Source organism: Halorubrum xinjiangense, from assembly GCF_900102375.1.
Classification (GTDB): Archaea; Halobacteriota; Halobacteria; order Halobacteriales; family Haloferacaceae; genus Halorubrum; species Halorubrum xinjiangense.
On the sequence record NZ_FNBO01000004.1, the window covers coordinates 56,459 to 108,957 of the forward strand.

Consider the following 52,499-nt stretch of genomic DNA (forward strand, 5'->3'; position numbering starts at 1 on the left):
CGGGAAGCGGTGACCGGCCGCCGAACCCGAATCACATGAAGTCGGTCAGGCCAGCCTGATCGTCGTCCTCCTCCTCGTCGCTCGCTGAGTCGTCCGCCGCGGCCGAATCCCCCCCGGAGTCGCTCCGGTCGCTCCCGCCGGCGATCGCGCCGGAGTCGTCGCCGTCGCGATCCGCACTCTCGGAAGCGGCCGCGTCGGCAGCGTCGTCTCGACGGCCGGCCGCGCCGAGCGCGAAGGCGCCGTCGGCGTGCTCCTCGATCAGCTCCTCGCGGCGGGCTTGCGCGTCCTCGACGATCGAGGCGACCTTGTTCGTCGACTCGCCGGAGCCGGTGACGAAGGCGACGCCAGCCTCCTCGAGGTCGTAGGCCGCCGCCATCGCGACGGTCAGCTCGCGGGGCTTACAGTGGTGGGTGACGGTCTCGAGGAACGGCAACACCTCGCGCCGGGCGGTCGCGACGCTACAGCCGCTCGCGGCCGCGATCTTGCCGACGACCTCGTCCGCGGTGGCGTCCGACGAGGACCAGAACTGCGGGCGGCCGTACCGGGTCCACCCGCCCTTCTCGCCGTCGCGGGCGGCCGCAACGCCCGCGGCCGCGTTATCGGTCGCGTAGCGCCAGTAGGAGTAGTTCTGCGTGGCGCGCACACGGCCGAGCCACACGTCCGCGTTGGCGAGGAAGTCGTACGCGCGGACCGCCTCCGTCGGCTCGTACACGTCGAGGACGTTGTTCTCGATCCACCGCATCAGGTCGTCTGGCGTCTCGTCGACGGCGTACGCCGACTGGAGCGCCTCCTCGGCGGACTCCTCTTTGAGGACCGCGTCGAGGAACGGGAACAGCCCCAACGCCTTGTCGCGGTCGCCGGTGACCACGTCCGCGACCGTGATCGAGTCGCGGCCCTGTGTGGCGGCCTGGAGGTCGTTGATCGCGCCCCGGAGGTCGCCGCGGTTCCCCTCCGCGATCTGCTGGAGGGCGTCCGACTCGAACTCGATTCCCTCCTTGCGGCAGACGTCGCGGAGGACGGGGACGATCGAGCGCGCGGAGACGTCGCGGAACTCGATCTCCTGCGTGGCGTTCCGGAGCCCGCGCGACATGTCGTAGTAGTCGTTGGCGATGAGGACGATCGGCTGGCCCGACTCCTTCACCAGCTTCGTGATCGCGCTCGCGCCGCCGCGGTCGTAGTTGCCGTGGATGTTGTCGGCCTCGTCCAAGATGACGAGCTGACGCGAGGCGGTGTCGCCGCCGCCCGCGCCGCCCCCGGCCGCACTCCCGCCGAGAGTGGCGTTGCGCGCGGCCCGGCCCGCGAACCGCTCGATGACGTCGGCGGTTCGCTGGTCGGAGGCGTTGAGCTCGACGGTCTCCCAGCCCATGTCGTTCGCGAGCGCGTGCGCCGCGCTCGTTTTCCCGACGCCCGGGCTGCCGTGGAGGACGACCGCCTCGCGGTGGTCATCCCACGAGCGGGCCCACTCCGCGAACGCGTCGCGGGCCTTGTCGTTGCCGCGCACCTCCGAGAGCGTGCTCGGGCGGTACTTCTCCGTCCAGTCGGCCATTACCGGAGCAAGGAGCGAGCCGCGTTTAGTGGTTGCGGACGGTGTCCGGAGCGGCCCCCTCACGACCCGGACGCCCTGCGCTACCGCCTCGAATCGGTGTTCGAGTGGCGTTTTCGAGGCGAGGTCCCGAGTAAGCGAGGCTTACGCATTCAATTTTCGTCGGTGATACTCATGCCATTAAGTACATAAGCGCGGTCCGCATCTCTCCACGTAACCAGCAACCGATCGGAACGGAGCTGAGAGCCGATTCGGCCATGGCACACGAGGCTCTCACTCCCGTTCCCCGGTGAATCGCTGGGTTCAACTATGAAACCACGCAACCAACCCAATTCGGACGACCGCGCGGTGAGCCCCGTTATCGGGGTCATCCTGATGGTCGCGATTACAGTCATCCTGGCGGCCGTCATCGGGACGTTCGTCCTCGGCCTCGGCGATCAGTTAGGCGACACCGCGCCGCAGGCGAGCTTTACAATCGAGAGTAACTCGACATCCGAGATCACCGTAACCAAGACCGGCGGTCAGCCGATCGAAGGGTCTAATCTCGTGGTCTCTGTAGACGGACAGCGGGATGGAGATTTCGGAAGCGGTTCCTGGGAGAGTGGTGAACGGAGAAATGCCACTATTTCGAACATCAGTCCCGCTCCGAGCGGAGACGCTACAGTTCGGATCATCCACGACCCGAGCGGGAACGCGATCTACGAGGATACGTGGGACTTCAGCTAATCGCGTAGCTACCCAGCCGTCTCTGTCGGTTTCTATTTTTGTGCCGTCCTGCGAGAACGAACAACATCCGATACGAGGTATTCCAAGTCGATCGATTCCGATTACTCGTCGTATCTCAAGAGACCTACAGGAGATCTTGACGGCTGGTTCGATAGCAAAAAACGTCCACTCAATGTCCCGGGATAGTTGTTCGAGGACTGCGTTCCGGGTGTAGTCCTGCCAGCAGTTTCACGTGTGCGTGTGGGACGTTGAGGACCTCGCGGCGGTGCTCGCGAACGGCGGCCCTCGCGACAGTCGTCTTCCCGGCGCCGGAGGGACCGAAGAGAAAGCAGTTCTCGGCGCGCTGGCCGTCTTCGATCGGCGCGAGGGCGTCGGTCACCTCATTCATGTGGCGGTTCCGGCCGACAATCGGATCGGGGAGGTGGTCGTCTTCGAAAACCGTTCCGTCGCTTATCACGTCTCACTCGGAGACAGTACCGGGATATAACCGAAACCCTCGGTTTTCTGGATGGTCGAAAATTTAATCTCACAGAGGTCCGTCTGAAACCAAAATTGTAATTAGCATTAGAATCACCATTGAAGCAGGCGGGACACGCCGGCACAACGCCGTCGCGGCCAGTTTCAGACGGACCTCTCTAGGGTTCGGGTTGACCGTTCGATCCGAACCAGTTGGGTATCCTCAAGTCTGTGAACCACTGAAGAGTCTGACGCTTGGGGATGGCGAGAAGGAGATGCTTTTCGCCCAACTGGCGAATAGACCCACTATATTACCAATCTTAAGTTTCACTTGTGGTCACCTAGCCAATTTGGATTACGCGTTCGACAAGAATCGAATGTCTACGTTTTCGTCGATGCGATACTCTTTCAGATCAATCAGGAGTTAACATTCGGATTTTGCCAGATTCGGTCCCAACAATCACGGACTCATCATAACTATTGAGCGTCACGACTTCATCATCGATCTCCACTCTGTGTGTCACTGCTCCATCTGATTTTTGACAGCCAGTCAGTCCACCATTGGAGTCGTAAAATAGTGTATCTCGCAGCCATACTGGTTTTGTAAACCTCGCTTCATAATCTCCGTGCGTCCATATTTGCTCTCCAGAGAAATCACCATACCAGATGCCGCCTGTAGTATAAATAAAGACGCCCGAATTAATCGTCGGACCACTAACTGAAGGACTGACCGCCACATCTTCTGAGTTGATCCCACTTGCGACGGTCTCTCTCCAGACTACTTCTTCACGTTCAATTTCGACCGCGTGGAGCTCAATAGATTCGCTCCCAGAATAAGCTCCCCCGCGTTCACCCCCACCAGTAATGTAGTACGCTAATGATTCTCCCATTGCGAGACCGCCTGAATACGAACCAGTCTCAGGGATAGTTACCGGTGATTTCTCGCCAGATTGCTCTGGTTCTTCTATGTATGCTAGATCGTATCTACTATAGAATAGCGAGCCATTAAGAAAGACTGGATCAGAAGATGGTTCATCTGTTACTTCCCAAATTGTGTCCCCAGTACTTGTTGAGAATGCTTGAAGAAAGTCCTCTTGACCATTGGAGGCCAGCACGATGACATCGTCGTTGTTAGCAGCACTAGGATTCGATTCATTGCTAGTCGCATTGTGGCTGACACTCCACCGCGTTTCACCTGAATCCTTTCTGAGAGCGGTTATGAGACTAGTAGTGACCAGAATTAGAGTATCACTAGTTGTACCGAGGTGAACCATTTGCCCATCAAAGTCCTGTGTCCAATTTTCATCTCCTTCTGGAGAAAGGCTCCGTACAAGTGACGAATCGGTGCCCGCATAGATGGCAGAGTCGTCCTTTTCGAGAGTGGTAATCGTTTCATAAGTGTCGATAGCATCTGTCCATTCTTCTGTGAATCCTTTTACCGGGGTGTCATTCGAAGTTGGAGAATCACTCTGTGTTGTGTCAGGTCCGTCTCCACCCGGCACATCGTTTCCCGATACAGAACTATGCTGGTTGCTGTCACCGCTGAAAAAGTATCCCGCAATTCCGCCTACCCCAACGAGTCCGAGGGTTTTCAGGATAGGGCGGCGGGATTCGTCTTCACCTCCTTCTGGTGTCGCACTATCAGTACTCGGGGTCGCACCTGTCGCTCCAGCCTGATCACTGGTTTCTAGTGTAATTTCCTGGTAGTCGTCGTCCTCACCGACGTCGAAAGAGCTGGTGGTTTGATTAAATCCATCTTTCGTAATACCCAGTTCTACCGATGTCCCAGACGGGATCGAGAATTCTACTTCTCCGTGTTTGTCGGTTCGAGAGCTCATTTTGGTACCACTCGTCGGGAACGCAACCTCGACTAAACTGTCGCGTAGCGGCGAGTGCTCGCTATTGACAGTGCGAATGGTCAGAGCGGTGGAGTTTGCGAGCCCCATATCTTCGAGAAGCTGGTCGAATTCATCTCGCATCCGTAAAGCATCACCTGGGCTGACCGGAATCGTTACAGCAGAGTTCGCAAATTCGTTTTCGCCGACCGGGCTCTTATCCGCGATTAGTGAGATTTCAGGCTGGAACTCCTGTTTTTCTCCGTCGGTCACAGGTCTCCGAACTGTCGCCATTCGAGGATCCGCATCGGGGTGCGGGAAGATCGGCGCATCTCTCCACTCACCATCGAGGTTCTCTACATCTGGGTGGATGAGCTTATGACAGTCAGCGCAGAGATTAACCAGATTGCTGAGGCTGTGTTGTCCATTTTTGCTAACTGGCCGGTAGTGATGACAATTAAAATAATCTTCATCAGATAGTGAAATATGGCAACGGGCACATCGACCATTCTGGTGTTCAAGGACAGCTTCGCGGCGATCAGTCCAGTCCGGGGGGTAATCACCGTTTCCGAAGTACGAGTTCTCTTCTGATACGTTAGAAGGATGGTCGTACTTTCGGTCAATTCCGTATTTCTCGTATAGCTCTCGGATGGTAGAGTTGGTTTTGTCTGAGGACATTACAGAATGAACACTAATCCTATCTTATTGTATGTGTTTCTAGTCTGATATAGATGTATGTATCTCAATCATATTTGGGTATGTCAATAGAACTACTCCATCTTGAGTCGTTTGAGAACGAGCCAAGTGTGAGCAGTTCTACTGAGACCAATAGCGTCTACGTGTCCGACAACTGGTGAAGGGCTGGACAAGACTCGCGCATCAAGCCGTTGGTCATCTCGGTCACCAAAATCTCAGGAATAAATATCTATATACATGTTGGTTACAGAACAAATACATGGATTCAATCTCTCGCCGGCGTCTCCTAGAACTTGCGTCGGTTGGGATCGTTACAGGGACAGCTGGATGTTCTAATATCCTAGGTAGTTCGGGGTCAACAACGGCACCGTCATCCAATACTTCAGGAGAATCCAGAGCAGAACTTCAGAATCGTATTGCGGAGTTACAGAGCAGGGTTGAGTCGCTTCAGGGAGAGGTCTCATCAAAGGACGAGGAGATCGTGTCGCTAAATCAGGATATGGAGGAACTTCAAGAGAGGTCCAACGAGAAGAATCAAACTATCGAGTCTCTAAGATCCGATCTTAACGATGCTGAGGTCCGAATTGACGAACTGGAAGCACAGTCTGTAGAGTATCAGTACAGTGCTGAAGTGAGACAATCTGCGACTGACGCTGGCCGGAAGCTTCGAGAAGCTGTCGTCGCATTCGACTTTGAGTACGACGGCAATTTTAGTTCAGGTGGAACAGGGTGGTTCATCGACCAGAACCACATCATTACGAATAGGCACGTTGTTCAGGACTTGGTAGACGGCAATGTTACTTCGAAGACTGGATATCTCCTTGACGGCACAGAATTTGATTTTTCGGTTAGTCACACAGCGGAAGATGATGATATAGCACTGGTTGAGACCGACGTGACAGCCCCCTATATCCCACCACTCGGGACTGCGTCTTCACTGACTGCTGGTCAACCACTTGTCCAAGTCGGGCATCCAGCAATGATTGGGAAATGGGTCATCAGTCTCGGTGAATTCATACAAGATCAGGAATTCGGAAATGGACTACATACAGAGATACCGTCTACATCTGGAAATAGTGGGTCACCACTCATTACACTTGACGGGACCGTTGTGGGGCTCACATACGCGAGTACCAAGCGTGACTTCGACCGTGGACCACCGACACCGAGTGAAGAGGGAGCAGTTGAAGAGTACCCGTATCAGGAGGTACAGTACGCCATACACGAACGCATAGACACCGTACTGGATTACTACGAGCAATGGACTGGGAAATAGCGACATGAGAACCAGGATCGGTCGATAGTGCTACTAGGAGTGTGTTTCTAATGCTGGTGTACTTCGGGTAGAGAGTCGGGCAATCCACTCAAATTGTTGTCCGAGAATCGGTGGAGAGTCGGACACGATCGGCCTCGAACCCCACCCGATCACGCCGGGAACCCCACCCAACCCGTACCTTTTTGTCCGGTTGACGCGCCAGCCGGACGCATGAATCTACAGCCCCACGACGAAGAGGACGGGAAGAAGCTCTGACTCCCCGAGACCGAGGTCGAGAAGCTCGAAGTGATCGACGACGACACCGAGCAGACGATCGCCTTCTCGCTCGGCGCGCGCTCTGGGCTTCGTTCGGGTGGATCTTCGACGTTGACGCCGACAGCGCTGCCACAGCTGATTCGACGGAAGCAGTCGCACCCTAAGCAGCGGTGTGCGACGTCGTTCTCATCACCGAAGACAGCCCGGAACCTATCAGAAACGTGACCGTCACAGTACCGGCACTGCGCGGTTTCGTCAGAGCCGCCCATTTTGGCGGTTCATAGCGCACCCCCTGAATGCGGTTTTCGGGTGTTAGAAGGTGCTAAGGATACTGATAATGAGAACCTATAAAGAATATGATGGGACCGCTGAGAGTCGAACTCAGGTCATACGGACCCCATCCGCATAGGATACCACTACCCCACGGTCCCTGACTACACGCAGAAAAACGACGGTCCGGTAATTAAGGACTTCGCTTCACTCCTCGTCGGCGTCCCGCGGGACCACGAGGTCGCCGTCGTCCCGGACCGCGAGGCTCCCGATCGGGTCGCCCTCGTAGACGGCCAGCCCCTCGCAGCGACCGAGGACGTAGCCGTCGTTGTCGGCGGTGACCGTCACGCGCTCCTCGCCCGCGGCGTCGACCACGCGAGCGAGGACGTCGCCCTCGGCGAACGCGTCGCCGGCCGCGACGCGGTGCCGGATGATGCCTGACTCGTCCGTCGTCGGCCCGCGGAAGCGGCGCACGGGGAACTCGCTCGGCGCGGGATCGACGCCGACGCCGGGCGCACCGGCCGACTCGGGCGCGTCGTCGGGGTCCAGCAGACCCAGTTCGACCGCGACGCCGACCGCGCCAGCGACGCCCGCGTCGAGGAGGGCGTCGTCGACGACGCTGTGCGCGCCCAGCTCCGCCGTGAACGCCGGGATCCCGGCCTCGTTGAGCACGGCGCCCGCGGTCGACCGCTGGAGGGCCTCCTCAACGTACTCCGCTGCGGGGTACTCCCGGACGACCGGCAGGCCGAACGCCTCGACCAGACGGCCGAGCTCCTCGGAGAGCGCGGCCGCCTCGGACTCGCTCCGTCGGTCGCCGTAGAGGACGCGGTCGCGGATGGCGAAGGGCTCGCTGCCGACGCCGGCGGTGTGACAGTCGATCAGCGCGTCCGCGGCCGCGTTTGTCCCGACCGTCTCGACGGCGAACTCCGAGTCGTCCGCCGAGTTGTCCGCGTCGGTCGGTACCTCGCCCGTGATCGCGGCGTACAGTCGCGCGTCGATCCGCTCTTGGAGCTTCGGCGGGCGAGCCGACTCCGCGTCGGCGTCCGGGAAGTGCCGGTTCGGGTCCTCGTCGGCGTAGTACGTCTCCCTCGCGTTCCGGCGCAGCCCGGCCGGGGAGACCACGGGCACCGCGACGACGGCGCCGGCGAGGTCGGCGAGGCACTCGCCGAAGGCCGCGACGACGTCCTGGACGACCGCGACGCCCGTCGCCTCGTCGCCGTGGACGCCGCCGGTGAGCCACAGCGTGGGCCCGTCGGCGGCGCCGTTCGCGACGGCGACCGGAAGCCGCTCCGCGCCGCCCGTCGGGAGCTCTGCGACCGGGAGCCGACCGCGGTCGAGCGACCCCGGCGCGGCGCTCGCACTTCCGAGTTCGATTCGCCCGCCCGCTTCCCCGTCTGCGTCCGAGTCGTCCATACCCGAACCCGGGGACGGCGGAATCATAAAAGAACGCGCTCCAAGGCGACGACTGTCCCGCTGGCGGCGTCCGGATCGCCGACGACGCGCCCGAGACAGACCGCGACGCCGTCGGGCGTGAAACACGCGACGAGCGGCGGGTCGTCGTCGCCGTCGCGGTCCGGCTGAGTGGCCTCGTCGTCCACGTCGACCACGCCGGGCGCGTACACCGGCGCGCCGGTCGCGACGTTGCGCGCGGCGGACCGCGCGACCGTCACCGCGGGGAGGTGCGTCAGGGCGTCCTCGGCCGGGCGGATCACCTCGCGGAGGAGCGCGTCGTCGCCGTCCTCGGCCCACGCGAGCGCGTCCACCAGGTCCTGAAGCGTGTGGAGATCGCGGTCGTCGAACGGGTCGGTGGCGGTGCGCCGGAGGTGGCCCATGTGCGCGCCGACGCCCGTCGCGAGCCCGACGTCGTGACACAGCTTCCGCACATACGTCCCCGACTCGCAGCGGATCCGGAGGAGGGCCTGCCGGTCGTCGACCTCCAGCACGTCGAGGTCGTGGATCGTCCGCGTGCGGAGCCGGCGGCTCACAGCGCTCTTCCGCGGCGGCTTCTGGTAGATCTCGCTCTCGAACTCGGCGACCACCTCCTCGAAGTCCGCCGGGGCCGGGCCGTGGAGCTCCAACACCGCGACGTACTCCTTCGTGCCCTCGAGGAACACCTGCGCCATGCGCGTCGCGTCGCCGGTCAGCGTGGGGAGACAGCCGGTGACCTTCGGATCGAGCGTGCCCGAGTGGGCGACCCCGCCCGTGGGAGGCCCCTCGGGGTCGAGCGCCGCGAGCGTCTCGTCTATCGCGTCGCGTACCCACGCGGACACCTGATGCGAGGAGGGGCCGGCCGGCTTGTCGAGGTTGACGACGCCGAACCGGAGCAGCTCCGGCACCGACCGCTCGCCGGGAGGCGCTCTCAGGGGCCCCTCGGCGTCGGCGGGAGCGTCGGCGTCGGCGGGAGCGTCGACATCGGAAGCGTCAGTCATGCGGGGTGGTTAGTGGTGGACTCAGAAGTCGTACACGACGCCCTCGACGGGCGCTTTCCCCTCGTCGTCGTCGGCGTCGTACGCCTCGACGGTCGCGACGAGGACGTCGAGGAAGCGCTCGGGGCCCCAGCGGGCGGTGTTGTACGCGGCGTCGTAGATCGAGAGGTCCTCGATGTCGATGTTGTAGTACTCCAGATACCGCTTGCGCTCGGAGACCTCGCGGCGCTTCGTCTCCGTTCGCGCGCGGTCGACCGGCTTCGACTCGCGCTCCGCGATCCGCTCCGCGCGGACCCCGAGCGGCGCGTCGAACCAGAACCGGAAGTCGGCGTGGTCGGCCGCGAGCCACCCGGCGAGCCGCGATTCGAGGACGACGTCGTCGCGCTCGACCGCGATCTCGCGGAGCCGGCGGTCGAGGTCGCGGTCGATCTGCGGGTCCTCCTCGGCGAACTCGTTGAACTCGACGGGCGTCATGTCGCGTTCGGCCGCCATCTCGCGGAAAATGTCGCCGCCGGAGACGTGCCCGAGGCCGAGCGCGTCTGCCAGCTGGACAGCGTTGGTGCTCTTCCCGCTCCCTGGCGGGCCGGAGACGGTGATCAACATATCACCACTGCGCGGGTGTCGTTCAAAACGGTTGTCGTTCGGCGGCGGGGCGGGCCGATCGTCCGGACCGCGTCGCCACCTCACTCAGGGCTCGTCGTCGGCCGTCGCGGCCGTCATCGACCAGACCGCGACGAGGCCGAGGAGGAGCGCGGGAACGAGCGGCAGCGCGAGGTACGTCGCGAAGAAGGGGAGCCCGAACCAGCCCGCCGCGTACGGATAGACGTAGATGATCCCCGGGATGACGAGCGCACAGACGAAGATCGCCGCCGTCAGCGCCCACCCTTTGCGACCGAAGCCGTCGGCGGCGGGCTCGTCGGCGTCGACCGCCGGGTCCCGCGAGCCGTCGCCCCCGCTGTCGGTCGCGTCGGCACCGTCGTCGGTGCCGGGGACGTGGACGTAGCCGCCGTCGGTGGTGCCGTCGGCGGTCGCGTCCGCGTCGCGGGCGGACGTGTCGTCGGCCGCGTCGGTCTCAGAGCTCACTGTCAGGTTTTACCACCACTTTGCCAAAGCCCTCACGGTTCTCGATCATCTCGTGTGCGCGCGCGGCCTCGCTCATCGGGAGGACCTCGCGGACGCGGGGCTCGAAGGTGCCGTCCCACACCAACTCCAACGCGTCGTCGACCTCGCCGGGGGTCGCCATCGTCGAGCCGATGACCGAGAGCTGGTTCCAGAAGATGCGGTTGAGCCCGGCGCCCGGGTTCGGGCCGGTGGTCGCCCCGCAGGTGACGAGCCGGCCGCCCTTCGCCATCGACTTCAGCGAGTTCGGGTAGGTGGCCTCGCCGACGTGGTCGACGACGACGTCGACGCCGCGTTTGCCGGTGAGCGCGTCGATCTCCTCGGCGAAGTCGTTCGCCTCGTAGTCGATGACGTGGTCGGCGCCGCACGCCTCGGCGTGGGAGAGCTTCTCCTCGGTGGAGGCGGTCGCGAACACCTCACAGCCCGCGTGGTCGGCGATCTGGACCGCCGCGTGGCCGACGCCGCCGGAGGCGCCCAAGACGAGCACCTTCTCGCCGGCCTCGATGTCGGCGCGCGTCTGGAGCATGCGCCACGCAGTCTGGAAGACGAGCGACGCGGAGCCCGCGACCTCCCAGTCGACATCGGACGGGACCGGGACGAGGTTCTCGGCGGGCACCGCGGCCTTCTCGGCGTGGACGCCGCGGACGTGTTCGCCGATGATGTGGAAGGAGACGCAGAGCGACTCCTCGCCGTTGCGGCAGAACTCGCACTCCCCGCAGGAGACGCCGGCGCTCACGGCGACGTGATCGCCGGGCTCGAAGCGCGTCACGCCCTCGCCGACGGCCTCGACGACGCCCGCCGCGTCGCTGCCGGGGATGTGCGGCATCTCCAGGTCGATGCCGGGCATCCCGCGTCGGGTCCAGATGTCGAGGTGGTTGAGCGCGCCGGCCTTGACGTCGACGAGCACCTCGCCGCGGTCGGGCTCCGGGTCGGGGAACTCGCCGTACTCGATCACGTCGCGGTCGCCGTGGTCGGCGAACTGAACGGCTTGCATACGCGAATCCTCCCGCGGGACCCACTAAACAGTACGCCTCACGGAAACGGACGGCCACCTCGAAGGCAGCGGTTGTTTATAAATGATATGCGGTGGCGCGTGCCGACGAGCGGCCATCGGCCGCGAGTCGCACGCGCGAGGGAGTCAGTCGCCGGAGCGAAGCGGAGGCGACTGACGAGGCTGGGGAGGCGTGAGGCGCGGTTGCTGTGCGGGGCGGGACTCAAAGGGGCAGTCGGGAGGCGGGCGCAGGCGATGCAAGCACCACAACGAGGGAGCGAACGAAGTGAGTGACCGAGTGAGGAGCGCAGCGAGCGTGCGCCCGCCTCCCGACTGGGGCTTTGGCGGTGGTCACCGCCGATTTACTGGCGGTTATTTATAAGTGAGAATCTGAAAAACAGGGCTCCAACAGCGCCGTCTCGACGGAACCTACGCGTCCGCCGTGATATCGTCCTTCCCCAATACCACTTCCAGACATCCGTGCGAGACCCCCACAGCGACCCGGCCGTTTCGTGATGTTTAAGTACCGAAAGCGGGAGCATACGAACGCACGTACTGTAGGGGCGTCGGGTCCCGAGTCCGCGAGGGCGATGATACAACGCGGGTTGCGGTAGCCAAGCCTGGCCCAAGGCGCAGGGTTGCTAACTCTGTGGCGTCACTGCCTCCGGGGTTCGAATCCCCGCCGCAACGCTCGAACGGACGAGTACCGCCGGATCGCGCCGGTAGGGCTCACCACAACCAACACATGAGCACGGAAGAATCACAGGACGACTCGCCGGAGGAGGAGGAAGACCTCCAGTACTTCGTTCGGATCGGGGGCGCGGACCTCGACGGGACGAAGACGGTCGAGCGAAGCCTGTCCGAACTCGACGGCATCGGCACGCGCACGGCGCGGCTGGTCGCCGAGAAGGCCGACGTGGACCGAAACGCCACGTTCGGGCTCCTCGACGAGGATGACATCGACGCGGTGGTCGACATCGCCGAGAACCTCGAAGACCACGTCCCGTCGTGGATGACGAACCGACAGAACGACTTCTTCACCGGAGAGACGACGCACCTCGTCGGCACCGACGTCAACGAGAAGCGCCGTCACGACATCAACCGCATGAAGATCATCGAATCGTACAAGGGCGTGCGCCACAAGCGCGGGCAGAAGGTCCGCGGCCAGCGCACCAAGTCCACGGGTCGCTCGGAGGGGACCATCGGGGTCAACGTCGAGGAGATCCGCGAGGAGATGGCGGACGAAGAAGCGGGTGACGAGGAATGAGCACCGGAAAGAACACCAAGGGCTACGAGACGCCGAATCACCCGTACCAGGGCGAGCGCATCGCCGAGGAGGCCGACCTCCTCTCGCGGTACGGCCTGAAGAACAAAGAGGAGTTCTGGCGCGCCCAGTCCGAGCTGCGTAACATGCGTCGGGAGGCCCGACGCCTGCTCGGCGAGGCGCAGGGCGACGTCGACGCCGCACAGGACGCCGGCGCGGAGTTCGTCGCACGGCTCCGCCGCATCGGCATCCTCGGCGACAACGACGACATCTCGACGGTCCTGTCGCTCGACGTGACCGACCTCCTGGAGCGTCGCCTCCAGACGGTCGTCTACCGACAGGGCTTCGCCTCCTCGACCCAGCAGGCCCGCCAGTTCATCGTCCACGGCCACATCACCGTCAACGGCGCCCGCGTCACGCGCCCGTCGGTGAAGGTGGACGTCGACGACGAAGGCGCCATCGCCTTCGACGAGACGAGCCCGCTCGCGGACGATCTCCACCCCGAGCGCGCGGAGTCACAGGAGTAACTATCCATGAGTGAATCCGAAGACGGAGGAAAGTGGGGCATCGCCCACGTGTACGCGTCGTTCAACAACACGCTCATCACGGTCACCGACGAGACGGGCGCCGAGACGATCGCCAAGTCGTCCGGCGGCACCGTGGTGAAGCAGAACCGCGACGAGGCGTCGCCGTACGCCGCCATGCAGATGGCGGAGGTCGTCGCCGAGCGCGTCAAGGACGCCGGCCTAGAGGGCGTGCACGTTCGCGTGCGCGGCCCCGGCGGCAACCTCAACAAGTCCACCGGCCCCGGTGCGCAGGCGACGATCCGCGCGCTTTCGCGTGCGGGTGTCGAGATCGGGCGCATCGAGGACGTCACGCCGATCCCGCACGACGGGACGAAGGCGCCGAAGAACAAGCGAGTCTGACATGACCGAAGACGAATTCGACGTCCAGTACGTCGAACGGGACGAACGAAGCGCGCGGGTGCTGATCCGCGGGCTCACGCCGGCGTTCGCAAACGGCATCCGCCGCGCGATGATCGCCGACGTCCCGACGTTCTCGATCGACACGGTCCAGTTCGTCGAGAACTCCTCGGTCATGTTCGACGAGATGATCGGCCTGCGTCTGGGGCTTATCCCCCTGACAACGCCGCTCGACGACTTCGAACTCGGCGACGAGGTCACCCTCGCGCTCGACGTCGAAGGCCCGGCGACGGCGTACTCCGGCGACATCGAGAGCGCTGACCCGCTCGTCGAGGTCGCCGACGAGAACGTTCCGATCATCGAGCTGAAGGAGGGACAGCGCCTCGAGTTCGAGGCGACGGCGGTGTTAGACACCGGGAAGGAGCACGCCAAACACCAGGGCGGCGTCTCCGTCGGCTACCGCCACCTCCAGCGCGTCTCGGTCGAAGGCGACCGCGGCGAGTTCGACGACGACGAGCCGAACATCCTCCGCGGCGTCATCGAGACGCCCGACGGGGAAATAGAGCTCACGGACGAGTTCGACAACGACCTCTCGGACCGGTTCCCCGGGAAGGAGGTCGCGGTCGAGGACGTGCCGGGCGCGTTCGTCTTCCACATCGAGACGGACGGCTCGTTCGACGTCGAGGAACTGTTGCTCCGCGCCATCGACTCCATTGAGGACCGCGCGGACGAACTACAGACGAAAGTCGCAGTATAAGGAAATGACGGCCCTTCGAACCAACACCCTGACCGTCGCCCCCGCCGACAGCCGCGGCGCCGCTCCGACCGCCGGAGCGCCCGCGGCCGACGCGGCGGACGGCGGGACCGAAAGTGGTTTGAAGGGAGCCGGAATACGGTGGAGTGCACGCAGGGATAGCCAAGTCAGGCCAACGGCGCAGCGTTCAGGGCGCTGTCCTGTAGAGGTCCGCAGGTTCAAATCCTGCTCCCTGCACTCCGTTTTCCACGAACTCTCCGTTCAGGAGGGACAGCTATGAGTAGCAAGACGAACCCGAAACTACAGAACCTCATCGCCGATCTGAAGTCGGTCTCGCGCGACTCCGGTGCCAACGTGTGGCAGGACGTCGCCGACCGACTGGAGAAGCCACGGCGCACGCACGCTGAGGTCAACCTGGGCCGTATCGAACGATACGCGCAGGAAGACGAGACGGTCGTCGTCCCCGGCAAGGTGCTGGGCAGCGGTGTGCTCGAAACGAACGTCACCGTCGCCGCCGTCGACTTCTCCGGGACCGCCCGGACGAAGATCGACCAGGCCGGCGAGGCGGTGGCGCTGGAACAGTTCATCGAACAGAACCCCGAAGGAAGCAACGTGCGGGTGATCCGATGAGTCTCGCGAAGATCGACGCGGACGTCGTCGTCGACGCCCGCGACTGTATCCTCGGTCGCGTCTCCTCGGAGGTCGCGCAACGCGCCCTCGCCGGGGAGACCGTTGCCGTCGTCAACGCCGAGCGCGCCGTCATCACCGGCAACGAGGAGGCGACGATGGAGACGTACCACAAGCGCGCGGAGCTCGGCTCGGACAGCGGGCCCTACTACCCGAAGCGTCCGGACCGGATCTTCAAGCGCGCCATCCGCGGCATGCTGCCGTACAAGTCGGAGGACGGCCGCGAGGCGTTCTCGAACGTGCGCGTGTACGTCGGGAACCCCTACGAGCGCGACGAGGACGTCGAGAGCGTCGTCCTCGACGGCACCTCGCTCGACCGCCTCTCGAACATCAAATTCACGACGCTCGGGGAGATCTCCGAGTCTCTGGGAGCCAACGTCACATGGTAACGAACACCTCAGGCAAGAAGAAGACGGCCGTCGCCCGCGCCACCGTGCGCGAGGGCGAGGGTCGCGTGCGCATCAACTCCCAGCCAGTCGAGCTGGTCGAACCGGAGCAGGCGCGGCTCAAGATGCTGGAGCCGTTCCGTATCGCGGGCGAGGAGCTCCGCGACGGCGTCGACATCGATATCGACGTCGAGGGCGGCGGCTTCAGCGGGCAGGCGGACGCGGCGCGGACCGCCATCGCCCGCGGCCTCGTCCAGCACCTCGGCGACGCCGAGCTGCGCGACGCGTACATGAACTTCGACCGCACCCTGCTGGTCAACGACGTGCGCCAGTCCGAACCCAAGAAGTGGGGCGGACCCGGCGCGCGCGCTCGCTACCAGAAGTCCTACCGCTGAGGTGATCCAGTCATGATGATCCCCGTCCGGTGTTTCACGTGCGGCAACGTCGTGGGTGAACACTGGGAAGAGTTCAAAGAGCGGGCTCGCGAGGGCGACGAGGACCCCGGCGAGGTGCTCGACGACCTCGGGGTCGACCGGCACTGCTGCCGGCGGATGATGGTCAGCCACCGCGACCTCGTCGACGTCGTCTCGCCGTACCAGTAACCATGTCAGAACAGCGCTACAATCGATACGAGAAGGCACGCATCCTCGGCGCGCGAGCGCTACAGGTGTCCTACGGGGCGCCCGTGCTGATCGACACGGACCAGACGGAGCCGATCCTCGTCGCCGCCGAAGAGTACGACGCGGGCGCGCTCCCGTTCACGGTGCGGAGGGAATCCAACTGATGACCCGAATCACTAGCATTTCGCTGCGACGCGTGCTCGACTCGCGCGGGAACCCGACGGTCGAGGCCGACGTGCTCACCGAGTCCGGCGGCTTCGGCCGCGGGGCGGCCCCCAGCGGGGCGTCGACGGGCGAGTACGAGGCGATCGAACTACCCGCGAGCGAGTCCATCGCGAAGTCCCGCGAACACGCGGTGCCGCGGCTGGAAGGCCTGTACGCGGGCGACCAGCGCGCGGTCGACAACGCCCTGCGCGCCGCCGACGGCACGGACGACTTCTCGAACATCGGCGCCAACAGCGCCGTCGCCATCTCGATGGCGGCCGCGAAGGCCGCCGCCGACGTGCTCGGTGCGCCGCTGTACCAGCACCTCGGCGGCGCGTTCCGCGGCGAGAACTTCCCCGTTCCGCTCGGCAACGTCGTCGGCGGCGGGGAACACGCCAAGGAGGCGACCCACATCCAGGAGTTCCTCGCGGCGCCCGTGGGCGCGCCCAGCGTCTCGGAGGCCGTCTTCGCGAACGCCGCGGTCCACGCGGCGGTCGCGGACGTGCTCGACGAGCGCGGCGTGCCCGCGGCGAAGGGCGACGAGGGCGCGTGGGCGCCCCCCATCTCGGACGCGGAGGCGTTCGAGGTCGTCGACGAGGCGGTCGACCGCGTCGAGAGCGAGGTCGGATTCGAGATCCGCTTCGGGCTCGACATGGCGGCTGCCGAGCTGTACGACGACGACGCCGAGGCGTACGTGTACGGCGACGAGACGAAGTCGGCCGACGAGCAGATCGAGTACGTCGCCGGCCTCGTCGACGAGTACGACCTCGCGTACGTCGAGGACCCGCTCGACGAGAACGACTACGAGGCGTTCGCGGAGCTGACCGACCGGGTCGGCGACCGGACGCTGATCTGCGGCGACGACCTGTTCGTCACCAACGTCGAGCGGCTCCAAGACGGGATCGACGCGGGCGCGGCCAACAGCATCCTCATCAAGCCGAACCAGATCGGGACGCTGTCGGACGCGTTCGACGCCGTCGAACTCGCCGCCCGCAACGGGTACGAGACGGTCATCTCCCACCGCTCGGGCGAGACCGAGGACACCACCATCGCACACCTCGCCGTGGCGACCGACGCCGGCTACATCAAGACCGGCACGGTCGGCGGCGAGCGAACGGCCAAGCTGAACGAACTGGTCCGCATCGCGGACGACGCGGTATGACGGGCCCACACCACGCATGAGCGAAGACAACGACGCGGTCGAACTCGACGACGACGCGGAGACCGAGGCGGTCGACGCGGGGGTCGAGGAGGAGGCCGACACGACCGAGGAACCGACCGCCGACGCGGCCGCCGAGGGGGCGTCCGCTGAGGCCGAGAGCGAGGCGGCTGCCGAGGCCGACGCGACGGAGGAGGCGGACGACGACGCCGCAGACGAGGAGGACGCCTCCCCGTTCGACGACGACGTCATGCCCGACGACGACGTCGACCTGCTGATCCCCGTCGAGGACTACCTCTCCGCGGGTGTCCACATCGGGACCCAGCAGAAGACGAAGGACATGGAGCGGTTCATCCACCGCGTTCGCGACGACGGGCTGTACGTCCTCGACGTGAGCCTCACCGACGAGCGGATCCGCACGGCCGCGGACTTCCTCGCGAACTACAACCCCGAGCAGATCCTCGTCACGTCCTCGCGGCAATACGGCCGGTTCCCGGCCGAGAAGTTCGCGGACGCCATCGGCGCCCGCGCCCGCACTGGACGCTTCATCCCGGGCACGCTGACGAACCCCGACTACGCCGGCTACATCGAGCCGGACGTCGTCGTGGTCACTGACCCCATCGGCGACGCGCAGGCCGTCAAGGAGGCCATCACCGTCGGCATCCCGGTCATCGCGATGTGCGACTCCAACAACCAGCTGTCGAACGTCGACCTCGTCATCCCGACGAACAACAAGGGTCGCCGCGCGCTGTCGGTCGTCTACTGGCTCCTCGCCAACGAGACGCTCGACCGCCGCGGCGCCGACACGGTGTTCGCCCTCGAGGACTTCGAGGACGAACTCTAAGGCGGTCGTTTTTCGAGTCTACTTTCGTTTCGTCCGTTCACCGTCCGCCAGCCGTCGGCATCGCGCCGCGAGAGACGGCGCGCTCAGACGATGTCGGGCGTAAACGGGTAGGAGTAGACCTGCCCGTCGTTGGCCTTCACCGTGGCGATGAGGACCAAGACCAGGTCGACGACGCCGATGATCGGGAACAGCAGGAGCCCGATGAACACGAAGCTCAGGACGGCGGCGATCATGAGGGCGACGAAGACGACGATCTGGAAGTTCAGCGAGTTCTTGGCGTTCTGTTTGACGAGCTCGTCGTCGTCGTCCGCGAGGACTAAAAACAGGATCGGGCCGAGGAACGACGCGAAGAGCGCCGACGCGTGCGACAGCGCCGCAAGCGTCGTGTCGCCCTCGACGCGCTCGGAGGCTGCTGATGACATGACGGCAGTTGAGTTTCGGAGCTGAGTGATAAGCTTTGGGAGGAGAGTTCGTCTCCGACGGGCGCTCGTTCGGCGTCGACGCGGATCAGTCGGCCGTCGACGGCCCCCCGTCAGCGGCGTCGACGGTCGACGGCCCCTCGTCGCCGGGCTCCGCCTCCGGCACGTCGTGGGTCCAGCGCGGCTCGATCTCGCGGTTCGCCACGACGATCCGGTCGCCGTTGTCGGCGTCGATCCGCGTCTTCCGGAGCTCGATGGCGGCGACGGTGCCGGTGACGCCCTTGGCCTCGACGCGGTAGCCGACGTTAAAGTCCGGATCGCGCAGGAGGTAGACGCCCGCCACCGTGTCCTCGATCATCTCGGAGAGGGCGTAGGAGACGCCCAAAGCGATGAAGCCGACGGCGGTGCCCAGACTCGCCGCGATGTCGCCCATCCCGAGCACCTTCAGGAACGTGAGCGCGACGCCGAACCAGAGGAAGACCGCGACGAGCGTGACGATCAGGTCGCCCACGAGTTCGCGGTCGCCGACGTACATCCGCTCGATCGACGACCGAACCAGCGCGAGGACGATCCGGACCGCCGCGTACGCCAGCGCGAGGAAGACGAACCCCGAGAGCAGTCGGGGAATCGCGACGGCCAGCCCCGCGACGAAGTTCGCGAACGACTGCGTCAGAAACGACGGGATCGCGGTCATGGCGCGCACGACGGCGGCCGCCGGTGAAAAGCTGACGGGGCGGAGGGGTCGCCATCCCGCCCTCCTCGCCGCTCGCCCCAACTTCCTCACCGCTCGCCCCGCCCACAAGCGCAACGCCTGTAAGCGCGCGGGGTGAGTGAGTTCGTATGACCGTTTGCGAAGCGCCGGGGAAGGTGTACCTCTTCGGCGAACACGCCGTCGTCTACGGCGAGCCGGCCGTGCCGGCGGCCGTCGAGCGACGCGCGACGGTGACCGCCGAGCCGCGCGAGGACGACCACGTGCGCGTCGAGGCCGAGGACCTCTCCTTGGACGGGTTCACGGTGGAGTACGCCGGCGGGACGAGCGACCGCCCCGACGTCGACGTGCCGACGCCGCTCGTCGAGGCCGCGATGGGGTACGTCGACGCGGCCGTCGAGCAGGCGCGGGACGCGGCCGACGCGCCCGACGCCGGCTTCGACATCACCGTCGAGAGCGACATCCCGCTGGGCGCGGGGCTGGGGTCGTCCGCGGCCGTGGTCGTGGCCGGCATCGACGCGGCGACCCGCGCGCTCGGCGAGCCGCTCGACCGCCGCGAGCTCGCCGACCGGGCGTACCGCGCGGAGTACGAGGTCCAAGACGGGCAGGCCTCCAGGGCGGACACCTTCTGCTCGACGATGGGCGGCGCGGTGCGGGTCGAGGGCGACGACTGCGAGCCGATCGACGCCCCGAACCTGCCGTTCGTCGTCGGCTTCGACGGCGGCGCGGGCGACACCGGCGAACTGGTCGCGGGCGTCCGCGAACTGCGGGCGGAACACGAGTTCGCCGCGGACACGGTGGAATCGATCGGCGACCTCGTCCGGGCCGGCGAGGGCCTGCTGGCTGACGCCAACCCCGAGCGCGACCCGGAGCCGGCGCTGCTCGCGGAGCTCGGCGAGCTGATGGACTTCAACCACGGGCTGCTCGCCGCGCTCGGCGTCTCCGCCCGGTCGCTCGACGCGATGGTGTGGGCCGCGCGGGACGCGGGCGCGCACGGCGCGAAGCTCACCGGGGCGGGCGGCGGCGGCTGTATCGTTGCGCTCGACGAGAGCGACGCGACGGAGACCGCGCTATCGTTCACGCAGGGCTGCGAGGAGGCGTTCCGCGCCGAGCTGGCGACCGAGGGCGTCCGCGTGGTGGAGCCGTGACGGGGAGCGGTCCGACGGGTGCGTCCGGGGAGGACGCCGCCGTCCTCGACGCGGACGATCCCGCGCCCCCCGTCGTCCTCAAGCTCGGCGGGAGCCTGATCACCGAGAAGGAGAGCCCCGAGACGCTCGACGACGCGGCGCTCGAGGCGGCCTGCGACGCCGTCGCCGACGCGCTCTCGGCGGGCGCGGTCGACCGGCTCGTCGTTGTCCACGGCGGCGGGAGCTTCGGCCATCACCACGCGAGCGAACACGGGGTGTCGACGACCGACGGGACGCGCGACGCGGACGCGGTGGCGGCGGTCCACGGCGCGATGAAGCGGCTGAACGCGCACGTGTCAGAGCGGTTCCGCGAGCGCGGCGTGCCCGCGGCCCCCGTTCACCCGCTGTCGCTCGCGGCGCGGCCCGAGGGCGCCGACGGCGACCTCGACCTCCCGCTCGGGTCGACGGCGACGCTGCTCGGCGAGGGGTTCGTCCCCGTCCTCCACGGCGACGGCGTGGCGACCGCGGGCGAGGGGGTGACCGTCGTCTCGGGCGACGAGCTGGTCGTCGAACTCGCCGCGGGGCTGGGTGCGCGCCGCGTGGGCGTCTGTTCGACGGTTCCCGGCGTCTTCGACGCCGACGGCGACGTGATCGCCGAGATAGAAGACTTCGACGCGGTCGCGGACGCACTCGGTGGGAGCGACGCCACCGACGTCTCCGGTGGCATGGCCGCGAAAGTGCGGGAGCTGCTCGCGCTCGACGCGCCGGCGTACGTGTTCGGCGCCGACGGGCTTGCGCTGTTCCTGCGCGGGGAGAACGCCGGAACCCGGATCGACTGATCGGGGTACAGAACCCTTATTCGAGCCACGGCCCTCCTCCCGAGCATGAACGAAGCGGACGTGCGGGAGCGGCTCGCGGACGTGCGGGACCCCGACCTCGGCGACGACATCGTCTCGCTCGGCTTAGTGAACGATGTCGAGGTCGAGGCCGGCGAGGACAGGGGTAGCGGGACGGTCCGCGTGTCGCTCGCGCTCGGCGCGCCCTTCTCGCCGAACGAGTCGGCCATCGCCGACGACGTCCGGGCGGCGCTCGCGGACACCGAGTTCGACGTTGAGCTGTCGGCGTCGATCCCGGACGATCTCGCCGCCGACGAGCAGGTCCTCCCGGGCGTCCAGAACGTGATCGCCGTCGCCTCCGGGAAGGGAGGCGTCGGGAAGTCGACCGTCGCGGTGAACCTCGCCGCCGGGCTCTCCGCGCTCGGCGCTCGCGTGGGCCTGTTCGACGCCGACGTGTACGGGCCGAACGTGCCGCGCATGGTGTCGGCCGAGCAGCGCCCCGAGACGGACGGCGAGACGATCGTTCCCCCCGAGCGGTTCGAGGTGAAGCTGATGAGCATGGACTTCCTCACCGGCGAGGACGACCCCGTCATCTGGCGCGGCCCGATGGTCCACAAGATCATCACCCAGCTCGTCGAGGACGTCGAGTGGGGCGAGCTCGACTACCTCGTGATGGACCTCCCGCCGGGGACGGGCGACACGCAGCTCACGATCCTCCAGACCCTCCCGCTGACGGGCGCCGTGATCGTCACGACCCCGCAGGACGTGGCGCTCGACGACGCGGTGAAGGGACTCCGCATGTTCGGCAAACACGACACGAACGTCCTCGGTATCGCGGAGAACATGGCCGGCTTCCGCTGTCCGGACTGCGGCGGGTTCCACGAGATATTCGGCTCGGGCGGCGGGAAGGCGCTCGCCGCGGACCACGACCTCCCGTTCCTCGGCGGGATCCCGCTCGACCCCGACGTGCGAACCGGCGGCGACGACGGCGAACCCGTCGTCCTAGAGGACGGCGAGACCGCGGACGCGTTCAAGGTGCTCGTCGAAAACGTCGCGAACAACGCCGGCGTCGTGCGCCGCCGCGGGGTGAGCGACGGGCGATGACCGACGCGGACGGTGACCCCCACGGGTCCGAAGGCGGGGGCGCGGCGAGCGACGGCGACAGCCACGAGGACCCCCTCGCGGCCGCCGGCGTCGATCCGGTGGTGCCCGAGTCGGCGACCGACGCGGCCGAGGAGGCGTTCGCCGCGGACGACGAGGTGCGGGAGTTCCTCCGGGACGTGGCCGAGGACGTCCGCGGAGAGAGCTCGGAGAGCAAGCAGCTCTCGGCGGTCCTCTACCGCGTGTCGGACCTGTACGACGACGACGAGGAGACGTCGCCCGAGGAGATTTACCTCAACGTCCGACACATCATGCGGATCAAGTCGGAAGGCGGTCTGCGTCGCTGAGCGTCCGGAAGCCGCCAAAACCCCTTTTTCCGTCAGTCGTCCGAATCGCTCGTTGCGCCGAGGTCGATCGGGCGCTCGTCCAGCGGCGTCGCGTCGTCGACGACGCCCGCGAGCCCGAGCCGATCGACCGTTTCGCCCGTCGGGAGCCCGCTTTCGCCCCAACCCCGCGCCGCGTAGTAGCGGTCCAGCAGGCGGTCGAACGCGTCGACGTCGACGCCCGGCGTTCCGTCGGCCGCCGACGTGCGGAGCGGCTCGGGGAGCGCGTCGTCCGCGCGGTCGAACCCCTCGCGGGCGTTGAACAGCCGCGTCAGCGTCCAGATCCGCTCGCCAGTCGTCGCGAGCCCGGCGGTCGAGTCGCCCGGCGCGATGGAGTCGACGTCGCTTTCCTCCCCCGCGTCGCCGTCGCGGTCGACGCCGGTGACCGCCGGGTGGTCGATCGCCGCGAGCCACTCCGCGCCGAGGTCGGTCCAGACCGCCTCGCCGACGAAGTCGTCGACGACGAGGCTCCATAGCACGGACCGCCCGTTCTGCTCGCCGACCACGTCGCGGACCCGGTCGGCCGGGGACCGGTCCGGGCGGGCGAGGGGCTCCGTGTCCTGCGGGCGCGCGCGGCGGTGACATGCGCCGCGGTCGCTCGTCGCGTACGCGAGCGCGACGCCGACCGCCGCGCGCGGGTCGAAGCCGGGCAGCGCCATCGACTTCACCGTCGGCACGAGTTCCGCGCCGCCGAACCGGGCGACCGCGGCGTCGATCCCGTCCGCGAGAGCGTTCGGCAGGTCGGGGTCGACGTCGAGGCCTGGCGGCGCCTCGCGGGCCGCGATCGCTTTTAAAAGGCTCTCGGCGCCGTCCGCGTCGCCGAACGAGACCGGGCAGTCAACGACCCCCGCCTCCCCGGCGCGGACCGCCCACGCGACGGCGTTGCCCGCGCCGATCACGTCGAGGCCGAGTCGGTCGCAGACTCCACAGAGATCGACGACGCGGTCGAAGTCGTCGATCCCGAGGCCCGCGCCGAGCGTGATCGGCGCCGCGCCGCGCGGGACGACCTCGCCGTCGGGCGTGTCGATCCGGAAGCCGCCGGGGGCCGCGAGGTCGGCGCCCTCCGCGTCGTCGCCTGCGGGCCCGTCGTCGCCTACGGGCCCGTCCTCGCCTGCGGGCCCGTCGTCGCCTCCCTCGCGCCCCGCCGCGCGTTCCAGCGCGGCCTCGACCCCGATGTCGTCGGCGCCGTCGAAGCCGGTCTCCGTCCACCCCTCCGCGGCGAGTATCCCGACCTCGTTCGCGTAGTCGATCGTCTCGACGGTCTCGCCGGCCGCCTGCCACTCGCCGGTCGGCTCGTCGCCGTAGGCCGCGGCGTCGCGCTCGCGGAGCGCGGCGAGGTCGTCCGGGACCGTCGGCGGGGGATCCCGGGCGACGACCGCCTTGAGGCGCTTCGCGCCCATCACGGCGCCGGCGCCGCCCCGGCCCGCGTGGTGGGCGCCGCCGTCGCTCGCGATCGTCGCGTACGCCGCCTCGCGCTCGCCCGCCGGGCCGACGCAGGCGACCCCGGCGTCCGGGAACCGCTCGGCGGTCTCGGCGGCGTCGGCGCCCCACGCGCCGCTCGGTTCGATCCGGGCGCGACCGTCCTCCACCTCGATCCGGACCGGCCGGTCGGCGGCGCCGGTCACGAGCAGGCCGAGGCAGTCGCCGAGCGACCCCGCGAGCCGGTCGGCGAACGCGCCGCCGGCGTACGAGTCGAGGAAGCCGCCGGTGAGCGGTGACTTCGTCACCGCGACGTAGCGCGTTTCGCCCGGGAGGTAGCCCGCGAGGGGTCCGACGAGGAACGCGAGGAGGTTCGCGGGGGCCGTCGGGTCCGTCCCCGGCGACAGCTCCTCGTAGAGGTAGCGCGCACCCAGTCCCTTCCCGCCGACGTAGTCGCGGCGCCAGTCCCGCGGGACGCGCTCGCGGGCGGTCTCGCCCGTCGAGAGGTCGACGCGGAGGATTCGAGTGCGACTCGGACGCATTCAGACGCGATGCGCGGCGGAGACGTATCAATCTGTCCGGCACCGTGATCGGGTCGCGCGGTCGTCCGTCTGGGCGCGACCGCCAGAGTGAGGGCCGACGCGGTCGTACGGGGGCGTATGGACCTGACGACCGCGCTCGACGCCCGCGACGCGACCGTCTGCGTCGTCGGCGCGGGCGGCAAGAAGTCGACGCTGTTCGCGCTCGCCGACCGGCTCGACCGGGCAGTCGTGACCGCGAGCGTGCGAATACCGATCTTCGACGATCGGGTCGCCGCGGTGCGCGTGACCGAGGACCCGGTGGCCGCGATCGAGGAGGCCGGAGACGGCGACTGGCCGCTCGGGCTGGTCCCGGAGCGCGAGCGGTCAGACCGGTACCTCGGGTACGATACGGAGACGGTCGCCGAGATCGCCGACGCCGCGCCCGGCGCGACGCTCGTGAAGGCGGACGGGGCGCGCCTCCGCGAGTTCAAGGCGCCCGGCGACCACGAGCCGCAGATCCCGGCGAACGCGGACGTCGTCGTCCCGATCGCGAGCGCGCACGTCGTTGGCGAGCCCCTCACCGAGGAGCTCGTCCACCGGCCGGCTGAGGTCGCCGCGATCACCGGCCGCGAGATCGGCGACGAGATCCGCCCCGCCGACGTCGCGACAGTCCTCGCGAGCCCCGCGGGCGGGCTGAAGGGCGTCCCGAGCGGCGCGACCGCGATTCCGGTCGTGAACAAGGTCGACGACGAGGCGGACGCCGCCGCGGCCCGAGCGGTCGCCGGGGAGATCCTCTTCCGCGCGAACGTGCCGCGCGTCCTCCTCACGCGCCTGATCGCGGACGACCCGGTCGTCGAAGTCGTGGAGTAGATCCGCTACGAGCTTCCCTCCGGGAGCTCCTCGAACGACCGCCAGAGCGCCCGGTACAGCGTCCACGCGTCGACGCCGGTCCGGTCCATCACGGCCCGGCAGGCGTCGTCGAACCGCCGGTAGTCGGCACTCGAAGGCGGGTCCGGATACGGGTCGTCGAGCTCGCCAACCGCGGCCAGAACCGCCCAGGTCCGGCGGTCGACCGCGACGAACCGCGACGGGGCGAGGAACTGGAGAAACCCGGACGCGACCGCGACGTCGACCCCGTCGAGCGCGGTGAGCGCGTCGAAGGCGGCGTCAGCGTCCGGTGAATCGTCGTTTTTTACGCCCACCGCGTCGACGGCGGCGTCGATGGCGTCGATCACGTCGTCGAACTCGTTGTCGCGGAAGGCGTCCTCCCGCTCGCGCCGTTCGCGGTCCGGGTACTCGCCGAGGTACCGCCGGAAGTACCACCGGACGATCCACTGGGCGTCCCGGCGTCCGTACTCCTCGCCGGCGAAGGTCTTCGGGACCGTCTCGACGTGCTGGCGCTCCACGTCGTACAGCGGTTCCGCCTCCGCGTACGCCCGGGCGCGGTCCCGGACGGTCGACTCGCTCAGGTCCATCACCTCGCGGTACGGCGGTGGGACGGATGAACGTTCGTGCCGATCGTCCCGATCGATCGTTTCATACTGGCGTGGACACTGATAACACGTATGACAGACGACCGGATCCCGGTCACCGTCCTCAGCGGCTACCTCGGCGCCGGGAAGACGACGATGGTGAACCACCTGCTCGCGAACCCGGGCGACAGGCGGATCGCGGTCATCTTGAACGACATGGGCGAGGTGAACGTCGACGCCGAACTCGTCGCCCGCGAGAACGACGAGGAGGGCGTCATCGACCTCTCGAACGGCTGTATCTGCTGCCGACTCCAGGACGACCTCCTCTCGGAGGCGGCGACGCTCGCGGCGTCACGGGAGTTCGACTACCTCCTCGTCGAGTCGTCGGGCATCTCCGAGCCGATCCCGATCGCGCGGGCGTTCACCGAGGGGACCGAGGACAGCGAGGTCGACCCGACCGAGCGCTTCCGGCTCGACACGATGGTGACCGTCCTCGACACCTACGGGTTCTGGAAGGAGTTCGACGCGGGCGAGGACCTCCCCGGCGACGGCGAGCCGGCGGCCGACCGGCCCCTCGCGGACGTGCTCGTCGAGGGGATCGAGTTCTGCGACGTGCTCGTGTTGAACAAGACGGACATGGTCCCCGACGACGTGCTCGACGAGATCGAGTCGGTCGCCGACCGGCTGGGGCCGCGCGCGAAGCGCATTCGAACGAGCTACTCCGAGGTCGACCCGGGCGACGTGCTCGACACCGGGCGGTTCGACTTCGAGACGGCAAAGCGGTCGCCGGGGTGGAAACGCGCGATAGCTGAGAGCGAGGGCGACGAGGGAGGCGAGGGCGCAGAGGAACGAGACGGCCACGCGCACGACCACGCCGAGGGGGCGGCCGCGGCCCACGGGGTCGACTCGTTCGTCTACCGCTCGGCCGACGCCCTCGACCCGGAGCGGTTCGCGGCGTGGCTCGACGACTGGGACGGCGCCGTCGTGCGGGCGAAGGGCGTCGCGAACGTCGCCGGCACCGACGAGGTGATCGGCGTGAGCCAGGCCGGCCCCTCGGTACAGGCGGGCCCCATCGGCGAGTGGGGACCGGACGACGACCGCCGGACGCGGCTCGTGTTCATCGGCAGCGAGATGGACGAGGCGCGGATTCGCGGCGAGCTTGACGACCTGGCGACCGCCGGCGCCGACGGGGAGGCGGCGGCCGACGAGGCGGCCGCCGAGGCGTTCCCGCTGTGAGACCGCCGAGTTAGATCTCGAGTTCGGCCTGCAGGTCGTCCCAGTCCTCGTGGAACCCGTGGGTGGACTCGGTCTCGGCGCCGACCGCCGACTGGTAGACATCGTCGTACTTCAGCAGCTGGCCCCACTCGTCGTGGAACGCCCAGTTACAGTACTTACACATACGAGCCACCACGAGAGGGATCGACATACCGGTTTCGGCGGGAGCGGCGAGCGGTCGGCTCGGAGCCGCGGCCGCCGCCGAACGTCCCGCGGCCGCCGACAGAGTGAACCCCGTCCGCGTCGTACGCTACCTATCAACGCGGGTCGGCCGCGGCGGGAATCCACATGGTCATATACAGACGCGGCGGACACGTTCATGGCGGCGACGAGGCGGTCGAGCGGGGCTGCGACCTCTGCGAGTGGCACGGCGTTGCTGACGGGTATCCGGAGCTGATTTCGCAGTATCAGTCGCACCTCCGCGCGGAACACCCGAAGGCGTGGCTCCGGGTCTGACGCGCGTCGCGGAGTGAAAAAGTTCGGACCGCCGGCGAGGGGTGGTTCGGGAGTTAGGGCTCCAGCAGGACCTTCGTGACGCCCTCCTCGCGGGCGTCGAACGCCTCGTACATCTCGGGCGCCTCGTCGAGGTTGACGCGGTGGGAGACGACCCAACTCGGATCGGCTCGGCCCTCGATGATCATGTCGCGGAGGTACCGGTTGTACTCCTTTACGTTACACTGGCCCGTACCGCATTTGAGCCCCTTCTCGAAGAACTTCCCGAAGTCGATTCCGAGCCGCCCCTGCGCGGCCATGTCGTCGGGCGCGCCCGGGTCCTCGGGCACGTACAGACCGGGGATGCCCAGCTCGCCCGTCGGCCGGACGACGCGGATGAGGTTGTTGATCACGACCGCCGGGTTCTCCTTGGCCGGCTGGTAGGAGTAGTCCTCGGTGTCGGTGTCGACGTCGTCCGGGTCGGTCGCCTGGTACCCGACCGCGTCGACGCCCTTGTCGACCATCCCGCCGTGTTCCTCGATGATCTGGTCGACCGGGTCGCCCTCGGAGAAGTCGATCGGATGGGCGTCACAGTGTTCCTCGGCGAGCTCCAGTCGGCTCGGTACCTGGTCGACGATGTAAATCTCCGCCGCACCCTTGATCTTCGCGCTGTAGGCGGCCATCAGCCCGACCGGCCCCGCGCCGAAGATGGCGACGGACTCGCCGGACTCGAGGTTCGCCAGCTCGGTGCCGTGCCACCCGGTCGGGAAGATGTCCGCGAGCAGCGAGAACGCGTCCTCGTGCTCGCGGCCCTCGGGCAGTTTTAGCGCGTTGTGGTCGGCGTACGGGACGCGCAGCTTCTCGGCCTGTCCGCCCGGATACGGCCCCATCGCGACGTAGCCGTACGCGCCGCCCGCGAAGCCGGGGTTGACGTTGGTACAGAAGCCGGTGTACCCCTCCTCGCAGTTCTGACAGAAGCCGCAGGAGACGTTGAAGGGCATCACGACGCGGTCGCCCTCCTCTAACGTCGAGACGGCCTCGCCGACCTCGCTGACGACCCCCATGTTCTCGTGGCCGAAAACGATTCCCTCCTCGGCCGCGGTACGCCCCTCGTACATGTGGAGGTCGGAGCCGCAGATACAAGACGTCGTGATGTCGACGACGACGTCGTTCGGGTGTTCGATCTCCGGTTCGTCTACGTCCTCGACGGCCACTTCGTACGGGCCTTGGTAGACAACAGCTCTCATAGGATCCGCGAGGAACATGTTAGCACATCATAGTAAATGTTTTTCCGTTATAGTTACGTTTAACAAAACTGATACGCCGAATATTAACGATCTCCCGACTGGGACGACGAGGCCTGTCCGCCCGCTCGGCGGAACCACCGACACACTCATGGACTGCGACGATAGATCGTGTCATATGTACGCACACGGGGGCGGTGAGACGGATGTCCAGTGAACCGGACGACGCGACGAAGACTATCTGTCCGTACTGCGGGGTCGGCTGCGGGATCCGCGTGCTGGAGGGCGACGAGCCCGGCGAGATGCGCTTCATGCCGTGGGCCGACGCGCCGGTGAACGAGGGGAGCGTCTGCATCAAGGGCGGCGCGGCGACGCAGGTCGTCGACCACGAGGACCGACTGACGGAGCCGCTGATCAAGGAGGGCGGCGAGTTCCGCGAGGCGACGTGGGAAGAGGCGTTCGACCGCGTCGTCGACGAGATGGGGTCGATTCGAGAGGCACACGGTCCGGACGGGATGGGCTTCTTCGGCTCCTCGAAGACGTTCAACGAGGAGAACTACCTCATCCAGAAGCTCGCGCGGCGGTACGGCACGAATCAGGTCGACAACTGCACGCGGATGTGTCACGCCTCGACCGTCTGGGCGCTCCGGACCAGCCTCGGCATGGGCGCGATGACGAACAGCATGGCCGACTTAGAGGACTCCGCGGACGTGCTGTGGATCCAGGGCGCGAACCCGGGCGAGCAGCACCCGATCGCCAACAGCCAGTACTTCCGGCAGGCCGTGTTGGAGGGCGCGACCGTCATCCAGGTCGATCCCCACGCGAACAAGACCACCCGGTCGTTTGATATCGGCGACACCGACCGGCACATGCACCTCCAGCTGAAGCCCGGCACCGACATTCCTCTGTTAAATATCGTCCTCAAGACGATCCTGGAGCGCCACGAGGAAGAGCCGGAGGCGGGCTGGATCGACGAGGAGTTCGTGGAGGAGCGCACCAAGGGAATCGACCACCTGAAGGAGACGCTCGCGGACTTCGACAAGGAGGCGGCCGCCGAGGAGTGCGGCGTCCCGCTGGAGGACATCGAGCTCGCCGCCGAGAAGTACGCGATGGCCAACGACGCGGCCATCTTCACCGGGATGGGGATGAGCCAGCATACCTGCGGCGTCGACAACGTTCAAAACGAGATCAACCTCGCGCTGATCACGGGGAACCTCGGCCGCCCCGGAACGGGCGTCAACCCCCTGCGCGGGCAGAACAACGTCCAGGGCACCTGCGACGTGGGCGCGATGCCGAACGTCCTCCCGGGGTACCAGCTCGTCGACGACGACGAGGCCCGCGAGTCCGTCGAGGACGTGTGGGGCTTCGAGATACCCTCCGAGCCCGGGCTGACGAACGTCGAGATATCCCACGCGATCGGCGACACCGTCCACGGCCTCTACGTCATGGGCGAGAACCCGATTATGAGCGAGCCGGACGGCAACGAGACCGAGCGCCGCTTCCGCGAGGAGCTCGACTTCATGGTGGTCCAGGACATCTTCATGACCGAGACCGCCGAGCTCGCGGACGTGGTCCTCCCCGCGACGACGTGGGCCGAGCGCGACGGCACCGTCACCAACACCGACCGCCGCGTCCAGCGCATGCGCGGCGTCCACAAGGTCCACGAGAACACCCGCCACGACCTCGACATCCTCTGTGAGGTGGGGACGCGGCTGTTCGACGGGGACGAGTTCGAGTTCGACGGCCCGGAGGACGTGTTCGAGGAGCTGCGCGAGGTGTGCCCGATCATGCACGGGATGACCTACGACGCGCTCGGCGAGACGGGGCTCCACTGGCCCTGCTACGAGGAGGGCGACGAGGGCGACCCGTTCCTCTACGAGGACGAGTTCGAGACCGAGGACGGCCTCGGCCGCATCGAGGGCGTCGTCCACCAGGAGCCGAAGGAGGTCCCGGACGAGGAGTACCCGCTCGTGTTGACCACCGCGCGGCTCGAAGAGCACTACAACACCGGGACGATGAGCCGACGCTCGCCGACGCTCTCGAAGCAGCACCCGGAGAACTTCGTCGACGTCCACCCGAACGACGCCGAGCGGTACGGCATCGAGGACGGCGACTACGTGAATCTCAAATCGCGCCGCGGCGAGATCACCGTCCGCGCGGACGTCACCGAGGACATCAAGGAGGGGGTCGTCTGGACCACGCCGCACTTCGCGGCCGCCTCCGCGAACCGCCTCACCAACGACGTGCTCGACGAGCGCGCCAAGATCCCCGAGTACAAGGCCGCCTCGGCGGAGATCGAGGTCGACATCGAGGCCGCGGGCGACGACGCAGCGTCCGCCGACGACTGAGCGGCGTCGGCTTTTTTATACGCTCTTTTCGAGCACCGTCTCGGTTTCGTGGCGGACGACGACGCGCTCCGGGACGGGGGCGTCGGCGAACGCGACGGCGACCGAGTACGGGTGGGGCTCGGCGACGTCCGAACAGACGTCGACGTCCGATTCGGGGTCGTCCTCGGAGACGATCCGGAGGCGGAGCGTCCCGTCGTCGAGCGTGGCCTCAAGCAGCGAGACGCGTTCACAGCGGCGGGGTCCGTCGAGGAGCGATCCCGCCACGACCAGCCGCGGCGGGTCCTCGTCGAGCCGTCGACGAACCTCGGCGACGTCGTTCCCGCCGGACCCGGTGACGTCGAGGTCGCCGTCGTACTCGCGGCGGAAGGTCAGTTCGGCGCCGTCGATTTCTGTCGGGGCATCGGTCCACGGCGGGGTGGGACAGCCGGCGAGCGAGGCGGTGCTGACGGCGGCCGCGGACGCGAGGAGGGCTCTGCGGCGCATGTCGCGAGCCACGCGGAGCGCCGTGAAGTGTCTTGTGCGGTCCGGGTGGCGTCCGGAACGGGGTCGGTCGTCGGTCGGTCGACCCCTCGCGGACTCCGTTGGCGTCATCGCTCGTCGCGCTCGGTTGGAGCCGTTCTCCTCACGCGTCCGCCTCCAGCACCGTCTCCTCTCCGTGCCGGACGACGACCCGCTCCGGAACGGGCGCCTCGCTGAACGCGACGCCGACCTCGTAGGGGTGTCCCTCGCCGGCGTCGTTACAGGCGCTTATAAACGGCCGTTGCTCGACCGCAACCTCGATCGACAGGCGCTCGGCGGAGCGCCCTACATCGACCAGATTCACCCGGTAGCACTCCTGTACGCCGCCCATCGCCATCCCTCTGATCAGGAGCCGAGGCGGCGCTCGATCGAACTCGGTGCGAAGTTCGACCCCGCCGAGCCTGTCGCTGTCGGCCGGATCGAACTCGCCGGTGTGTTCGCGGCGGAACGTCAGTTCAGCGCCGTCAAACTGTACGGCGGCGTCGCTCCACGGCGGCGTGGGACAGCCCGCGAGCGAGGCGGTCGAGACGGCGGCTGCGGACGCGAGGAGGGCTCTGCGGCGCATGCCCGGAGCGACGCGAACGGGGGTGAAGTGTCTTGTGCGCCGGTCGGCGTGTGATTGAGCAGGTCGCGAGGAGCGGCCGGCCGCCACCGCCGCATCCGAAACCACTATCCCCGATCCGGCGAATTCCCAGACATGGACTGGCCACACGACCCCGACGGCGAGCAGGGGAGCGAGGGCATGCGGCAGTACGGCCACGCCGTGCTCGCGAAGAAGATCGACGAGGAGGAAGACTTCCCGCTCACGGCCGCGGAGTACGTCGAGCAGTACGGCGACCACCCGATCCGGATCGACTTCGAGACGGTCGTCTCCGTCGCGGAGATCTTCGAGCACGTCGAAAAGGAGGAGTTCGCCGACTTCGTCGAGTTCCACCAGGAGCTCGGCCGGGTGATGCGCGAGAACGGCTACTGGTTCTACGAGGGCGCAGAGCAGTTCGTCGACGGCAGCGCGTAATACGCGCTTTTTGAGTTCTGTGTGGTTCTTTTCGAGGTAGCTCTAGCCGCTCGCTTATAAATAGCTGACAGTGGATCGATGGCGAACACCTCCAAAGCCCCAGCCACGAGGGCCGCGCACACTCGTTGCGCTCCTCGCTCGCGCTGCTCGCTGCGGTGCTTACGTCGTCTGCGCGGCCCTCGCGGCTGCCCCTTTGAGTCCCGCCCCGCACGGCACCGCAGCCTCGCGCCTCCCCAGCCTCGTCAGTCGCCTCCGCTTCGCTCCGGCGACTGACTCCCTCGCACGCGCTCCACGCGGCCGCCGAGGGCGGCCGCTCGGAGGCGCGCGCCACCGCAGTTCTATTTATAAATGTCACAGTGATCGTTCGAGGTTCGTCCGATGGAATCGCCGCGGTCGAGTCGATCGCTCGACTGCCGCTCGACTCTTTTAAGAACGCCCGGGGCGAGCGACCCACCATGGACCACGAGCGGATCGCCGTCCTCGCCCACGAGAAGTTCCCCGACCGCGCGAAGACCGCCCTCGGCGTGCTGCGCTACGGCGACCAGGACGTCAGGGCCGTCCTCGACCGCGACTGCGCCGGCGACCGAGTGAGCGACCACGTCCCGGACGTCGCGGACGCGCCGATCGTCGAGTCGTTCGACGACGCGCACGCGGCCGCCGACGGCGACCTCGACGCCTTATATATCGGGATCGCGCCCATCGGCGGCGGCTTCGACGAGTCGTGGCGCTCGGACGTCGAGGCCGCGATCGAGGCCGGCTGCGACGTGGTGAGCGGCCTCCACTACTTCCTGAACGAGGACGAGGAACTAGCCGCGCTCGCGGACGAGCACGGCGTCGACCTCGTCGACGTGCGGAAGCCCGACGCCGACCTCACGGTCGCGACGGGCGCCTCGGGCGACGTCGACGCCGACGTGGTGTGCACGGTCGGCACCGACTGCTCGGTCGGGAAGATGACGGCCTCGCTGGAGATCGTTGCCGCCGCCCGCGAGCGCGGGATCGACGCCGCGTTCGTCCCCACCGGCCAGACCGGGATCATGATCGCCGGCTGGGGGAACCCGATCGACCGCGTCGTCTCAGACTTCACCGCCGGCGCGGTCGAGGAGATGCTCCTCGAGGTCGGCGACGACCACGACCTGCTCGTCGTCGAGGGGCAGGGGAGCATCGTCCACCCCGCCTACTCCGCGGTCACCTGCGGCATCCTCCACGGGTCGATGGCGGACGGCCTCGTCCTCTGTCACGCCGCGGGCCGCGAGGTCGTCCACGGCTACGAGTCGTTCGATCTCCCGCCGCTCGCCGACTACGTCGACCTCTACGAGGGCCTGGCGGCGCCCGTCAACGAGGCGAGCGTCGTCGCCGGCGCGCTCAACACGAAAGACGTGGCCGACGACGCGGCGGCCGCGGAGGCCGTGACCGACTTCGGCGACGAGGTCGGGGTCCCGGCCGCCGACCCGGTCCGGGACGGCGCAGACCGCATCGTGGACGGGATCGTCGACGCGGGGCTCGGCGGCGAATGAGCCTCCAGACCGAGTTCGAGCGCGTCTCGCTGCCGCTGGAGAACCCGTTCACCATCTCGCGGGGCACCCAGACCGAGGCCGAGAACGTGGTCGTTCGCGTCACCGACGACGCGGGGATGACCGGGATCGGCGGCGCGGCGCCGTCGGCCCACTACGGCGAGACGGCCGACACCGTGGCGGCTGTCATGCCGGACTTACTCGACGCCGTCGAGCGCGTCGGCGATCCCCACGCTGTCCGCGAGATCGAGGCCGAGCTGCGCGCGGTCGTGAACGGCAACCCTGCCGCCCGCTGTGCCGTCTCGATCGCCGTTCACGACCTCGCGGCGAAGCGGCTCGGCGTCCCCCTCTACCGCCTGTGGGGACTCGACCCGAGCGACGCGCCGAAGACCTCGTTCACGGTCGGCCTCGACGAGACCGACCGCGTGCGCGAGAAGACCGCGGACGCCGTCGAGGCGGGCTACGACGTGCTGAAGATCAAGCTCGGCACGGACCGCGACCGGGAGCTGATCGACGCGGTCCGCGAGGCCGCGCCCGACGCCCGGCTGCGCGTCGACGCCAACGAGGCGTGGACGCCGAAGGAGGCCGTCCAGAAGAGCGCGTGGCTCGCCGACCGCGACGTGGAGTTCGTCGAACAGCCCGTCCCGGCGGAGAATCCCGAGGGGCTCCGCTACGTCTACGAGCGCTCCGAGCTCCCGATCGCCGCCGACGAGTCCTGCGTGACCGCGGCGGACGTGCCCGCGATCGCCGACCGCTGCGACATCGCGAACCTGAAGCTGATGAAGACCGGGAGCCTCTCCGAGGCGCGGCGACTGATCGCCGCCGCGCGGGCGCACGGGCTCGAAGTGATGTGCGGCTGTATGATCGAGTCGAACGCGTCGATCGCCGCGGCCGCGCAGCTCGCGCCCCTGCTGGACTACGCCGACGTCGACGGCTCGCTGCTGCTCGCCGACGACTCGTACGAGGGTATCGACCTCGCGGACGGCGAGATCCGCCTCGCCGAGCAGGACCGCGCGGGGACCGGCGCGCGCCCGGCGTCTGAGTGAGGTAAATCGGCGGGGACCGAGGGAGGCTGTGACCGGAGAGCGGGGGACCGGAAACGGGCCTCAGTTCCGCGGCTCGTCGGCCTCGGACTCGGACTCCTCTAACTCGACGTCGAGCTCCTCGTCGAGGTCGGCGTCTCCGGAGCTGCCGTCGCCGTCTAAGTCGCTCTCTAAGTCGTCCGAGTCGATCTCTGCCTCGATGTCGGCCAGCTCGTCGTCGACCGCCTCGTCGCTAACGTCGGCGTCGCCGTTCGAGGACTCGCCTTTCCCAAGTTCCCCTTTCAGCGTCTCCAGCTCGGCGTCGACCTCGCTGTTGGTCGAGAGCCCTTCCAGCTCCCGGTCGATGCTGTCCTTGTCGGAGAGCGCGTCCTCGAAGGCGCCGGAGTCCTCCAGCTCGTCCATCGCCTCCGAGCGCGCCTCCATCTCCTCGGTGCGCTCCTCGGCGCGCTCGATGGAGCGGCTCACGTCCTCCATCTCGTCGCCGACGCCGGTCATCGCCTCCGAGACGCGGGTGGACGCCTCGGCCGCCTCGTAGCGGGCCTTCATCGTCTCCTTCTTGGTGCGGAACTCCTCGATGCGGTTCTGGAGCTTGTTCTTCTTCTCGACGAGCTGGTCTTGGGTGTCGTTCAGCTTCGCGATCTGCCCCTCCAGCTCTTCGATCTGGGCCATCTTCGACTTCTTCTTTTCGAGCGCCTTGCGCGCGAGGTCGTCGCGGTCCTGCTGGACCGCCTCGCGGGCCTGGCGGTTGTGCTTCTCGACGTTCTCTTCGAGCTTGCGCTTCTGGATTTCAAGGCGCTTCTTCTGGGTCGTCAGGTCGGCGATCCCCTGTTTGACGTCCTGAAGTTCGTCGCGCATCTGTTCGTACGAGTAGTCGAGCGACTCCGTCGGGTCCTCCGCCCGGTTGAGGAGGGCGTTCACCTTCGAGCGGATGACGTAGGAGGCGCGCGAGAGGATTCCCATATCCCGTCATACGCGTTCCACCCGTTAAAACCTCATGCGGTTCGCGGCGGAGCGACGCGGTTCGCGGCGGAACGCGTAGCGGCGGCCGGCGGACGCGGTCAGCGACGGACGGGGGCAGCCCCGTCTGCGCTTCCTGAAGGCTTATGCGGAGCGTCGATGTATCCCCCCGCATGGACATCGGCGTGCTAACGGTTCCCTTGGGCGGCGAACCGATCGACGACGCGGCCGCGTACCTCGACGGTATCGGCGTCGACGCCGTCGAACTCGGCGTCGGCGGCTGGCCCGGCGAGGACCACGTGGACCGCGAGGCGCTCATCGGCGACGAGACGGCGCGCGACGAACTGCTCGGGTTGCTCGACGACCACGGGCTCCGGATCTCCGCGCTGGCGACGCACAACAACCCGCTCCATCCGGACGAGGGGCGGGCCGCGGCGGCCGACCGCGAACTGCGCGAGGCGATCGAGTTGGCCGACCAGTTGGGGGTCGAGACTGTCACCTGCTTCTCCGGGCTCCCCGCGGGCGCACCCGGCGACTCGACGCCGAACTGGGTGACCGCGCCGTGGCCGACCGAGCACGCCGACGCGCTCGACTACCAGTGGGACGAGGTCGCGATTCCCTACTGGCGCGACCTGGCGGAACACGCCGAGCGTCACGGTGTCGACGTGGCGATCGAGATGCACCCGAACATGCTGGTGTACGAGCCGACCGGGATGCTCGCGCTCCGGGAGGCAACCAACGACCGGATCGGGGCCAACTTCGACCCCTCGCACCTCTACTGGCAGGGGATCGACGTGACGGAGGCGATCCGCTTTCTGGGCGAGCGCGACGCGATCCACCATTTCCACGCGAAGGACACCAAGGTGTACGACGCGAAGGCCCGCGTGAAAGGCGTCCTCGACACGACGGGGTACGCCGAGGAGGCCGACCGTTCGTGGCTGTTCCGCTCGATCGGCTACGGCCACGGCGAGGGCCACTGGAAGGACGTGGTCTCGACGCTTCGGATGGTCGGCTACGAGGGCGCGCTGTCGATCGAACACGAGGACTCGCTCACGTCGTCGCGCGAGGGGTTAGAGAAGGCCGTCGACGTGCTCGACCGCGCCGTCTTCGAGACGGAGCCGGGCGACGCCTACTGGGCAGAGTGAGGATCCGGCCCGAGGTCGTCGAGCAGCGTCTCCCCGTAGAGGTGGTCGGGTCCGGAACGGAACGCTCGGGGGCGCTTCCACGTCGCGCGTAGTTCGGCGCCGGAGTCGGGCTCGACGAACGAGAACGCCTCCCGATCGTATGGCCAGTCCTCGACGATGGTCGCTTCGTAGACGCGCCAGACCTCGTGGTGACGCCTCTCCTCGTGGTCGAAGACGCGCTCGTAGGTCCCGAGCGGCGAGACGTCGTCGAGAGCGACGCCCAGCTCCTCGTCGAACTCGCGGCGGAGGGCGTCCTCGCTGTGCTCGCCGAACTCGACGCCGCCGCCGAGCAGCCGGAAGTTCCGGCCGCCCGCGTCGTTGCGTCCGACGGCCTGGACCAGCAGCTCCTCGCCCCGTCGGACCGCACCGAGCGTCACGACGCGTATCTCGCGCACGGACTCCGATCGCGGCGTCGGGGCAAAACCGCACCGGTTCGACCCCGGGAACACCCCACACTCAAGGCCCGGTACGGAGAACACCGAGCCATGACACTCCGCATCGGCGTCCTGGGGTATCGGTTCATGGGCAAGGCGCACGCGAACGCGATGGCGCGGCTCCCGATGTTCTTCCCGGACGCGCCCGATATCGAGCGCCACACGCTCGTCGGGCGCGACGAGGCGGCGCTCGCGGACGCGGCCGAGCGGTTCGGCTTTACCCACACCGCGACCGACTGGGAGGCCGCGCTCGACGAGGTCGACGTCTTCTACAATCTCGGGCCGAACCACGTCCACGCGGAGCCGTCGATCGCAGCCCTTGAAGCCGGGATCCCAGTCCTCTGTGAGAAGCCGCTCGCGCCGACGCTAGCGGAGGCGGCGGCGATGCGCGACGCGGCGGCCGCGGCGGACGTGCCCGCGGGCACCGCGTTCAACTACCGGTTCGTCCCCGCGATCCGGTACGCGAAAGGGCTGATCGAGGACGGCGAGCTCGGCGAGATCCGCCAGGTCCGCGGGCGGTACCTCCAAGACTGGCTCGTCGACCCCGAGGCGCCGTGGGCGTGGCGGATGGACGCCGAGATGGCGGGGTCAGGCGCGCTCGGCGACCTCGGCGCGCACACGATCGACCTCGCGAGCTTCCTCGTCGGCGACGCGGTCGGCGGGATCGACCGCGTCTCCGGACAGCTGACGACGTTCGTCGACGAGCGGCCCGTCTACGACGACGAGGGGGAGATCGAGGAGTACCGCGACGTGACGGTCGACGACGCCTACGGCGCGCAGGTCGCCTACGAGTCGGGGGCGACCGGGAGCTTCGAGGCCAGCCGGGTCGCCGAGGGGCACAAGAACGACCACACGATCGCGGTCCACGGGACGAAGGGGAGCCTGAAGTTCTCCTTAGAACGGCTCAACGAACTCGAAGTGCTGCGCGAGGGGAACCGCGGCTACGAGACGGTGCTGGTCACCCAGGAGTCGGACCCCTACGTCGACCGCTGGTGGCCCCCCGGCCACGTTATCGGGTGGGAACACACGTTCGTCCACGAGGACTACGAGTTCCTCTCGGCGGTCGCCGAGGGAGGGGCGTTCGAGCCGTCGTTCGAGGACGGGTACGAGGTCCAGCGCGTCCTCGAGGCGATCGAGCGCGCCGACGAGCGCGGCGAGTGGGTCGCGGTCGAGTGAGTGATTGCGGTCGAGTAAGCGTCGCGGGCGGACGTCACCCCTAGTCCTCGTCCGTCTCGCCGTCAGACGCCGACCCCGCCGCCGGGCGTGCTGCCGCCGTTCTCCTCGCTCCACTCGTCGATCGCGGAGTCCTCGCCGTCGTAGCTGCCGAGCGTCTCGCGGTTGTCGAACGCCACCGGCTCCCAGACGACCTCGAAGTCCTCGTTGCCGGTCGCGTTCGGGACGGGGACCCGATCGCCGGGCCTGACGACGCCGTCGCCGGGCCACGCGCCGAACTGGACGTTCCCGTCCGGGTCCTCGCCGCGGACGTACAGCTCCTCGGCCGGGACCGGCTCGGGGCCGAGCGCGACGACCACGATGTCGCCGTCCTCCTGTTGGCCCTCGAACTCGGCGTCCGGCGGGGCGACGTTGTCGATGAGGCCGAACACCGCCGCGCCGACGATGGCGAGCAGTAACACGACGACCCCGACGAGCAGTCCCGTCCCCGCCAGCGGGGTGAACCCTCGCTCGTCGTCTCGGAACGCGGCCATTCGACCGACACTCAGACGGGGCCGATATAAGGGTTTCCGCGCCGCGTATCAGCCTTGATAAGTTTCCGTGCGAGCGGTGCGGGCCCCCGGACCGGGCGGGATTCGCGCGAAGCGGACCGAACCGGAAACGGGTTATTCCGCGCGGCCGAACTCCGCCCGTGACGTCTCGGATGAGCGATTCGGCCGGCGGTCGCCCCCGCGGCCTCCGGGGGATCGCGCGCACCTGGATCGAGGTACTCGTTCGGCCGCGGCGGGCGCTCGCGAACGGGATCACGCCCGGCGATCAGGCGCCAGCGCTGACGTTCGCGGTCGCGGTCGCCGCGGCGTTCACGCTCGGCCTGATCGCCTCGGACCCCGGAGCGGTGCCGGTCGTCGTCCCGTCCTCCGCGCTGCTGTCCGGGCTCGTGGTGTTCCTCGTCGTGGTCGCGCTGGCGGCGCCGGTCGGCCTCCACCTGACCGCCGCGGTCGCGACCGTCTCGGTCGTCTTAGCGAGCGTCGAGTTCGACGACGGCGTGGGGCTGCGCGACCGCGGCGGCGTGAGCGAGACGGTCCAGGCCGTCGCGTACGCGAGTTCGCCGATGGCGCTGGCCGGGCCGGCGGTTCCCGAGTTCCGCGTCCTCTGTGGCGCGTACGCCGCGGTGCTGCTGGTCGTCGGGCTCCGGACGGTCCACGGGCTGGGGGCGGTGCGGACGGTCGCGGCCGCGCTCCCGCCGGCCGCGCTCGGCTACGGCGTGGGCTACCGCGTCGTGGCCGCGGCGCGGACGCTGCTCGCGGCGTGACGGGCGGGCGCTCGCGGCGTGACGCTCGGGCGCTCGCGGCGTGACGGGCCGGGCGCTCGCGGCGTGACGCTCGGGCGCTCGGCGCGTTCCCGTCGCGTCGGCCAGCGGGCTTTCGACAACCGTTTTAGGCCCGAGGCTCTCGGTGTACTCAAATGGGATCCTGTATCATCTGTGGCACCGACGTCGGGGGCGGTCGCGTCTGCGACTCGCACCAGGAAGACGTCGTGTTCGACTTCCGCGGCGACGCTCCCGACGACCTGGTTCCGAGCCGGTTCTACCGAGGCGTCGTCGACGGGTACGCCGAGTTCGGCGTGTTCGTCGACCTCGCGCCGGGCGTCACCGGACTGCTCCACCGCTCCGAGCTCGACCGTCGACTCGACAGCCTCGACTGGGAGCCCGGCGACGAGGTGTTCGTCCAAGTGAAGGGCGTCCGCGACAACGGTAACATCGACCTCGGCTGGTCGATCCGACAGGCCGACCGCGAGTTCCGCGGCGTCCTCGTTCAGGAGCCCGCCGGGGAGCATCTCCCCGACGAGGAGTCGGACGACGAGGAAGCCGCCGCCGAAGACCAGACCGACGAGGGCGGCGCCGAACCCGAAGAATCGACCGACGAGGCGGCCGCGGAAGACGAGGACGAAAAGCGGGTCGACGACGCCGTCGAAGGCGAAGCGCCCGCCGGCGACAACGTCGTCGAGTCCGACGCCGACCCCGACCCGAGCGGTGAGACGATGTCCGGCGAGGTCAAGGCGAGCGACGAAGCCGACGCGGAGTCCGCCGAGGCCGAGGAGACCGACGAGACCGAGTTCGTTGCGTCCGACGGGGACGACGAGCCCGACGCCGAGGACGACGAGCCCGACGCCGACGCAGACGCAGAGGACGACGCAGACGGCGAGGACGACGCAGAACCTGACGCCGACGGGAAGCCAGAGCGCGCGTCGATCACGACGCTCGGAGACGCGGTCGGCGAGACGGTCCGGATCGAGGGCGAGGTCGTCGGCGTCCGCCAGACCGGTGGCCCGACGGTGTTCGAGGTCAGCGACGAGACGGGCGCCGTCGACGTGGCCGCGTTCGTCGAGCCGGGCGTCCGGGCGCACCCTGACGTCGAGGTCGGCGACGCGGTGCGGGTCGACGGCGAGGTCGAGAGCCACCGCGGCGACGTCCAGGTCGAGTCCGAGGCGCTTGTCCTCCTCGACGGCGAGGACGCAGAAGCGGTTCGCCGCCGCATCGCCGAGGCGCTCACCGACGAGGCGCGCCCCGAGGGGCTCCAGCCGCTCGCGGGCGACGAGACGGTCGCCGAGCTCGCGGACGGCCTGCTCGACGCGGCCGAGGCGGTCCGACGCGCGGTCCTCGAATCGCGGCCGATCGTCGTCCGCCACCCGGCGACCGCCGACGGCTACGTCGCGGGCGCCGCGGTCGAGCGCGCCGTCCTCCCGCTGATCCGCGACGAACACGCGAAGAGCGACGCTGAGTACCACTACTTCACCCGCCGCCCGCTCGACGAGCCGGTGTACGGGATGGACGCGGCCACCAACGACGCGACGCGGATGCTCCAGGACCGCGACCGCCACGACGAGAAGCTCCCCCTGTTCCTGCTCGTCGGGGCGGGCTCGACGACCGAGTCCGCGGACGGCATCGACCTGCTGTCGGTGTACGGGGTCGACGCGGTCGTCGTCGACGCCGCGGTCGCGGACCCCGAGACGCGGGACGCGGTCGACACGCTCGTCTCGCCGGAGCTGTCCGACGTCGGCGGCGACGAGACGCTCTCGACGGGCGCGCTCGTCGCCTCGCTGGCGTCGGCGATCAACGACGGGGTCCGCGCCGACCTCCGGCACCTGCCGGCGGTGAGCTACTGGGCGGACGCCCCCGAGCGGTACGTGGACCTCGCCCGCGACGCGGGCTACGACGCCGAGCGTGTCGCGGAGCTCCGCGAGGCGGTCGCGCTGGAGGCGTACTACCAGTCGTACCAGGACAAACGCGAACTGATCGCGGACCTGCTGTTCTCGGACGGCGGTAACCTCGCGGCGCACGTCTCCGAGCAGTTCCGCGAGAAGCTGGAGACCGAGATCGAGACCGCGGACGCGAACGTCGTGACCGAGGCGGTCGACGGCGTCGAGTTCGCGCTGCTCGACACCGACGGCTACACGCACCGGTACGACTTCCCGCCGACGCCGCTCCTCTTGGACGACCTCCACCGACGGCGCGCCGACGGCGAGCCGTTCGCGACGGTCGGGGTCGGCACCGACGAGCTGTACGTGCGCGCGACGGCGGACGTCTCCGTCCGCGACGTGGCCGAGCGCGCGGCCGAGCTCGCGCCGAAGGCAGATATCGCCACCGCGGGCGTCCGCGAGGGGAAAATTGAGTTCCTCTCGGGCGAGCGCGACGCCGTCGAGGACGCCGTCGTCGCCGCCGTCGCCGAGTCGTTCTGAGCCGGGCGCTTCGATCCGGGCGCTCCGGGCCGAAGTATGCGCGATAGTGTTCTTTTATTCCTGTTCGAAAACTGTTGAGCATCGGATCCGCCGGTAGATTATTACAGGTGTGTGATTCTTTCACATCTAGGTGTCACAGACATGGCCACACAACCCTCTGAACGGACGCTTCGCGCGGAGCTACTCGGTCGCAACGTGGAGTTCAACTACTCCGAGACCTGGCTCGCGTACTCGATGCTCGGGCTCCGGGTCGTGATGGCGTGGGTGTTCCTCCAAGCCGGCTTAGAGAAGCTGTTCGAAGGCGGGCTCGCGGATCCACTCGCGTGGAGTTCAGTGGGGTTCCTCCAGAACGCCATCGCGGACGGTAACCCGCTACAGGGGCTGTTCCTCTTTTTCGCGGACTACGCCGCGATCATCGACCCGATGGTGGTGTTCGGGCAGATCCTGATCGGGTTGGCGCTGCTGTTCGGCGTCCTCTTCCGGTTCGCGGCGCTGATGGGCGCGATCATGATGTCGATGTTCTGGACCGCGGCGTGGCAGGGCGGGCTCATGGACGGGTTCCCGGTGGCGCACGGCTACTTCGTCGACAGCTCGCTCGTGTACATGCTGATCCTGTTCGGCCTCGGCGCGTGGGGCGCGGGACGGATCGTCGGGGTCGACCGGGCATTAGAGCAGACGGAGCTCGTCAGGAACGCTCCGGCCCTGCGGTACCTGCTCGGGTGACGCGGCCGACCGGGGCACGACACGGCGGTCACCGCCGGGTGAACGGGCCGGGCGGGAGGATGAGGTCGTCGAGCTCCGGCCGCTGTTTTACGTTGAACACGACCGACAGCTCGTCTGTCAGCGGGTAGCCGTTACAGGAGAGTCGGAACCCCCGCTCGGCGAGGTCGTCGGGCATGATGTGGTCGGTCGGCTGGGAGAGCTCCCCCTCGGCGAGGTACACCGCGCAGTTCGCGCAGGCGCCGCCGCGACAGGAGAAGGGCCACGCGAAGCCGCTGCGCTCGGCCGCCTCCAGCAGGCTCTCGTCGGGGTGGACGAGCAGGCGACCGTGGGCGTCGGGGCCGAGGTCGGCGTGTCCGGCCTTCCGGAACAGCTCGTCGTCGTCGAGTGACCAGCCGTAGTCGACGACGGCCTCGTAGTCGAGGAACTCGACGCGGGTCGACTTCGGCTCGCGCGCGTCGTCCCCCTCGGTGAGGTCGACGTCCGCGGGGTCGGTCCCGTCGCCCCCGTCGCCGTCGTCGTCGCGCTCGGACAGCTCTCGGTAGGCGCGGCGGACGAGCTGGAACTCCTCGATCGAACCGCCCTGGTCGGGGTGCGCGCGCTTCACGCGCTCGCGGTAGGCCCGTTCGACCGCCTCGTCGTCGGCGTCCTCGTCGACCTCCAACACCTCGAACGGGGAGACCATTCAGACGCATCTCCGTACGCGCGTGACGCACATAAACTGCCCAGAAGTCGGCAGGCGGATCGCGGGGGGACTGCGAGCGGCGATCGCGGCGCGGTACGGACCCGTCAGCGTTTACAAGCGGCGCGCCCTGAGTCCGACAATGGGAAACGCCGACCTGCGCGACCTCGCGTCGATCCGCGACGTCCCCTTCGCGGAGCTGGAGGGGAGCGTCGTCGCCGTCGACGCGCACAACTGGCTGTACCGCTACCTCACGACGACGGTCAAGTGGACGGCCGACGAGGCGTACACCACGGCCGACGGCGTCGAGGTCGCGAACCTGATCGGGGTCGTCCAGGGGCTCCCGAAGTTCTTCGAACACGACCTGATCCCCGTGATGGTGTTCGACGGCGCCGTCACCGACCTGAAGGCCGACGAGGTGGCGGAGCGCCGCGAGAAGCGCGAGGCGGCCGAGGAGCGACGGGCGGCGGCCGAGGAGCGCGGCGACGCCGTCGAGGCCGCGCGCCTCGAAGCGCGCACGCAGCGGCTCACCGACACGATACAGGAGACGACCCGCGAGCTACTGGAACGCCTCGACGTGCCGATCGTCGAGGCGCCCGCCGAGGGGGAAGCGCAGTGCGCGTACATGGCGGCGACCGGGACCGTTGACCACGCCGGCAGCGAGGACTACGACACCCTGCTCTTCGGCGCGCCGACGACGCTCCGCCAGCTGACGAGCAAGGGCGACCCGGAGCTGATGGACCTCGCGGCGACGCTTTCGGAGCTGGGGCTCGATCGACAGGGGCTCGTCGACGTGGCGATGCTCTGTGGCACCGACTTCAACGAGGGCGTCCGCGGGATCGGCCCGAAGACCGCGGTGAAAGCGGTGACGGAACACGGCGACCTGTGGGGCGTGCTGGAGGCGCGCGACGCCGAGATCCCGAACGCCGAGGCGATCCGGGAGCTGTTCATGGACCCCCCGGCCGAGGACGTCGCGGTCGACGCCGACGTGAACCCCGACGTCGAGGCCGCCCGCGCGTACGTCGTCGACGAGTGGGGCGTCGCCGCCGACGAGGTCGAACGCGGGTTCGAGCGCATCGCGGAGTCGCAGGTCCAGACCGGGCTCGACCGGTGGACCTGACGGGGCGCGTCGAACGACGATCCGACGGTCGTCCGCGGGCGCAACCGCCGCGAACACACCTTTTATTTCCTCGTCGTCAGAAGAGTGAATCACACGTGTCGCGGGCCGAAACCCGAGCGGACCGCGGCGACCCTGACCAATGAGCTTCGACGTTCCCGACGACAGACGGTATCTGGAATCGCACGAGTGGGCGACGACCGGCGGCGAGGCCGTCCGTGTCGGCGTCTCCGACTTCGCGCAAGACGAGCTCGGCGAAGTGGTGTTCGTCGAGCTCCCCGAGGTCGGCGACGAGATCGCCGCCGGCGAGTCGTTCGGCGTCGTCGAATCTATCAAGGCCGTCTCTGACCTCTACGCGCCCGTCTCGGGCGAGGTCGTCGCGGTCAACGAGGACCTGTTCGACCAGCCGGAGCTCGTCAACGAGGACCCGTACGGCGACGGCTGGATGCTGGAGGTCGCCCCCGCCGACGGCGGCGACGCCGAGGGACTGCTCGACGCCGACGCGTACGACGACCAGATCGCTTGATTCCCGGACCGACGCCGAGAGCGGACCGCGGACCGGCACCGGGGACGGACAGCGGACCGAAGACGACACACCCACCCGACACACGACCATGACCACGCCACCTTCCGACGCCGCTTCACCCGCGAACCGACGAGCCGCGAACCGACGAGTCGCAACCGGACGGGCCACAGACGAGCGGTCGACCGACCGCGGACGAGGCGGAGCGAACCGATGAGCTGGGCGAACGGCACGCCGTACGCGCCCCACACCGACGACGAGACCGCGGCGATGCTGGCGGCGATCGGCGTCGACGACGAGGAGGCGCTGTTCGACATCCCGGAGTCGGTCGCCTTCGACGGCGACTTCGGCATCGACGCGCGGACCGAACGCGAGATACGCGACGAGTGCGCGCGGGTCTTCGCGCGAAACGACGACCTCACGGAGTTCCTCGGCCGGGGCCACTACGGCCACTACGTGCCGAGCGTCGTCGACCACCTCGCGGACCGCGCCGAGTTCCTCACGAGCTACACCCAGTACCAGCCGGAGGTCTCGCAGGGGTTCCTCCAGGCGCTCTTCGAGTACCAGTCGATGCTGGTCGAGCTCACCGGGCTCGACGTCGCGAACTGCTCGATGTACGACGCCGCGACCGCGCTGGGCGAGGCCGCGACGCTCGCGGACCGCGTCCGGTCGACCTCGGGCGACACCGTCCTCGTCCCGGAACAGCTTCGCGAGGGGAAGCGAGCGGTGCTGGAGAACTACTGCGACGGCGCCGACCTGACCGTCGAGACGTACCCGATGGCCGACGGGACGGCCGACGTCGACGCGCTCGCCGACCGCGCAGGCGACGACGTCGTGATGGTGTACGCCGAGAGCCCGACCGTCCGCGGCTGTCTCGAAGAGCGGCTCGCGGCCATCGGTGAGGTCGCCGACGAGACCGACGCGCTGTTCGCGCTCGGCTCCGACGTCGTGGCGCTGTCGGTCCTAGAGTCGCCGGAGGCGGTCGGCGCCGACGTCGTCGTCGGCGAGGCCGGGGCGCTCGGCCTGCCGACCAGCTACGGCATGGGGCTGGGGATCTTCGCCTGCCGGGACGACTTCCTGCGGCAGGTGCCCGGCCGGCTCGTCGGCGCGAGCGAGGAGCGCGCGCCGCCGGAGGGGGCGCGAGACGGAGGCGCCGGAGGCGCCGACGCCGGCGGCACCCGCGCGTACACGCTGACGCTCCAGACGCGCGAACAGCACATCCGCAAGGAGCGGGCCACCTCGAACATCTGCACGAACCAGGCGTGGGTCGCGCTCCGTGCGGCGATCCACGCGGCGACACTGGGTCCGGACGGGCTCGTCGACCTCGCGAACGACTGCGTCCGGGAGGCGGCCGCGCTCGCCGACCGGATCGACGAGCTCTCCGGCGCGGCCGCGCCCGTCCACGACCGTCACCACTTCCGGGAGTTCGCGGTGCGGGTCGACCAGCCGGCGGCGCCGGTCGCCGAGGACTTGGAGAAGGAGGGGTTCGCGGTCCACGCGATCGGCGAGCACCTGCTTCAGGTGTGCGTCACCGACCTGAACGCCGGGAAGACAGACGAGCTCGTCGCGGCCTTCGAGGAGGTGCTTTGATGATCCACGACCAGGCGAACTACGAGCGAGAGGGCGAGGACGTCCGCGAGCCGCTGCTCTCGGAGAAAGGCCAAGAGACCGTCGACGTGCGGGAGGACTCCCCGCTGCCCGACGACCTGACCCGCGAGGAGCTGACGCTGCCGAACCCGTCGGAGCCGGAGACGGCGCGTCACTACACCCGGCTCTCGCAGATGAACTGGGCGATCGACTCGGGGCCGTACCCGCTCGGGAGCTGTACGATGAAGTACAACCCCAAGTTCACCGAGGACGTGGCGGCCGACCCGAACGCGGCGATCCACCCCGATCGCTCCGCGCGCTCCGCGCAGGGGAACCTCGAGCTCCAGTGCCGGCTCCAGGAGGTCCTCGCGGACATCGGCGGAATGGACGCCGTCACGCTCCAGCCGCCGGCGGGCGCCGCCGGGGAGCTGACGGGCATCCTCGTCGCGAAGGCGTACCACGAACACCACGGCAACGACCGCTCTGAGGTCGTGATCCCGGCGTCGGCGCACGGGACGAACTTCGCGACGGCGGCGACCGCGGGCTACGACGTGGTCGAACTGCCCTCGGGCGAGGACGGCCGCGTCGATCTCGAAGCCCTGGAGGCGGCCGTCGGCGACGAGACGGCCGCCTTGATGCTCACGAACCCGAACACCGTCGGGCTCTTCGAGCGCGACATCTCCGAGATCGCGGACATCGTTCACGACGCCGGCGGCCTGCTCTACTACGACGGCGCGAACCTCAACGCGCTGCTCGGCCGCGGGCGCCCCGGCGACATGGGGTTCGATGTGATGCACTACAACGTCCACAAGACGTTCGCGACGCCCCACGGCGGCGGCGGCCCCGGCGCCGGGCCGGTCGGCGTCGTCGACGAGCTGGCGCCGTTCCTCCCGACGCCGCGGGTGCGCGAGGCGGCGGAGGGGTCGGGGTACGAGCGCTTCGAGCCGGACCACACGATCGGAAAGGTCCACGGCTTCGCGGGCAACTGGCTCGTGCTGGTCAAGGCGTACGCGTACATCGCCCGCCTCGGCGACGGGGGGCTGTCGGACGCGGCGGCGAAGGCCGTCCTCAACGCGAACTACCTCGCCGAGCGGATCGATCTCGACGTGCCGCACGGCCCCTTCCACCACGAGTTCGCGGCGACCGCGGGCGACCGCGACGCGGCCGACGTCGCCAAGCGCATGCTTGATTTCGGCGTCCACCCGCCGACGACGAAGTGGCCGGAGATGGTGCCGGAGGCGATGCTGACCGAGCCGACGGAGATCGAGGGACAGTCCTCGCTCGACGACCTCGCCGAGGCGTTCAACCTCGCGTACGCCGACACCGACGAGGCGCTCGACGCGGCCCCGAACCGGACCGCCGCGGGCCGGATCGACCAGGTCGGCGCCGCGCGGAACCCGCGGCTCTCGTGGCAGGCGCTCGACGGGGAGTAGGGCGACTCCGAGGGAAGGGGTCGGCCGCGTCAGGGCTCGGTCGGCGCGGACCGCACCGGTTTCTCGCGGTCCGGGTCGCCGGTGTCGAACTCGTCGGCCTCGTGCTCGCCTGTCTCCCCCTCGTCGGCCTCGGAGTCGTCGCCGTCGAGCTCCTCGCCGATCGAGACCGGCTCGGGAGACCCGGTCTCGGCTCCCGTCGCGCCCGCCGCGTCCGACGCCGAGGCGAACGGCCCCTCGCCGTCGACGAACCGGCGCATCACCCGCCCTTCGGCGCGGTGGAGCGTCTCGCTACAGGTCGACTTCGCGATCCCGTTCGCCTCGGCCAGCTCCGTGAGCGTACAGCGGCGCGGGGTGTCGTAGTACCCGGCGCGCACCGCCTCGAAGACGAGCTCGCGCTGCGCCTCGGTGAGCGTCCGGTCCCGGCTGTCGCCCCCGGTGGCGGCGACGCCGACCGTTATCCCGTCGCCCGCGAGCCGGCGGCCGAACGCCTCGATCCGGTCGCGGTCGCCGACGACGGTCACCCTCGCGCGGCCTTCGGCGACATCGACCGTCGACTCGATCGGGAGGCCGACCGCCCGCGCCGCGGGGAGGTACGCGGGGGCGCGCCCAACGACCCGGAGCGTGCGGACGTCGCCGCGTCGGTCGACGGTCGTCACGCGCGCGACGCGTTCGTGCTCGCGGAGCGCGTTCTCCATGCGGTCCCGCTCGGTACCGCCGACGAGGACCGTCGCGGCCGCCTCGGGATCCTCGTCGGTCGGCGGCCGCCCGGCGGCGGCGTCCGACCCGTCGGCGGCCGCGCCAGTGTTCGCGTCAAGCGCGTCGCCGGCCGCGCCAGCGGCCGCGTCGACCGCGCCGTCGACCGCGATCGTCTCCGCGACTCGGAGCGTCGCCGCGGGGACGCGCCGGGAGGCGTCCCCGAGCCACGATCCGGTCGGAAGGTCTAATCGGAGGACCGTTCGGCTCATCGGTACCACCTCGATTCTCTCGGCGGGGCGGATGCGGTCGCAGGAGCAGGCATCTCGTCTCGCGGTACGACGGCGGGCCCCCTCCGCGTACCCCTTCATTCGTTTCGAACCTAAGTACCCGCTGCGAGCGCGGCACCGGACGCGTCGGTGCGCGATGCGCCCGCACCACAGACCGCCTCGGCGCGTGCCGCGACCCCAGCACCGAAGGGCCCGGCACGCGAGTGGGGGCGCATGGAGACGACAGACGCGTTTATCGGCCTGACCTGCGTCGACTGCGGGGAGACGTTCGACGCGGCGGCGGCGACCCACCGCTGTCCCGACTGCGACGGCATCCTCGACCCCGACTACGACTACGACCGAGTCGATTTGACCCCGGAGACGCTCGACTCGCGGCCCCACGGGTCGATGTGGCGGTACGCCGAACTCCTCCCCTTCCCGGCCGAGACCGCGGTGTCGCTCGGCGAGGGCGCCACGCCGCTCGTGGAGTGTCCGGCGTTGGCGGACGCGATGGGCGTCGGCCGCGTCCTCCTGAAAGACGAGGGGGCGAACCCCACGGGGACGTTCAAGGACCGCGGGCAGTCGGCCGCGATGACGGCGGCGCGCGAGCACGGCGCGAGCGAGGTCGTCTTAAACAGCGCCGGCAACGCTGGGCAAGCGGCCGCGGCGTACGCGGCCCGCGCGGATCTGGACGCACACGTGTTCCTCCCCTCGCGGGCGGGGTTCACCCAGAAGGCGATGACGGAGGTCCACGGCGCGGACCTGACGGTCACCGACCCGGTCGACGGCAACTCGCAGATCGGCGACGCCGGGGCGGCGTACGCCGAGGCGATGGACGACCACCCCGAGTGGTATTCGACGAAAACGTTCGTCACGCCGTACCGCCACGAGGGGAAGAAGACGATGGCGCTGGAGCTGCTGGCGCAACTCGACTGGGAGGCGCCCGACGGCGTCGTCTACCCGACCGGCGGCGGCGTCGGCCTCGTCGGCATGCACAAGGCCGCCCGGGAGGCGAGGGAGCTGGGCTGGACCGACGAACTGGTCCCGATGTACGCCGCGCAGGCCGCGGGCTGCGCGCCGGTCGTCCGGGCCTACGAGGCGGGCGCGGACGAGCACGAGCCGCTCGCGGACGCCGAGGTCGAGACGGCCTGTAACGGGATCGCGATCCCGGACCCCGGCGCGAGTCACCTCATCTTAGAGGCGATCCGCGAGTCCGACGGCGGGGCGGTGGCGACGACGGACCGGGAGATCCTCGACGCCGCCATCGAGGTCGCGCGGAGCGAGGGGCTGGAGGTGGGCGCCACCTGCGCGGCCGCGGTCTCCGGGGCGTTCGCGCTCGCTGAGTCGGACGAGTTCGGCCCCGACGACACCGTCGTCCTGTTGAACACCGGCGCGGGCAACAAGGACGTGGACGCGCTCCGCGCGCACCTCGGCGAGCGCGAAGTCGAAGCGGAGGCGGCCGAGTAGGCGACGAAGCGGTCGGTGCCTACATCTCCCAGTAGTCGACGTCGCCGTCGGTCTCGTAGTACCCCTCCAGCGAGCGCTCCTCGCGGCCGCCCGGCGGCGACCCGACGTAAACGCCGAATGTCTCCGAGTCGGGGTAGACGGTCACGTCCGGCTCGATCATCGTCGACATCGCGAGGTACCTGACGGGGTCTTCGCTCTCGTTGACGACTCGGTGGGCGCCGGACTCGTCCGCCGGGAACGCGACGTAGTCGCCCGCCTCGATCGGGTGCGTCTCGCCGTCGTGACGGAGGGTCGCCTCGCCCGCGAGGACGTAGAGCGCCTCCTCGTTGGCGGCGTGGTAGTGGTACGGCCACGACTTCGCCCCGGCCGGGAGTTCGTAGAGGCTACAGCCGATCTCTTCGCCGTCGGCCGCCTCCGCGAGTTGCTTCCGGCGGAATCGCGTCTCGCCGCGGTCCGTGTCGGTCCAGTCGAGTTCTCCCTCGTGAACGCGTCCCATGGGTTCGACACTCGAGGGGCGAGCAAAACCGTTGGGGGGTGGTCCGGGGCGGTCACCGAACCGGAACCACTACGGCGGGGGGTCGCCACCCCTCGCGCATGGAACTCGGCGTCATCGGACTCGGGCGGATGGGGCAGATCGTCGCGAACCGGTCGCTGGAGGCGGGCCACGACGTGATCGCGTTCGACCTCTCGGCGGAGGCGACCGCCGAGGCGGCG

General features: G+C 68.4%; 58 protein-coding genes, 3 tRNA genes and 1 pseudogene (2 of these 62 running past the window's edge). 38 read left to right on the forward strand and 24 right to left on the reverse strand.

Annotated elements, in window-relative coordinates:
• Positions 1-13: the 3' end of a sensor histidine kinase gene (locus F3H13_RS06155; RefSeq protein WP_149798362.1), read on the forward strand. 1,082 nt of this gene lie to the left of the window's left edge; the window shows 13 of its 1,095 coding nt (coding positions 1,083-1,095); the start codon falls outside the window, past its left edge; the stop codon is at positions 11-13.
• An 18-nt stretch (positions 14-31) separates the two neighbouring features.
• On the opposite strand, the gene F3H13_RS06160 is transcribed toward F3H13_RS06155, so the two are convergent.
• Entirely contained in the window at positions 32-1,546 is a 1,515-nt protein-coding gene (locus F3H13_RS06160; protein WP_149798174.1) for a replication factor C large subunit, read from the reverse strand.
• 306 nt (positions 1,547-1,852) lie between these two features.
• Between F3H13_RS06160 and F3H13_RS06165 the strand changes: the two genes are divergently transcribed.
• Positions 1,853-2,269 carry a type IV pilin gene (locus F3H13_RS06165; protein ID WP_149798363.1) on the forward strand — a complete coding sequence of 139 codons (417 nt, stop codon included), beginning with the start codon at positions 1,853-1,855 and terminating at the stop codon, positions 2,267-2,269.
• Positions 2,270-2,440: 171 nt separating this feature from the next.
• Here the strand turns inward: F3H13_RS06165 and F3H13_RS06170 are convergent.
• Positions 2,441-2,657 (reverse strand): annotated as a pseudogene (locus tag F3H13_RS06170) (AAA family ATPase); the annotation flags it as partial.
• A 481-nt stretch (positions 2,658-3,138) separates the two neighbouring features.
• On the reverse strand, positions 3,139-5,238 hold the full coding sequence (locus F3H13_RS06175; RefSeq protein ID WP_149798175.1) for an outer membrane protein assembly factor BamB family protein: 2,100 nt from the start codon (positions 5,236-5,238) through the stop codon (positions 3,139-3,141).
• Positions 5,239-5,515: 277 nt separating this feature from the next.
• Here F3H13_RS06175 and F3H13_RS06180 point away from each other — a divergent pair, with 277 nt between their 5' ends.
• Entirely contained in the window at positions 5,516-6,532 is a 1,017-nt protein-coding gene (locus F3H13_RS06180) for a S1 family peptidase (RefSeq protein WP_149798176.1), read from the forward strand.
• Between the two features lie 149 nt (positions 6,533-6,681).
• On the opposite strand, the gene F3H13_RS16705 is transcribed toward F3H13_RS06180, so the two are convergent.
• From F3H13_RS16705 to F3H13_RS06215, 7 genes are all read right to left on the reverse strand, one after another.
• Complete coding sequence (locus F3H13_RS16705) at positions 6,682-7,056, reverse strand: DUF7563 family protein (RefSeq protein ID WP_449405059.1); 375 nt, start codon at positions 7,054-7,056, stop codon at positions 6,682-6,684.
• Positions 7,057-7,147: 91 nt separating this feature from the next.
• Positions 7,148-7,218, reverse strand: a tRNA-Pro gene (locus F3H13_RS06190).
• 46 nt (positions 7,219-7,264) lie between these two features.
• Positions 7,265-8,470, reverse strand: a complete 1,206-nt coding sequence (locus F3H13_RS06195) for a succinylglutamate desuccinylase/aspartoacylase family protein (RefSeq protein ID WP_149798177.1) — start codon at positions 8,468-8,470, stop codon at positions 7,265-7,267.
• Between the two features lie 23 nt (positions 8,471-8,493).
• A complete protein-coding gene (locus F3H13_RS06200; protein WP_149798178.1) occupies positions 8,494-9,486 on the reverse strand; it encodes an RNA-guided pseudouridylation complex pseudouridine synthase subunit Cbf5 in 993 nt (330 codons plus the stop codon).
• Positions 9,487-9,507: 21 nt separating this feature from the next.
• Positions 9,508-10,086 carry a (d)CMP kinase gene (gene cmk / locus F3H13_RS06205; protein ID WP_149798179.1) on the reverse strand — a complete coding sequence of 193 codons (579 nt, stop codon included), beginning with the start codon at positions 10,084-10,086 and terminating at the stop codon, positions 9,508-9,510.
• An 84-nt stretch (positions 10,087-10,170) separates the two neighbouring features.
• Positions 10,171-10,566 carry a hypothetical protein gene (locus F3H13_RS06210; protein ID WP_149798180.1) on the reverse strand — a complete coding sequence of 132 codons (396 nt, stop codon included), beginning with the start codon at positions 10,564-10,566 and terminating at the stop codon, positions 10,171-10,173.
• A complete protein-coding gene (locus F3H13_RS06215) occupies positions 10,556-11,596 on the reverse strand; it encodes a zinc-binding dehydrogenase (RefSeq protein WP_149798181.1) in 1,041 nt (346 codons plus the stop codon). Before F3H13_RS06215 ends, F3H13_RS06210 begins: the two co-directional genes overlap by 11 nt.
• A 601-nt stretch (positions 11,597-12,197) precedes the next feature.
• On the opposite strand from F3H13_RS06215, the gene F3H13_RS06220 reads away from it, so the two are divergent.
• The 13 genes from F3H13_RS06220 (at position 12,198) to rpsB (ending at position 18,434) form a co-directional block, all read left to right on the forward strand.
• Positions 12,198-12,283, forward strand: a tRNA-Ser gene (locus tag F3H13_RS06220).
• A gap of 55 nt (positions 12,284-12,338) precedes the next feature.
• Positions 12,339-12,860 carry a 30S ribosomal protein S13 gene (locus F3H13_RS06225; RefSeq protein WP_149798182.1) on the forward strand — a complete coding sequence of 174 codons (522 nt, stop codon included), beginning with the start codon at positions 12,339-12,341 and terminating at the stop codon, positions 12,858-12,860.
• Entirely contained in the window at positions 12,857-13,384 is a 528-nt protein-coding gene (locus tag F3H13_RS06230; RefSeq protein WP_149798183.1) for a 30S ribosomal protein S4, read from the forward strand. The genes F3H13_RS06225 and F3H13_RS06230 overlap by 4 nt, the downstream gene beginning before the upstream one ends.
• A gap of 6 nt (positions 13,385-13,390) precedes the next feature.
• Positions 13,391-13,783 carry a 30S ribosomal protein S11 gene (locus tag F3H13_RS06235; protein WP_004595254.1) on the forward strand — a complete coding sequence of 131 codons (393 nt, stop codon included), beginning with the start codon at positions 13,391-13,393 and terminating at the stop codon, positions 13,781-13,783.
• A gap of 1 nt (position 13,784) precedes the next feature.
• Positions 13,785-14,537, forward strand: a complete 753-nt coding sequence (locus F3H13_RS06240) for a DNA-directed RNA polymerase subunit D (protein WP_149798184.1) — start codon at positions 13,785-13,787, stop codon at positions 14,535-14,537.
• Between the two features lie 149 nt (positions 14,538-14,686).
• Positions 14,687-14,771 (forward strand) — tRNA-Leu (locus F3H13_RS06245).
• Between the two features lie 39 nt (positions 14,772-14,810).
• Entirely contained in the window at positions 14,811-15,164 is a 354-nt protein-coding gene (locus F3H13_RS06250; protein WP_149798185.1) for a 50S ribosomal protein L18e, read from the forward strand.
• Entirely contained in the window at positions 15,161-15,610 is a 450-nt protein-coding gene (locus F3H13_RS06255; RefSeq protein WP_149798186.1) for a 50S ribosomal protein L13, read from the forward strand. Before F3H13_RS06250 ends, F3H13_RS06255 begins: the two co-directional genes overlap by 4 nt.
• The gene (locus tag F3H13_RS06260) at positions 15,604-16,002 is read left to right on the forward strand and encodes a 30S ribosomal protein S9 (protein WP_137687792.1); all 399 of its coding nucleotides are present in this window, start codon (positions 15,604-15,606) and stop codon (positions 16,000-16,002) included. The genes F3H13_RS06255 and F3H13_RS06260 overlap by 7 nt, the downstream gene beginning before the upstream one ends.
• A gap of 12 nt (positions 16,003-16,014) precedes the next feature.
• Positions 16,015-16,209 carry a DNA-directed RNA polymerase subunit N gene (locus tag F3H13_RS06265; RefSeq protein WP_004595259.1) on the forward strand — a complete coding sequence of 65 codons (195 nt, stop codon included), beginning with the start codon at positions 16,015-16,017 and terminating at the stop codon, positions 16,207-16,209.
• A gap of 2 nt (positions 16,210-16,211) precedes the next feature.
• The gene (locus F3H13_RS06270) at positions 16,212-16,391 is read left to right on the forward strand and encodes a DNA-directed RNA polymerase subunit K (protein ID WP_004046454.1); all 180 of its coding nucleotides are present in this window, start codon (positions 16,212-16,214) and stop codon (positions 16,389-16,391) included.
• Entirely contained in the window at positions 16,391-17,593 is a 1,203-nt protein-coding gene (gene eno / locus F3H13_RS06275; protein WP_149798187.1) for a phosphopyruvate hydratase, read from the forward strand. The genes F3H13_RS06270 and eno overlap by 1 nt, the downstream gene beginning before the upstream one ends.
• A 16-nt stretch (positions 17,594-17,609) precedes the next feature.
• The gene (gene rpsB, locus F3H13_RS06280) at positions 17,610-18,434 is read left to right on the forward strand and encodes a 30S ribosomal protein S2 (RefSeq protein WP_149798188.1); all 825 of its coding nucleotides are present in this window, start codon (positions 17,610-17,612) and stop codon (positions 18,432-18,434) included.
• A gap of 83 nt (positions 18,435-18,517) precedes the next feature.
• On the opposite strand, the gene F3H13_RS06285 is transcribed toward rpsB, so the two are convergent.
• Together F3H13_RS06285 and F3H13_RS06290 are read right to left on the reverse strand one after the other, a co-directional pair.
• Positions 18,518-18,856 (reverse strand): DUF4870 domain-containing protein, encoded by a 339-nt coding sequence (locus F3H13_RS06285; RefSeq protein ID WP_149798189.1) that lies wholly within the window; start codon positions 18,854-18,856, stop codon positions 18,518-18,520.
• A gap of 85 nt (positions 18,857-18,941) precedes the next feature.
• The gene (locus tag F3H13_RS06290; RefSeq protein WP_149798190.1) at positions 18,942-19,547 is read right to left on the reverse strand and encodes a mechanosensitive ion channel domain-containing protein; all 606 of its coding nucleotides are present in this window, start codon (positions 19,545-19,547) and stop codon (positions 18,942-18,944) included.
• Between the two features lie 146 nt (positions 19,548-19,693).
• Here F3H13_RS06290 and mvk point away from each other — a divergent pair, with 146 nt between their 5' ends.
• From mvk to F3H13_RS06310, 4 genes are read left to right on the forward strand one after another with little or no spacing between them, the layout of a single operon-like run.
• Positions 19,694-20,710 (forward strand): mevalonate kinase, encoded by a 1,017-nt coding sequence (gene mvk / locus F3H13_RS06295; RefSeq protein ID WP_149798191.1) that lies wholly within the window; start codon positions 19,694-19,696, stop codon positions 20,708-20,710.
• Positions 20,707-21,528 carry an isopentenyl phosphate kinase gene (locus F3H13_RS06300; protein WP_149798192.1) on the forward strand — a complete coding sequence of 274 codons (822 nt, stop codon included), beginning with the start codon at positions 20,707-20,709 and terminating at the stop codon, positions 21,526-21,528. Before mvk ends, F3H13_RS06300 begins: the two co-directional genes overlap by 4 nt.
• Positions 21,529-21,573: 45 nt before the next feature.
• Positions 21,574-22,629: an Mrp/NBP35 family ATP-binding protein gene (locus tag F3H13_RS06305; protein WP_149798193.1), complete on the forward strand. Its 1,056-nt coding sequence runs from the start codon at positions 21,574-21,576 to the stop codon at positions 22,627-22,629.
• The gene (locus F3H13_RS06310) at positions 22,626-22,973 is read left to right on the forward strand and encodes a hypothetical protein (RefSeq protein ID WP_149798194.1); all 348 of its coding nucleotides are present in this window, start codon (positions 22,626-22,628) and stop codon (positions 22,971-22,973) included. The genes F3H13_RS06305 and F3H13_RS06310 overlap by 4 nt, the downstream gene beginning before the upstream one ends.
• 32 nt (positions 22,974-23,005) lie before the next feature.
• Here F3H13_RS06310 and F3H13_RS06315 read toward each other — a convergent pair whose 3' ends face one another.
• Entirely contained in the window at positions 23,006-24,970 is a 1,965-nt protein-coding gene (locus F3H13_RS06315) for an aldehyde ferredoxin oxidoreductase family protein (RefSeq protein ID WP_149798195.1), read from the reverse strand.
• Positions 24,971-25,087: 117 nt separating this feature from the next.
• On the opposite strand from F3H13_RS06315, the gene yqeC reads away from it, so the two are divergent.
• Positions 25,088-25,819 (forward strand): selenium cofactor biosynthesis protein YqeC, encoded by a 732-nt coding sequence (gene yqeC, locus F3H13_RS06320; RefSeq protein WP_149798196.1) that lies wholly within the window; start codon positions 25,088-25,090, stop codon positions 25,817-25,819.
• A 5-nt stretch (positions 25,820-25,824) separates the two neighbouring features.
• On the opposite strand, the gene F3H13_RS06325 is transcribed toward yqeC, so the two are convergent.
• Entirely contained in the window at positions 25,825-26,424 is a 600-nt protein-coding gene (locus F3H13_RS06325; RefSeq protein WP_149798197.1) for a hypothetical protein, read from the reverse strand.
• Positions 26,425-26,514: 90 nt separating this feature from the next.
• Between F3H13_RS06325 and F3H13_RS06330 the strand changes: the two genes are divergently transcribed.
• The gene (locus tag F3H13_RS06330) at positions 26,515-27,657 is read left to right on the forward strand and encodes a CobW family GTP-binding protein (RefSeq protein WP_149798198.1); all 1,143 of its coding nucleotides are present in this window, start codon (positions 26,515-26,517) and stop codon (positions 27,655-27,657) included.
• Between the two features lie 10 nt (positions 27,658-27,667).
• Here F3H13_RS06330 and F3H13_RS16140 read toward each other — a convergent pair whose 3' ends face one another.
• Positions 27,668-27,820 (reverse strand): hypothetical protein, encoded by a 153-nt coding sequence (locus F3H13_RS16140; RefSeq protein WP_188128009.1) that lies wholly within the window; start codon positions 27,818-27,820, stop codon positions 27,668-27,670.
• Positions 27,821-27,984: 164 nt separating this feature from the next.
• Between F3H13_RS16140 and F3H13_RS16145 the strand changes: the two genes are divergently transcribed.
• Entirely contained in the window at positions 27,985-28,152 is a 168-nt protein-coding gene (locus F3H13_RS16145) for a hypothetical protein (protein ID WP_188128010.1), read from the forward strand.
• A 53-nt stretch (positions 28,153-28,205) separates the two neighbouring features.
• Here F3H13_RS16145 and F3H13_RS06335 read toward each other — a convergent pair whose 3' ends face one another.
• Positions 28,206-29,375, reverse strand: coding sequence for a glutathione-independent formaldehyde dehydrogenase (locus F3H13_RS06335; protein WP_149798199.1), 1,170 nt, complete (start codon positions 29,373-29,375; stop codon positions 28,206-28,208).
• 203 nt (positions 29,376-29,578) lie between these two features.
• Between F3H13_RS06335 and fdhF the strand changes: the two genes are divergently transcribed.
• On the forward strand, positions 29,579-31,720 hold the full coding sequence (gene fdhF, locus F3H13_RS06340; protein WP_149798200.1) for a formate dehydrogenase subunit alpha: 2,142 nt from the start codon (positions 29,579-29,581) through the stop codon (positions 31,718-31,720).
• A gap of 15 nt (positions 31,721-31,735) precedes the next feature.
• On the opposite strand, the gene F3H13_RS06345 is transcribed toward fdhF, so the two are convergent.
• On the reverse strand, positions 31,736-32,203 hold the full coding sequence (locus F3H13_RS06345; protein WP_149798201.1) for a hypothetical protein: 468 nt from the start codon (positions 32,201-32,203) through the stop codon (positions 31,736-31,738).
• Positions 32,204-32,342: 139 nt separating this feature from the next.
• Positions 32,343-32,804 (reverse strand): hypothetical protein, encoded by a 462-nt coding sequence (locus F3H13_RS06350; protein WP_149798202.1) that lies wholly within the window; start codon positions 32,802-32,804, stop codon positions 32,343-32,345.
• A 132-nt stretch (positions 32,805-32,936) separates the two neighbouring features.
• Here F3H13_RS06350 and F3H13_RS06355 point away from each other — a divergent pair, with 132 nt between their 5' ends.
• The 3 genes from F3H13_RS06355 (at position 32,937) to F3H13_RS06365 (ending at position 35,811) form a co-directional block, all read left to right on the forward strand.
• Positions 32,937-33,254: a DUF5785 family protein gene (locus F3H13_RS06355; protein WP_149798203.1), complete on the forward strand. Its 318-nt coding sequence runs from the start codon at positions 32,937-32,939 to the stop codon at positions 33,252-33,254.
• 455 nt (positions 33,255-33,709) lie between these two features.
• Positions 33,710-34,768 carry a DUF1611 domain-containing protein gene (locus tag F3H13_RS06360; protein WP_149798204.1) on the forward strand — a complete coding sequence of 353 codons (1,059 nt, stop codon included), beginning with the start codon at positions 33,710-33,712 and terminating at the stop codon, positions 34,766-34,768.
• On the forward strand, positions 34,765-35,811 hold the full coding sequence (locus F3H13_RS06365) for a dipeptide epimerase (RefSeq protein WP_149798205.1): 1,047 nt from the start codon (positions 34,765-34,767) through the stop codon (positions 35,809-35,811). The genes F3H13_RS06360 and F3H13_RS06365 overlap by 4 nt, the downstream gene beginning before the upstream one ends.
• A 60-nt stretch (positions 35,812-35,871) precedes the next feature.
• Here F3H13_RS06365 and F3H13_RS06370 read toward each other — a convergent pair whose 3' ends face one another.
• On the reverse strand, positions 35,872-36,768 hold the full coding sequence (locus F3H13_RS06370) for a PspA/IM30 family protein (protein ID WP_149798206.1): 897 nt from the start codon (positions 36,766-36,768) through the stop codon (positions 35,872-35,874).
• Between the two features lie 170 nt (positions 36,769-36,938).
• On the opposite strand from F3H13_RS06370, the gene F3H13_RS06375 reads away from it, so the two are divergent.
• A complete protein-coding gene (locus tag F3H13_RS06375) occupies positions 36,939-37,910 on the forward strand; it encodes a sugar phosphate isomerase/epimerase family protein (RefSeq protein ID WP_149798207.1) in 972 nt (323 codons plus the stop codon).
• Here the strand turns inward: F3H13_RS06375 and F3H13_RS06380 are convergent.
• Positions 37,895-38,344: an NUDIX domain-containing protein gene (locus F3H13_RS06380; protein ID WP_149798208.1), complete on the reverse strand. Its 450-nt coding sequence runs from the start codon at positions 38,342-38,344 to the stop codon at positions 37,895-37,897. The two genes, F3H13_RS06375 and F3H13_RS06380, sit on opposite strands and share 16 nt — an antisense overlap.
• A 90-nt stretch (positions 38,345-38,434) precedes the next feature.
• On the opposite strand from F3H13_RS06380, the gene F3H13_RS06385 reads away from it, so the two are divergent.
• Entirely contained in the window at positions 38,435-39,559 is a 1,125-nt protein-coding gene (locus F3H13_RS06385; protein ID WP_149798209.1) for a Gfo/Idh/MocA family protein, read from the forward strand.
• Between the two features lie 62 nt (positions 39,560-39,621).
• On the opposite strand, the gene F3H13_RS06390 is transcribed toward F3H13_RS06385, so the two are convergent.
• Positions 39,622-40,089 carry a type IV pilin gene (locus tag F3H13_RS06390; RefSeq protein WP_149798210.1) on the reverse strand — a complete coding sequence of 156 codons (468 nt, stop codon included), beginning with the start codon at positions 40,087-40,089 and terminating at the stop codon, positions 39,622-39,624.
• Positions 40,090-40,259: 170 nt separating this feature from the next.
• On the opposite strand from F3H13_RS06390, the gene F3H13_RS06395 reads away from it, so the two are divergent.
• The 3 genes from F3H13_RS06395 to F3H13_RS06405 all read left to right on the forward strand — a co-directional run bounded on the left by F3H13_RS06395 (position 40,260) and on the right by F3H13_RS06405 (position 44,017).
• Positions 40,260-40,868, forward strand: coding sequence for a YIP1 family protein (locus F3H13_RS06395; protein ID WP_149798211.1), 609 nt, complete (start codon positions 40,260-40,262; stop codon positions 40,866-40,868).
• Between the two features lie 152 nt (positions 40,869-41,020).
• The gene (locus F3H13_RS06400) at positions 41,021-43,294 is read left to right on the forward strand and encodes a DHH family phosphoesterase (protein ID WP_149798212.1); all 2,274 of its coding nucleotides are present in this window, start codon (positions 41,021-41,023) and stop codon (positions 43,292-43,294) included.
• Positions 43,295-43,435: 141 nt separating this feature from the next.
• Positions 43,436-44,017, forward strand: coding sequence for a DoxX family protein (locus F3H13_RS06405; RefSeq protein WP_149798213.1), 582 nt, complete (start codon positions 43,436-43,438; stop codon positions 44,015-44,017).
• A 28-nt stretch (positions 44,018-44,045) separates the two neighbouring features.
• Here the strand turns inward: F3H13_RS06405 and fer are convergent, their stop codons facing one another.
• A complete protein-coding gene (gene fer / locus F3H13_RS06410; protein WP_149798214.1) occupies positions 44,046-44,699 on the reverse strand; it encodes a ferredoxin Fer in 654 nt (217 codons plus the stop codon).
• Between the two features lie 139 nt (positions 44,700-44,838).
• On the opposite strand from fer, the gene fen reads away from it, so the two are divergent.
• From fen to gcvPB, 4 genes are all read left to right on the forward strand, one after another.
• Positions 44,839-45,816: a flap endonuclease-1 gene (gene fen / locus F3H13_RS06415; RefSeq protein WP_149798215.1), complete on the forward strand. Its 978-nt coding sequence runs from the start codon at positions 44,839-44,841 to the stop codon at positions 45,814-45,816.
• Between the two features lie 139 nt (positions 45,817-45,955).
• A complete protein-coding gene (gene gcvH, locus F3H13_RS06420) occupies positions 45,956-46,339 on the forward strand; it encodes a glycine cleavage system protein GcvH (RefSeq protein WP_149798216.1) in 384 nt (127 codons plus the stop codon).
• A 210-nt stretch (positions 46,340-46,549) separates the two neighbouring features.
• The gene (gcvPA, locus tag F3H13_RS06425; RefSeq protein WP_149798217.1) at positions 46,550-47,926 is read left to right on the forward strand and encodes an aminomethyl-transferring glycine dehydrogenase subunit GcvPA; all 1,377 of its coding nucleotides are present in this window, start codon (positions 46,550-46,552) and stop codon (positions 47,924-47,926) included.
• On the forward strand, positions 47,926-49,356 hold the full coding sequence (gene gcvPB / locus F3H13_RS06430) for an aminomethyl-transferring glycine dehydrogenase subunit GcvPB (protein ID WP_149798218.1): 1,431 nt from the start codon (positions 47,926-47,928) through the stop codon (positions 49,354-49,356). The genes gcvPA and gcvPB overlap by 1 nt, the downstream gene beginning before the upstream one ends.
• A gap of 29 nt (positions 49,357-49,385) precedes the next feature.
• Here gcvPB and F3H13_RS06435 read toward each other — a convergent pair whose 3' ends face one another.
• On the reverse strand, positions 49,386-50,321 hold the full coding sequence (locus F3H13_RS06435; RefSeq protein ID WP_149798219.1) for a helix-turn-helix domain-containing protein: 936 nt from the start codon (positions 50,319-50,321) through the stop codon (positions 49,386-49,388).
• 231 nt (positions 50,322-50,552) lie between these two features.
• Here F3H13_RS06435 and F3H13_RS06440 point away from each other — a divergent pair, with 231 nt between their 5' ends.
• The gene (locus tag F3H13_RS06440; protein WP_149798220.1) at positions 50,553-51,785 is read left to right on the forward strand and encodes a threonine synthase; all 1,233 of its coding nucleotides are present in this window, start codon (positions 50,553-50,555) and stop codon (positions 51,783-51,785) included.
• Between the two features lie 19 nt (positions 51,786-51,804).
• On the opposite strand, the gene F3H13_RS06445 is transcribed toward F3H13_RS06440, so the two are convergent.
• Positions 51,805-52,281 (reverse strand): cupin domain-containing protein, encoded by a 477-nt coding sequence (locus tag F3H13_RS06445; protein ID WP_149798221.1) that lies wholly within the window; start codon positions 52,279-52,281, stop codon positions 51,805-51,807.
• Between the two features lie 38 nt (positions 52,282-52,319).
• Here F3H13_RS06445 and gnd point away from each other — a divergent pair, with 38 nt between their 5' ends.
• Positions 52,320-52,499 carry the 5' end (the start) of a phosphogluconate dehydrogenase (NAD(+)-dependent, decarboxylating) gene (gene gnd, locus F3H13_RS06450; protein ID WP_223174384.1) on the forward strand. 783 nt of this gene lie beyond the right edge of the window, so the window shows 180 of its 963 coding nt (coding positions 1-180); it begins with the start codon at positions 52,320-52,322; its stop codon lies off the right edge, out of view.

What these genes read in the sequence shown, in the direction of transcription:
- F3H13_RS06370 (WP_149798206.1), bottom strand. Translation starts at nt 36,768, where the DNA reads ATGGGAATCCTCTCGCGCGCCTCCTACGTCATCCGCTCGAAGGTGAAC.
- F3H13_RS06335 (WP_149798199.1), bottom strand. Translation starts at nt 29,375, where the DNA reads ATGAGAGCTGTTGTCTACCAAGGCCCGTACGAAGTGGCCGTCGAGGAC.
- yqeC (WP_149798196.1), top strand. Translation starts at nt 25,088, where the DNA reads ATGGACCTGACGACCGCGCTCGACGCCCGCGACGCGACCGTCTGCGTC.
- F3H13_RS06345 (WP_149798201.1), bottom strand. Translation starts at nt 32,203, where the DNA reads ATGCGCCGCAGAGCCCTCCTCGCGTCCGCGGCCGCCGTCAGCACCGCC.
- F3H13_RS06260 (WP_137687792.1), top strand. Translation starts at nt 15,604, where the DNA reads ATGGTAACGAACACCTCAGGCAAGAAGAAGACGGCCGTCGCCCGCGCC.
- F3H13_RS06330 (WP_149798198.1), top strand. Translation starts at nt 26,515, where the DNA reads ATGACAGACGACCGGATCCCGGTCACCGTCCTCAGCGGCTACCTCGGC.
- F3H13_RS16140 (WP_188128009.1), bottom strand. Translation starts at nt 27,820, where the DNA reads ATGTGTAAGTACTGTAACTGGGCGTTCCACGACGAGTGGGGCCAGCTG.
- fen (WP_149798215.1), top strand. Translation starts at nt 44,839, where the DNA reads ATGGGAAACGCCGACCTGCGCGACCTCGCGTCGATCCGCGACGTCCCC.
- F3H13_RS06315 (WP_149798195.1), bottom strand. Translation starts at nt 24,970, where the DNA reads ATGCGTCCGAGTCGCACTCGAATCCTCCGCGTCGACCTCTCGACGGGC.
- rpsB (WP_149798188.1), top strand. Translation starts at nt 17,610, where the DNA reads ATGAGCGAAGACAACGACGCGGTCGAACTCGACGACGACGCGGAGACC.
- mvk (WP_149798191.1), top strand. Translation starts at nt 19,694, where the DNA reads ATGACCGTTTGCGAAGCGCCGGGGAAGGTGTACCTCTTCGGCGAACAC.
- F3H13_RS06290 (WP_149798190.1), bottom strand. Translation starts at nt 19,547, where the DNA reads ATGACCGCGATCCCGTCGTTTCTGACGCAGTCGTTCGCGAACTTCGTC.
- gcvPA (WP_149798217.1), top strand. Translation starts at nt 46,550, where the DNA reads ATGAGCTGGGCGAACGGCACGCCGTACGCGCCCCACACCGACGACGAG.
- gcvH (WP_149798216.1), top strand. Translation starts at nt 45,956, where the DNA reads ATGAGCTTCGACGTTCCCGACGACAGACGGTATCTGGAATCGCACGAG.
- F3H13_RS06440 (WP_149798220.1), top strand. Translation starts at nt 50,553, where the DNA reads ATGGAGACGACAGACGCGTTTATCGGCCTGACCTGCGTCGACTGCGGG.
- F3H13_RS16705 (WP_449405059.1), bottom strand. Translation starts at nt 7,056, where the DNA reads ATGGGCGGCTCTGACGAAACCGCGCAGTGCCGGTACTGTGACGGTCAC.
- F3H13_RS06355 (WP_149798203.1), top strand. Translation starts at nt 32,937, where the DNA reads ATGGACTGGCCACACGACCCCGACGGCGAGCAGGGGAGCGAGGGCATG.
- F3H13_RS06165 (WP_149798363.1), top strand. Translation starts at nt 1,853, where the DNA reads ATGAAACCACGCAACCAACCCAATTCGGACGACCGCGCGGTGAGCCCC.
- F3H13_RS06225 (WP_149798182.1), top strand. Translation starts at nt 12,339, where the DNA reads ATGAGCACGGAAGAATCACAGGACGACTCGCCGGAGGAGGAGGAAGAC.
- F3H13_RS06215 (WP_149798181.1), bottom strand. Translation starts at nt 11,596, where the DNA reads ATGCAAGCCGTTCAGTTCGCCGACCACGGCGACCGCGACGTGATCGAG.
- F3H13_RS06360 (WP_149798204.1), top strand. Translation starts at nt 33,710, where the DNA reads ATGGACCACGAGCGGATCGCCGTCCTCGCCCACGAGAAGTTCCCCGAC.
- F3H13_RS06375 (WP_149798207.1), top strand. Translation starts at nt 36,939, where the DNA reads ATGGACATCGGCGTGCTAACGGTTCCCTTGGGCGGCGAACCGATCGAC.
- F3H13_RS06435 (WP_149798219.1), bottom strand. Translation starts at nt 50,321, where the DNA reads ATGAGCCGAACGGTCCTCCGATTAGACCTTCCGACCGGATCGTGGCTC.
- F3H13_RS06255 (WP_149798186.1), top strand. Translation starts at nt 15,161, where the DNA reads ATGAGTCTCGCGAAGATCGACGCGGACGTCGTCGTCGACGCCCGCGAC.
- F3H13_RS06230 (WP_149798183.1), top strand. Translation starts at nt 12,857, where the DNA reads ATGAGCACCGGAAAGAACACCAAGGGCTACGAGACGCCGAATCACCCG.
- F3H13_RS06350 (WP_149798202.1), bottom strand. Translation starts at nt 32,804, where the DNA reads ATGCGCCGCAGAGCCCTCCTCGCGTCCGCAGCCGCCGTCTCGACCGCC.
- F3H13_RS06285 (WP_149798189.1), bottom strand. Translation starts at nt 18,856, where the DNA reads ATGTCATCAGCAGCCTCCGAGCGCGTCGAGGGCGACACGACGCTTGCG.
- F3H13_RS06400 (WP_149798212.1), top strand. Translation starts at nt 41,021, where the DNA reads ATGGGATCCTGTATCATCTGTGGCACCGACGTCGGGGGCGGTCGCGTC.
- F3H13_RS06365 (WP_149798205.1), top strand. Translation starts at nt 34,765, where the DNA reads ATGAGCCTCCAGACCGAGTTCGAGCGCGTCTCGCTGCCGCTGGAGAAC.
- F3H13_RS06310 (WP_149798194.1), top strand. Translation starts at nt 22,626, where the DNA reads ATGACCGACGCGGACGGTGACCCCCACGGGTCCGAAGGCGGGGGCGCG.
- F3H13_RS06195 (WP_149798177.1), bottom strand. Translation starts at nt 8,470, where the DNA reads ATGGACGACTCGGACGCAGACGGGGAAGCGGGCGGGCGAATCGAACTC.
- F3H13_RS16145 (WP_188128010.1), top strand. Translation starts at nt 27,985, where the DNA reads ATGGTCATATACAGACGCGGCGGACACGTTCATGGCGGCGACGAGGCG.
- F3H13_RS06160 (WP_149798174.1), bottom strand. Translation starts at nt 1,546, where the DNA reads ATGGCCGACTGGACGGAGAAGTACCGCCCGAGCACGCTCTCGGAGGTG.
- F3H13_RS06180 (WP_149798176.1), top strand. Translation starts at nt 5,516, where the DNA reads ATGGATTCAATCTCTCGCCGGCGTCTCCTAGAACTTGCGTCGGTTGGG.
- fdhF (WP_149798200.1), top strand. Translation starts at nt 29,579, where the DNA reads ATGTCCAGTGAACCGGACGACGCGACGAAGACTATCTGTCCGTACTGC.
- F3H13_RS06265 (WP_004595259.1), top strand. Translation starts at nt 16,015, where the DNA reads ATGATGATCCCCGTCCGGTGTTTCACGTGCGGCAACGTCGTGGGTGAA.
- F3H13_RS06325 (WP_149798197.1), bottom strand. Translation starts at nt 26,424, where the DNA reads ATGGACCTGAGCGAGTCGACCGTCCGGGACCGCGCCCGGGCGTACGCG.
- F3H13_RS06200 (WP_149798178.1), bottom strand. Translation starts at nt 9,486, where the DNA reads ATGACTGACGCTTCCGATGTCGACGCTCCCGCCGACGCCGACGCTCCC.
- F3H13_RS06405 (WP_149798213.1), top strand. Translation starts at nt 43,436, where the DNA reads ATGGCCACACAACCCTCTGAACGGACGCTTCGCGCGGAGCTACTCGGT.
- F3H13_RS06235 (WP_004595254.1), top strand. Translation starts at nt 13,391, where the DNA reads ATGAGTGAATCCGAAGACGGAGGAAAGTGGGGCATCGCCCACGTGTAC.
- cmk (WP_149798179.1), bottom strand. Translation starts at nt 10,086, where the DNA reads ATGTTGATCACCGTCTCCGGCCCGCCAGGGAGCGGGAAGAGCACCAAC.
- F3H13_RS06175 (WP_149798175.1), bottom strand. Translation starts at nt 5,238, where the DNA reads ATGTCCTCAGACAAAACCAACTCTACCATCCGAGAGCTATACGAGAAA.
- F3H13_RS06395 (WP_149798211.1), top strand. Translation starts at nt 40,260, where the DNA reads ATGAGCGATTCGGCCGGCGGTCGCCCCCGCGGCCTCCGGGGGATCGCG.
- eno (WP_149798187.1), top strand. Translation starts at nt 16,391, where the DNA reads ATGACCCGAATCACTAGCATTTCGCTGCGACGCGTGCTCGACTCGCGC.
- F3H13_RS06385 (WP_149798209.1), top strand. Translation starts at nt 38,435, where the DNA reads ATGACACTCCGCATCGGCGTCCTGGGGTATCGGTTCATGGGCAAGGCG.
- F3H13_RS06390 (WP_149798210.1), bottom strand. Translation starts at nt 40,089, where the DNA reads ATGGCCGCGTTCCGAGACGACGAGCGAGGGTTCACCCCGCTGGCGGGG.
- gcvPB (WP_149798218.1), top strand. Translation starts at nt 47,926, where the DNA reads ATGATCCACGACCAGGCGAACTACGAGCGAGAGGGCGAGGACGTCCGC.
- F3H13_RS06240 (WP_149798184.1), top strand. Translation starts at nt 13,785, where the DNA reads ATGACCGAAGACGAATTCGACGTCCAGTACGTCGAACGGGACGAACGA.
- F3H13_RS06250 (WP_149798185.1), top strand. Translation starts at nt 14,811, where the DNA reads ATGAGTAGCAAGACGAACCCGAAACTACAGAACCTCATCGCCGATCTG.
- F3H13_RS06270 (WP_004046454.1), top strand. Translation starts at nt 16,212, where the DNA reads ATGTCAGAACAGCGCTACAATCGATACGAGAAGGCACGCATCCTCGGC.
- fer (WP_149798214.1), bottom strand. Translation starts at nt 44,699, where the DNA reads ATGGTCTCCCCGTTCGAGGTGTTGGAGGTCGACGAGGACGCCGACGAC.
- F3H13_RS06445 (WP_149798221.1), bottom strand. Translation starts at nt 52,281, where the DNA reads ATGGGACGCGTTCACGAGGGAGAACTCGACTGGACCGACACGGACCGC.
- F3H13_RS06305 (WP_149798193.1), top strand. Translation starts at nt 21,574, where the DNA reads ATGAACGAAGCGGACGTGCGGGAGCGGCTCGCGGACGTGCGGGACCCC.